Source organism: Pseudovibrio sp. W74 (assembly GCF_001623085.1).
Taxonomy (GTDB): domain Bacteria; phylum Pseudomonadota; class Alphaproteobacteria; order Rhizobiales; family Stappiaceae; genus Pseudovibrio.
On the sequence record NZ_LMCJ01000006.1, the window covers coordinates 114,963 to 172,633 of the forward strand.

The window sequence follows — 57,671 nt, forward strand, 5'->3', positions numbered from 1 at the left end:
AGGTGTACCAAGGCGGATACCGGAGGTGATGGTCGGCTTCTGAGGATCAAGCGGAACACCGTTCTTGTTACAGGTGATGTTCGCACGGCCCAGAGAAATCTCTGCGTTTTTGCCGGTCAGTTCCATTGGACGCAAGTCAACCAGCATCAGGTGTGTGTCCGTACCGCCAGAAACGATATCCAGACCACCTTCAACCAGTGTCGCAGCCAGAACCTGTGCGTTTTCGACAACGTCTTTCGCGTAGGTCTTAAACTCAGGACGCAGCGCTTCACCGAAGGCAACAGCCTTACCAGCAATCACATGCATCAAAGGACCACCCTGCAGACCTGGGAAGATCGCGGAGTTGATCTTTTTCGCAATGTCAGCGTCGTTGGTCACAACCAGACCACCACGAGGACCGCGCAGGGTCTTATGGGTGGTGGATGTTGCAACATGCGCATGCGGGAACGGGCTTGGATGCTGACCACCAGCAACAAGACCTGCAAAGTGCGCCATGTCGACCCAAAGGTAAGCGCCTACTTCGTCAGCGATTGCGCGGAACGCAGCAAAATCGATCTCACGGGAGTAAGCAGAACCGCCAGCAATGATGATCTTTGGCTGGTGTTCTTTAGCAAGCTCACGCACCTCATCCATGTTAATGTGGCCAGTTTCAGTGTTCAAACCGTACTGAACAGCGTTGAACCACTTGCCGGACAAGTTCGGGCGAGCGCCGTGTGTCAGGTGACCACCTGCATCAAGGCTCATGCCGAGCAGAGTGTCGCCTGGTTTCGCCAAAGCAAGCAAAACGGACTGGTTGGCCTGAGAGCCGGAATTCGCCTGCACGTTAGCAAAATCACAGCCGAACAGCTCTTTTACGCGGTCGATTGCAAGACGCTCAACGATATCGACGTATTCACAACCACCGTAGTAACGGCGACCAGGATAACCCTCGGCGTATTTGTTGGTCAGGACAGAACCCTGCGCCTCAAGCACAGCGCGAGATACAATATTTTCCGAAGCGATAAGCTCAATCTCGTTCTGCTGACGAGTAAGTTCTTTATTGATTGCCTCGAGAAGCTCTGGGTCACCAGAAGCCAGGCTACCTGTAAAAAACTCTGGGTAGAGCGGCGTCGTAATTGGATTATCCGATACGGACATAGGTGGACCTCATGACAAGGTTGGAGCAACAAACTGACGAAACGTCCCAATATCGTTTCGCATTCCCATCCCGACAAGTTGTAGCTTCGGGTCCTAGCCCATTAACATATAGGGGGTAACGAACCAAGCGTTGTTCATAGGAATTGCGCAATACGATTGCTGCCATCACCCAAAATTTATGAATTACGCATCTTGAGGTTGTAATTTACGTTCCAGCTTACGAAGTGCCAGCTGCTTCAGATGCGACTCGCTCGCATTACGAGGCCCCACAACAAACACCTCAACACCGCTCTGAGCACAAATTGCCGTCATGCGAACTGCATTTCCAACCACACGCGTCTCAAAATAGACCTGCCCCAACTTAGACATATGGCCCCTCGCCTTGCTTCTCTCAGATTCGTAAGTTGCCTGCCGTTTTAGCAGGTAAAGCAGCGCTGCACAGGCTTGCCTGCAGTCACATCCCCAAAAGAAAAGGGCCGCTCTGCATCTGGCAGAGACGGCCCTTCAAACTTGAAACTCTTGCAAAACCTTACTGAGCAGAGGCCTGGGCCATCGGATCAGCACTCGCGGCGTAAAGCCCATCCTTGTCGTAGATGTCATCCCGGAAGTGAACCATACCATCGCTCAGCGCCCACGCAGTCACGTAGGACATGTGGAGCGGAATACGGCTCTTCATCTTCACATCCGTACGCTCACCTGAGTTGATGGCTGCATCCACGCGGCTGCGGGTCCAGTCTGGTGTTGTCGACCCAAGCAACCATGTCACCAGCTCACGCACGTTCTGCACACGCACACAGCCGGAGGAATGGAAGCGATAGCCCTCACCGAACAAAGACTGCTCTGGCGTATCGTGCAGATACACTTGATGGGTGTTGTTGAAGTTGATCCGGATACTGCCCATGGAGTTGCCCTCACCTGGGTCCTGCGTAAAGCGATACTGGGTCGCTTCATCCGTATTCCAGTCAATCTCCTGCCACTGCTTTTCTTTGCCATACCAGTCATAGATATGAATGTTGTTCTTCGCCAGATACTGCGGATCCTTCTGCATCTTCGGAATCAGGTCTTTCCGGATAATGCTGACAGGAACTGTCCAGTACGGGTTGAAGTTCACTTCATAAATCGCAGAGCTGAGGATCGGAGACTGGCGATCCTGCTTGCCAACAACAGCGGTGTGGCGGGAGCGAACACGGCCATTCTCAACAACCTCAATGCGAGCTGCCGGAATGTTCACGTTCACATAGGTATCTGTCACGTTTTCAGCCAAAGCAGAAACGCGCTCCAGATTGGTCCGCAGCTGCTGCAAACGCACCTCAACAGGCACATTCATCGCAATCACGGTTGCCCGCCCCACAACACCATCCGGTGTCAGGCCATGGCGCAACTGAAAGCGGCGAACAGCTGAATCAACGTAACTGTCAAAAACCTCAGAAACACCCGCATGCTGCGCCATGTCGCCTGAAACAATCAGGCGCTGTCGCAAAGCTGCAATTGCCGGTGCGCGCATACCAATGCGCAAAACTTTCTTGGTGGAGACCTCAGGCCAACCGCCATTGAGAGCGATACGTTCATAATCGAGAATCGCATCAATCATGTACTGGCTGGTCTGCTTGGAGATAATCGGAGCCACAAAATCAATCTGCTCCAGAGAAGAGACGCCCTCATCAAAGGTGTCTTCCCATTCCGTGCCCTGACCAACGATAGGCTGTGTAGGAGCAACCGGCGCCGGCTGACTGACGGCTTGCTGAATGCTGCCATTATAGGAAAGCAGGTCTGGAACCTTCACCTGTGCCTGTGCAGACATCATACCTGCAGAAAGGCCCGTACTCACAACGAGAGCCAGAGCAAACTTGCTGCGGTTTAAAAGAGGTGCCAACACGAATAGTTTCTCCTAGCAATCAGTCATTCTGTAAGATTCCATGTAACTTGGTAAACAGAGACTTAACATGGCAAATCTACATGGCATTATCTTGGCAAACTCGCAAGACTTCAGCCAAAAATCGGGGAGGAACATCTGTTGGTGAATTAAAGAAAGTGATCGACCCCCTGAACAAATCAGAGTTGACAGCTTCTAAATTTACAATGCCAACAGCACTTTTTCAGCCCGAAAAGTGAGAGCGTGTATTCCCCACTCAATGTGACCGTTTAATGGCTAATTACTCCAAGTGGGAAAAAGGTGGTTGCGCAGCGAGCGTTGGTTTGCACCTAGTGCAAGAAAGCAACAATCAGCCCAACTTACTCACAGACGCCTTATCTGGAGCTGGCCCGCCACCCGCAGCAATCCCGCGCAAGCTTTGCCGCAAGCCGGCCCTCATAACATGCAAAAACACCGCCCCCGGTGCATGGAAGCGGTGTTTTTTGAAAGCCCTGATATCGCCGAAAATTAAAGACGATAGAGGATTTGATCTGTCCAGAAGCGTTCCAGACGACGCAGGGACCGGTTCAGCTCTTCAAAGTTCTCGGTTGAGAGCTCACCAACCTGCTCAACAGAAAGAATATGACGACTGTAAAGGTCATCAACAATCTGAGCAATCTCGCGCCCTTTTTCCGTCAGGCTCACCCGCACAGAGCGGCGATCCATCTGGGAACGTTCGTGATTGATGTATCCGGTTTCAACGAGTTTCTTCAGATTATAAGAAACGTTGGAACCAAGATAATAACCGCGAGTACGAAGCTCGCCTGCAGTCAGCTCGGCGTCGCCAATGTTGAAAAGAAGCAGCGCCTGAACGCTGTTCACATCGGAACGACCCATCCGGTCAAACTCATCTTTAATGACGTCAAGAAGACGACGATGCAGACGCTCGATGAGCGTCAGTGCCTCGAGGTATGCAGGCTTCAGCCCTACCGTTTCTTCTTCTTGCGCCAAGACCTCAACGGCCCTGTTTGTATTGATCATCTGGTTGCGCCTCATGTCCATATTTTTCGTGCGTTCGTATTTTTATCAGCACTTGAAGCAAATTTACGCGACCGCTTCTAAGAACCGCTTAAGAGACACGATGAATTATTTCTTAATCACTAGCAAGCGTGTAGACCTCTCCGTTAACCCTCTGTTTACCCTGACTTCCGAAGCAAGTGGATGATGCCGGAGAAGTCGACGTTTTCCCCGCCATTGTTACAGTATTCCTCATAGAGCCGAGCCGCCTTTTCACCCATTGGTGTGTTAGCTCCGCTCGAATCTGCTGCCTCTTCCGCCAGTAGCAAGTCTTTCAGCATCATTGGCGCTGCAAAGCCGGGCTTATATTCATTGTTGGCTGGCGACGTCGGAACCGGTCCGGGAATCGGGCAGTAGGAGGTCAAAGACCAACACTGACCGGAGGACTTGGAGGAGATGTCGTAAAGCTTCTGTGGGTCCAGACCCAACTTTTCAGCCAAAACAAACGCCTCGCAGGTACCAATCATCGAAATACCAAGCAACATGTTGTTACAGATCTTTGCTGCCTGCCCAGCGCCAGCATCACCGGCATGAACAATCGAGGCTCCCATAATATCCAGGAGCGGCTTAGCCCGTTCAAATGCAGAATCAGGCCCACCAACCATAAAGGTCAATGTGCCGTTCGCAGCACCCACAATACCCCCGGAAACCGGAGCATCGACCATACCCATGCCAGCTTCGCTTGCTGCTTTTGCAACATCGCGACTGCTGTCCACATCAATAGTCGAGCTATCGATAAACAGCGTGCCCTTTGGTGCATGCGCAAGAATTCCATCTTCGCCCGTATACACGGCACGAACATGCTTCCCTGCTGGCAGCATGGTAACAACAGCCTGAACGTCGCGAACCGCTTCAACTGCTGACGAAGCAACTTGCCCGCCCGCAGCCTGAAACGCAGTACGCGCCTCTTCAGAAAGATCTACACCGACGACTTCATGTCCGGCTTTGACAAGATTTGCAGCCATAGGGCCGCCCATATTGCCAAGACCAATAAAAGCAACGCGAAGAACAGTTTCTCCCATTGCATCCTCCCGAAAATCGCCGTCCGTCAGGATTTTGAACATTTAGAACTTGCCCCAAGCTGATCACTTAGGGTTCGCTCAGATCAATTTGACGTGAACGGCAGTTTGCAAAACAGTAAATTTCAATGAGTTACAGACCAAACTGAACTTTGGTCGATCAGGCCCGTTCCTCTCGCTCTGCAAGGTAAAGCAGAACGAGATAAAGGGCGATTGCACTGATGTAGAATACGACCTCAGTCGGACTACGACCAAAGACCATAGGAAACACGGAATACATCACCACCTGAGCCAGTGAGCGGAACAGCCACATCACTGTTCCCCAGCTGGAAAGCAGCCACAGACCAATGGCAGTCACCAGATCGAGAATAGCGAAAAAGATAATGGTAGATTGCACTTGTACGCCAACGCTCTCAAACGGAGCACCATCAATCAGGCGCACACCAAGTATAGCGCCCCAGTAGCTTAGGCCTGCAAACAGCATGAAGACGGCAAGCAGCCTGACATACGCATGCAGCAAAAACTGAAAGGAGGGAACCCTCTTCATCAGCTCTACAAAAACGCCAGGCATACCTAAAGCTCCACCTTACAAATCTGCCCCAATCACAGGCAGTAAGCCCCTTGCCCCGTTAAAATACGAGGTCACCCCCCTTCGGTGACATAAAATGGGCCTCAACATCAACTGTTTTTATTTCATCAAGGCTTGAATGCTGCCATTTAGGGGCGTGATCCTTATCGATAATCACAGCTCGTACACCCTCATAGAAATCCTTGCCCAGCAGAATCTGCGAAACAATCCGATGCTCCATGACCATACACTCGGCCATGGAAAGCCCCGCACCGCGCCGCACCTGCTGAAAAGCAACTTCCATACTGAGCGGTGAGCGCTTGCCAATCGTTTCCAGAGCAGCAACTGCAAAGTCATCATGCTCCGAGCCCTGCAACTTGTGCAGACGGTCCACAACTTCCAGCGTGCTCTCAGCGCCAAAGCACTCATCCACCACATCCGCTTTGGCATGTAGCGGCGCAGGCCCCGGATCAAACGCATAACGCGCCAGCACAGGCTCTACGTCCTGAGCCTCACACAGCGCCTCTGCCAACGCAGCCATATCCTCAGACTTCACCGCATGGGTTAAAATACCGGTCCAGTAGCAATCCGCTTGCCTCAACCGCTCCCCGGTCATCGCGCAGTACATGCCTGTGTTTTGAGGCATCTTCGGCAGGAAGTGACTGCCACCCACATCCGGGAAGAAACCAATCGCCGTCTCAGGCATGGCAAACATCGTCTTCTCACTGCCCACACGATACGCACCATGAACCGAGATGCCGACACCGCCGCCCATCACAATACCATCAAGCAGCGCAATCAAGGGCTTAGCGTAGCTTTCCATGTAAGTGTTGAGGCGATACTCATCCGCAAAGAATGGTAGGCTCACATCAATTTTCTCAGGCCCGTTTTCGGCAACCTGACGAATATCTCCACCCGCGCAAAAGGCCTTTTCACTGTTGCTCTTAATGAGAACATGATGAACCGCATCATCAATCAGCCAGCGCTCCAGCTGTCGGTGCATCGCAACGCACATCTCATGTGTCAGCGCATTCAGCGCCTTGGGGCGATTGAGAATGATAAGACCGGCATGGCCCTTCTCTTCAAAAAGAACATCAGTAGTTTCGGACAAGACTTCCCCCGCATATTCCTGTTGCACAGCGTACCTATTCATTTTGCTAAATTTGCTCAGCGTATCTCTGAAAAGTGGCTACCGGTTTTCGGATAAAGAAACGCAACATAAAAGCCAAAGCAGTTCCCTCCAAGCATCTTAAGAAGAACTGCTTCGGCAACTCAAGCTTTCATCAGCTCACGCGCCACGATGACGCGCATAATCTCGTTGGTTCCTTCCAGTATCTGGTGCACCCGCAAGTCGCGCAAATGACGCTCCAGCGGATAATCCTTCAGATACCCGTAACCACCATGGATCTGCAGCGCTTCATTGACCACCTTGAAGCCTGTATCCGTCGCAAGCCGCTTGGCCATCGCCGCCATCTTGGTCGCCTGAGGATCTTTCCGGTCCAGCAGAGACGCCGCCTTGTGCAGCAGCAAACGCGCTGCTTCCAGTTCCGTCGCCATATCCGCAATCTTGAACTGCAGCGCCTGAAACTGCGCCAGCGAGCGCCCGAACTGCTTGCGCTCATCCATGTATTGCAATGCCCGGTCCAGACAGAACTGCGCCCCACCAAGCGAACAGGCCCCAATATTTAGACGCCCACCATCAAGCCCGGCCATGGCAATCGAAAAGCCTTGCCCTTCTGCGCCAACCAGGTTCTCAACCGGAACACGGCAGTCTTCAAAGATCACCTGCGCCGTCGGCTGGCTGCACCATCCAAGCTTATGCTCGTTGGCCCCAAAGGATAGACCCGGCGCATCCTTTTCAACCACGATACAGGATATCCCCTTCGGCCCATCTTCACCCGTGCGAACCATACACACGTAAACATCAGAGACGCCGCCGCCAGAGATGAAGGATTTTGAGCCGTTGATCACATAATGATCCCCATCCCGCACCGCCTTCGTGCGCAGCGACGCTGCATCAGACCCAGCCCCCGGCTCGGTCAGACAATAACTCGCCACCTTCTCCATGCTGCAAAGACCGGGGAGAAACTTCTGCCGGACCTCATCAGACCCAAACCGGTCCAGCATGCCAGCAGCCATATTATGGATAGACAAAAACGCCGAGGTAGAAACACATCCCTTGGAGAGCTCTTCAAAGATCAACGCCCCATCAAGACGTCCCAGCTGCGAGCCGCCCACATCTTCGCGCACATACAGCCCGCCCAGACCCAGCGCCGCTGCCTTGCGAAGCACATCCAGCGGGAAATGAGATTTCGCATCCCACTCTGCTGCAAAAGGCGCCATCTCCTCCTGCGCAAATCCGGCTGCCATATCCACAAAGGCACGTTGATCTTCGTTCAGTTCAAATTCCATGGAATCCGTCCTCCCGGCAAGCAGCCTCCCACAACCACCAGCCACAATATTAATGTAATTGCGTCAATCGGTAGACCCACACCAAAACTGCGTCAATTCTCGGAAAGACCAAGATAAGACCAATTGCTCAGTCAAAACAGCGCCCCGTACACAGCAACGTTCCAAAAACGCAAAGCTTTCAAACCAACGCAACAAATCGCGCAAAGCTATAATCTACGAGTGATTCCCCGCTTGTTCCCCTCGCACTTCCAATCAGCCGAGAGGATAAGTCTGTCGTCCACCGTTTAATTGCTCAGAAAGCGAAAACCTTCCCGCGAATCTAAAGAACCTCTGGAACACAAAAAGAATTTGAGTTTCATCAAGCAAACTCCCCGTGCTATCTGACATCAAATGCCCTAGTAGTTTTGAGTAAACCGACGCTCTCAGAGCTAAAGACGCCACACAACAAGTCATTCAGGTGAGTTACCATGCCGTTTGCCAATGAATCGCATTCTTCCGTAGACATGAACCAGATTTTGAACGGCCGCCGAATGCGTCGCAATCGTCACAGCGATTGGTCCCGTCGTTTGATCCGCGAAAACACAATCACCACGGACGACCTGATCTGGCCAATCTTCCTGATTGATGGCGAGAAGAAAACCGAACCAGTCACGTCCATGCCAGGCGTTGAGCGCTATTCTGTCGATATGGCAGTGCGCGCCGCTGAGCAGGCTGCAGAACTTGGCATTCCGGTTATGGCACTGTTTCCAAACACCGACCCTGATTTGCGCGATGAAATGGGCACAGAAGCACTGAACGACAGCAACCTGACCTGCCGCGCGCTGCAAGCCATCAAAGCAGAAGGTTTCCCTGTTGGCCTGATGACAGACGTTGCGCTGGACCCTTACACCTCTCACGGCCACGATGGCCTGATGGCAGGTGACAAGATCATCAATGATGAGACCGTAGATCAGCTGTGCCGTCAGGCTCTTATTCAGGCCGAAGCTGGCTCTGATATCATTGCACCTTCTGACATGATGGATGGCCGTATCGGTGCAATCCGCTATGCGCTGGACAATAATAACTTCGAAAACCTGCAGATCATGGCCTACTCCGCAAAGTATGCCTCCGCATTCTACGGCCCGTTCCGCGACGCTGTTGGCTCCAACTCAAACCTGAAGGGCGACAAACGCACCTATCAGATGGACCCGGCCAACACAGACGAAGCGCTGAAAGAAGCTGAGCTGGATCTGGATGAAGGTGCAGACATGATCATGGTGAAGCCGGGAATGCCTTACCTTGATATTCTCCGCCGCATCAAAGACGCCTTCCTTGCACCAACCTACGCCTATCAGGTCTCCGGCGAATACGCCATGATCTGCGCAGCAGCGCAAAACGGCTGGATGGACAAAGACAAAGCCATGCTGGAAAGCCTGATGGCGTTTAAGCGTGCCGGTGCAGATGGTGTCTTAACCTACTTTGCACCTGAACTTGCGAAAAAGCTAAACGGCAAATAAAGCCCGTAAAACAAGACACCTGCGAGAACAAAACATGCCAAAGGTGGCCTCACCTCTTCTCACCCTTTCAAAGATTGAAGAGGCTGCAAACAACATCAAGGGCGCGGTGATATCAACACCGCTCCTGCCCGCCGCTCAACTGGATGCCATCACTGGCGCCACTGTTTTCGTCAAATACGAGAACATGCAGGCCACCAACGCCTTCAAAGAGCGCGGCGCCCTGAACAAGCTGCTGCACCTGACAGAAGAAGAAAAGAGCCGCGGCGTGATTGCCATGTCCGCCGGCAACCACGCACAAGCTGTGGCTCTTCATGCACAACGCCTTGGCATCCCTGCACTCATCGTCATGCCCAACGGCACGCCCTACGTAAAGGTGGAGGCAACCAAAGCCTTTGGCGCCAAAGTCGTTCTTGCCGGCGAAACGGTCGATGATGCCAAGAATGAAGCTGACCGCCTGTCAGAAAAACACGGCTACATCTGGGTGCACCCGTTTGATGATCTGGAAGTCATCGCAGGACAAGGCACAATCGCCCTCGAAATGCTGAAGGCCCAGCCAGATCTGGACACGCTGATCGTACCAATCGGCGGTGGCGGCATGATCTCCGGCATCGCAGTCGCAGCCAAAGCGATCAAGCCGGATATCGAGATCATCGGTGTTGAAAGTGAGCTCTACCCGTCCATGTATGCTGCCCTGCGCAACCAGCCAATGGAATGCGGTGGCAACTCTCTGGCAGAGGGTATCGCGGTCAAAGTGCCTGGCACTTATACCCAGCAGCTGGTCAAGCAATATGTCGACGATATTCTGCTCGTCAGCGAAAGCCAGATAGAGGAAGCCATCAACATCTTCCTCACCCGCCTGAAAACGGTGGCTGAAGGAGCTGGCGCTGCTGGCCTTGCCGCCATCTGCGCCCATCCAGAACGTTTTAAAGGCAAAAAGGTTGGACTTGTCCTCTGCGGAGGCAACATCAATCCCCGCCTGCTGGCATCCATCGCACTGCGCCAGCTGGTCCGCCTTGGCAACATCATACACATCCGCTGCAACATCCCGGATCGTCCGGGCATCCTTGGCGAAATCTCGACAACGATCGGTCAGTTGGGTGGCAACATTTTGGAAGTCTCTCACCATCGCCTCTTCCTTGACGTCTCCGTAAAAGGCGCAACACTGGACGTGGCGATTGAGACCCGTGACAATCAGCACGCAAAAGAAATAGTTGCTGCGCTGGAAGAAGGAGATATTCACGTCTCCCATCTGTCTTCTGGCGAGATGCGATTCTAGGGTTATCCCCACTCGCAAACTGCAATTGAGATCAGCATCTGCGCCGAACACCGTGTTCGTGCAGATGCTCGCATTATGAGCGGCGCAAAATTATCCTCTCATTGCCAGATTCTACAAAAATAGTTTGCTACCCCCGCTTGAAACTTGAAAATAGCACACCCAATTCTACTGAGAGACGCTGGGGAATGCCCCGGCACAGTTGAACCTGACAGAGGCAGAAATGAGCCAAGAAGTGAGCGCGCACCCGAACATCTATTATGATCCCTATCTTAATCCTCAGCTGTTTGACGGCGTGCGGAAAAAACGGATCTTTGCGTGCGTCATCGATATTATCGCGATCACCGTTCTCTCTACCATCGCTTACTTTGTCGTCGGCTTTCTCGGCATCCTGACACTCGGTCTTGCATGGCTGTTATTCCCAGCAATCTGGCCACTTGTTGCCTTGGCCTACACTGCATTTTCACTGGGTGGGTTTAACTCCGCAACACCGGGTATGCGTGCATTCGGCTTGGAAATGCGCCTGAGCAACGGCGGACGTCCATATCCGCTCTATGCAGCAATCCACGTCCTGCTCTTTTATTTCTCAGTAACAATACTCAGCCCTTTTGTCCTCATAGTCTCATTGTTTAGTGACCAAAAGCGCCTGCTCCATGATATCGTGCTTGGTGCCGTTATTATGAATTCCCCGGTGGATAGTCTGCATCGATAACAAACCAATGATGCAACGTGCAGTGACGAACCTGCCAGGACCCTCTAATAACGTGTGAAAGTGTAGCACGAGCGGGGACGCGCATGGAGAACCTGAACATACCGATGATCCTGACCTTTGTGATCATCGGATTCACGATCGTCCTGTATGCGCTGGAACGCGTTGCGATCGAGATCGTAGCACTGGGCTCCATTGTAGCCCTCATGCTGCTGTTCATGGCTTTTCCCCAAACATTGAATGGAACGCCAATCAGGCCGGAGGATTTTCTCTCCGGCTTTTCCAATCAGGCCCTGATCACGGTGATCTGTTTGCTGATTGTCGGCCAAGGCCTCTTCCAGACGGATGCCCTCGACAAACCCGCTCAGGTGATCCTGCGCATCTCAAAACAGCGCCGCTGGCTGGCAACCGGCCCTTTGCTGATTACTGTCGGCATTGTCAGCGCATTTTTGAACAACACACCCGTTGTTGTCATCACACTGCCAATTCTGACCACCGTCGCCGCCGCGCATAACACCTCCTCCTCTCGTTTTCTTATGCCTCTCTCGTTCATTACGATCCTGGGCGGCATGACAACGATGATCGGCTCCTCCACCAACTTGCTCGTAGCCAATGTCGCCAACGCAACTGGTGAAGTCCGTATCAACTTCTTCACCTTCACCGCATTCGGCTCCATTCTCGCAGCCGTCGGTGCAGTTTATGTTTTGGTGATTTTGCCGCGTCTGCTCAAACCTCGCCAAACCATGGCAGAGGAGTTCACCGGCAAGGATGGACGCCAGTTTATCGCACAGATTCCAATCGTTTACGGCCATCCTCTGGTGGGAGAAAAGGCTGTTGCAGGCATGTTCCCAGCGCTTAAGGAAATGACGGTTCGCCTGATCCAGCGCGGAGAACGCCCGCTCCTGCCCCCCTTTGAAGACGTTCAGCTGCAGCCCGGCGATACCGTTATCGTTGCCGCAACCCGCGACACCCTCACCCGCGCCATCAGCCAACGCCACCCTCTCCTTCCAGCTGATGCAAACGAGAGCCCAACCAGCGAAGCAGAACACGCTTCTCCGTCTGGTACGCTCACTCTTGCAGAAGCAGTTATTGCCCCCGGCTCCCGCCTGATTGGCCGCACGCTCTCCATGACAAGTTTCCACGCCGACACCGGCTGTGTTGTCACCGGATTGCAGCGTCGCAGCCGCATGCCACGCATGCCAATGACCGATATCCGTATGGAATCCGGGGATGTTTTGCTGATTGCTGGTAACCGGGAAGAGATCAACCGCCTGCGCGGAAACCGCGATGTTCTGCTCATGGACTGGTCAGCAACCGAGCTGCCACAACGACAATATGCCCGTCGCGCATTGGCAATCTTCGTCGCCATGATCACCTTAGCAGTGTCTGGTGTTGTGCCAATTATGGTGGCATCAATCGCAGCAACCCTCGCCATGATCATGTGCGGTTGCCTCAACATCCGCCAGACACTGCGCACAATCGACAGCCGGATCTTCATGTTGATCGGCGCCTCCATTGCCGCCTCCCTCGCTCTGGAAGCGACGGGCGGCGATAACGCCATCGCCCAGACATTGCTCAACATTGCCGACGGCAGATCTCCAGCATTTGTCCTCTCACTTCTCTTTGCCGTTGTTGCGGTTTTAACCAACTTACTAAGCAACAACGCTACAGCGGTGCTCTTCACGCCCATCGCAATCGAGATGGCACACAGGACAGGCGTGCCCGTAGAACCCTTCATCGTCTGCCTGATTTTTGCAGCAAACTGTTCATTTGCAACACCAATCGGCTATCAGACAAACCTCATCGTAATGGGTCCGGGTCACTACCGTTTCTCAGATTTTCTCTTCGCCGGCACACCTCTCGCCATAATCATATGGTTGACCTTCTCAATTGTCGCTCCTTACTATTATAATCTGTAAGGCGAAAAGAGGATAAATAAGAGAAAGGGACGCCCTAGGTGACACGGCAAGCCTATGATAACCCGCAGTTTTATCTGACTGCCCCTACGGATTGCCCCTACCTGCCAGATCGTAAAGAACGCAAAGTCTTCACGCATCTTGTCGGGCCCAATGCCCCTGCGCTCAATGACGTCCTCACACAAGGCGGTTTCCGCCGCTCGCAAAACATCGCCTATCGTCCAGCCTGCGAAGACTGCCGCGCCTGCGTTTCAATCCGCGTCTGCGCGCAAGAGTTTCAATGGACGAAGTCTTTGAAGCGTGTTTGGAAAGACAATCAGGATCTGATTGGCACAGAACTCCCGCCTGGGCCATCAACAGAGCAGTACGATCTGTTCCATGAATACTTAAGTGCCCGCCACACCAACGGCGGCATGACAGAGATGTCCCCCACCGACTATTCCATGATGGTGGAAGATACACATGTAGAGACAGCCCTCATTGAATACCGACGCAGAGGCCCGAACTCCTTCATATCCGGTGAAGGCGAAGGACCCCTGATTGGCGTTGCGCTAACAGATCGCCTTTGCGATGGCCTGTCCATGGTCTACTCGTTCTTCGACCACAACGAGACCACGCGAAGCCTCGGGACCTACATGATCCTGGAACACATCGCCCGCGCGCAGCACCTTGGCCTGCCCTACGTATACTTGGGATATTGGGTTCAGGGGTCTCCAAAAATGACTTACAAAGAACGCTTCAAGCCACAAGAGCACCTTGGTGCACAAGGCTGGGAAAAGCAGAAATGATATCCCCCTCTCAAATCTGAAGAGATTTCAGATAGCTCTGAACGCGCAGGAACACAGACGTAAACTCCTCAGCCGTAATGCGCCGCGTGTTTACGTTGTACTGCGAACAATGGAAGCTGGAAAACATTCTGAGAGAAGGCGTAAGCTGAATTTCACAAGCATGCGCAAAAGGATAGTCACGAAGCTTAAGCTCAAAAGCCTTGAGCAACTCTTCATGCGCGGTCCGCCCAACAGCCACAACAGCCCTCGTCGCATCACTAACCAACAGAGAATCCAGAAAGAATTCACGACACCTCCGGATCTCAGCAGGCTTCGGCGCATTCTTCGGCGGCATACACTTCACCACATTGGTAATGCGCACATCAATCGGCTCGATCCCGAGCTCAGGCTCCGCCTCATTCCTGTAAGCAGCAAAACCACTCGCCGTCAGCGCACCATTCAGCATCTCACCTGAAAAATCACCAAAGAATGGAATACCCGTACGGTTCCCCCCTTTGTGCCCAGGCGCCAACCCAACAACAATAAGAGAGGCATCAACTGGACCAAAATCCAGCACCGGCGCATTGTGCCAGTCAGGATGAAGCGCGCGCAACTCCTCTCTATACGCAACAAGCCGGGAACAGAGTGCACACTCTCTCCCCGGCTTCTGCAAACTTTCGATACCGTGACGAACCTTAGTAGTCGTCATCTCCGATCTCATCATCCTCTTCTTCAACACGAGGTGGACGTTCACTTGGGTCACGTCCAACACGCTGCATCAGCGTAGACAATTCAATGAAGTGATCAGCCTGACGGCGCAGGTCATCAGCAATCATTGGAGGTTGCGTCTGAAGTGTAGAAACAACAGAAACTTTACGGCCACGACGCTGAAGCGCCTCAACCAGAGAACGGAAGTCACCATCACCAGAGAACAGTACAATATGGTCAACATGGTCAATAAGCTGCATGGCGTCTACAGCCAGCTCGATGTCCATATTGCCCTTAATTTTGCGACGTCCTGCAGAATCCACGAATTCCTTTACAGGTTTGGTAACAACTTTGTAGCCATTGTAGTCCAGCCAATCGATCAGAGGTCGAATGGAGGAATACTCCTGCTCTTCCACCAACGCTGTGTAATAGTAAGCGCGTAGCAGGTAGCCCTTTGATTGAAATTCTTTCAAGAGACGCTTGTAATCGATATCGAAGCCAATAGCTTTCGCTGTCGAATAAAGGTTCGCTCCATCAATGAATAAAGCAATCTTTTCGCGGGGATCAAACATATTATTTTTAGCCTTTCCGCTGCACAGACGCGTAAGTCAGTAACTTGTTATAAGCAATCACTTTCTGGGCATGCCTGTTTGCTGTCGTGACATGCCTAGAATGTATGCCATTCTAATTGACCCGGTTGCACTCTACGTTAAATCGAATACGCATTCGTTACGGACAAACATAAAACCTTGCCCCTCAGCATATATATTGCATTGGCCTAGTTAATATTGGACCAATGCGGTTCGATTCACCGGCCAGAAACTAAAACAAGATGAATGAAATTTACAGATGTCATCTTGCATAAATTAACAGGAACCCACTAAATATTCCCAGTTTATATTATAGATCCAAGTTAGCTTAGAAACAAACCACCGGATATAGATACTAAAGGTTCCAATAGAAACAAGGTTTCCTTGTTTTTTCGGATCTAGTGCATCCCAAGAAAATCTAGGTCCCCAAATGGGTTAATCTCTTATGTTATTTTTTTTCATCTATTCCAATTCCAGTGTACAATTCACATCTTGAATAGCATTCAGGAGTTGCAGATTTGAAAATTCATTCCCCCAGAAGAAGCTGTAATAAAAAACTAATCCGACGCAGCACTGCACACTAAAACATCTCTTCACAATAGTATTTAAACTAAAATCATGCGCGATAGACCTAAAGCCCCAATTTTTCTATGGCCTAATCTTAAGCAGCAGAAAGATGGAAAAACGCTCCCCACATAATAAGATGTAAAGGAGTTACACAAAAAATGCAGAAACGGCTCTTGCCTTGCAACAAGAAGCATTCTATGAGTGGCCTCTGAATTCCCAGATATTATGGAGTGATCGAATGGCACGTGTGACCGTCGAAGATTGCGTCGACAAGGTTGAAAACCGGTTCGAGCTGGTTCTACTTGCCAGCCATCGCGCCCGGATGATTTCAAGTGGTTCTCCACTGACAATCGACCGCGACAATGATAAAAATCCGGTCTGCGCACTTCGCGAGATTGCTGAAGAAACTGTGAGCCCTGAAGATCTTAAAGAAGATCTCATTCACTCGCTACAGAAGTTCGTTGAAGTTGATGAACCAGAAGCTGAAACAGCTCCAATGGTTCCAAGTGACCCACAGCAGCTTCAGATTAATGCCGTTGATGATTCAGAAGTAGAATTTGACAGTATTACTGAAGAAGACCTGCTTAAGGGGCTTGAAGGCTTGGTACCGCCGGAACGTTCCGACGACTACTAATCGCCCTCTGCAAGATGTCGGCGTCGGCCGGGCCGGCGCCTCGCATTTTCAGGTCCGGCCCTAGCTTATTTTTAAAGTGAAGCGGCCGCCCGAAAATGATGCGTCAATACGAACTTGTTGAGAAAGTAACCAGCTATAATCCCAATGCGGATGAAGCACTGCTCAACAAGGCATATGTTTATGCCATGCAAAAGCATGGTACCCAGACCCGCGCCTCTGGGGATCCTTATATTTCCCACCCTCTTGAAGTTGCTGCAATCCTCACGGATCTGAAGCTTGACGACGCCACCATCGCTGTCGCTCTTCTTCACGACACCATTGAGGACACTGATGCCACGCGTGCCGAGATTGACCGCATGTTTGGCGAAGAGATCGGCAAGCTCGTAGAGGGGCTTACAAAGATCCAACGCCTGGATCTGGTATCCAGAAAAGCAAAACAGGCCGAGAACTTCCGCAAACTCCTGCTTGCGATTGCTGATGATGTCCGCGTCCTCCTTGTGAAGCTGGCTGATCGCCTGCACAACATGCGCACACTTCACCACATGCGCGAAGACAAACGCCACCGCATCGCTGAAGAGACCATGGAAATCTATGCGCCCCTTGCTGGCCGCATGGGTATGCAGGACATTCGCGATGAGCTGGAAGACATCTCTTTCGAGACACTCTATCCCGATGCCCGCGATACCATTCGTGAACGCCTGGCAACTCTGCACGGCAAGAACGAAAGCCTGATCACGGACATTGAAGAGGACTTGACGCAGCGCCTCGCCGAACAAGGCATCACAGCCAAGATCAGTGGACGCGAAAAGCGCGCCTACTCCATCTTTCGTAAGATGGAAGAAAAGTCTCTCGGCTTCGAACAGCTCTCCGATATCTACGGCTTTCGCGCAATCGTACCAACACCAGAAGATTGCTACCGTGTACTGGGTGTGATCCATACGGCATGGCCATGCGTACCGGGCCGCTTCAAAGATTACATCTCGACGCCAAAGCAGAACGACTATCGCTCCATACACACAACCGTTGTTGGGCCGAAACGTCAGCGTGTAGAGCTACAGATCCGCACCCAAGCCATGCACCGCATCGCTGAGAACGGTATCGCAGCACACGCTCTCTACAAAGACGGCGTCACCGGTGGCCGCAACATTCAGTCCATGACGGCAGAATCCCGCGCCTATGGCTGGCTGCGCGGCACTATTGACCTGCTAGCGCAAGGGGAATCCCCGGAAGAATTTCTCGAGCACACCAAGCTTGAACTCTTCCACGATCAGGTCTTCTGCTTCACACCAAAAGGCCGCTTGATCGCACTGCCACGCGGCGCAACCCCAATCGATTTTGCCTACGCCGTTCACACGGATATCGGCAACACCTGCGTGGGCTGTAAAATCAACGGACGCATCTCCTCGCTGGTCACTGAACTGACCAACGGCGATGAAGTTGACGTCGTCCGCTCACAGGCGCAGACCCCTCCTCCAGCCTGGGAAAACATTGCTGTCACAGGCAAGGCACGCTCTGCAATTCGCAAGGCAACCAAAGCTTCCGCACGCCAGCAATATGGCGGACTTGGCAAACACATCCTTGAACGCGCCTTCTCCCATGCAGGCAAAGACTTCGACGAAGCAGCTCTTGAAGCACACATCAAGAAGTTCACCATGGAAACCACCCTCGACTTGCTCGTCGCTGTGGGTCGCGGAGATGTACAAGCAAGCGCTATTCTGGAAGTTGCATATCCAGACTACGCACCAGCACAAACAGCTGACCGCAACCCAAGTGCACCACCCGCAGCAGGCTCAGCCTCAGAGGGCTGGTTCGATCTGGACAAAGGCAGTTCGGTTAAGTTCAAGATTCCGGAAGGATCTCAGGAGAGTTCCAAAAACGGCTCTCTGCCCATCCGTACCAGCGTCTCCGGCTCGCTCCCTGTGCGCTTTGCCCCAAGTGGCGGCGCAGTACCAGGAGACCGCATTGTCGGCATCCTGACACCGGGCGTTGGCATCACCATCTACCCGATCCAGTCACCGGACCTGAAGGAATTCGACGATCAACCTGAGCGTTGGCTCGATGTGCGCTGGGACATCGACCCCAATGCACCGGAGCGTTTCCCGGCGCAGATCAGCGTGTTCGCGGTCAACGAGCCCGGCTCACTGGCAGCAATCACCAAGGTCATCGGTGATCACCGCGGTAACATTGATAATATCAAAATGATCCGCAAAGCCTCCGATTTTCACGAGATGCTAATTGATCTTGAGGTATGGGATTTGAAGCACCTGAATCTGATCCTGAACCAGCTGCGTGCCAAACCCAACGTTTCCGAAGCGCAAAGGGTGAACGGCTAGCTGCTGAAAACAAGAGGAAAACCCATGGGGCCCAATGCAGTCCTGGACGTTTTCAGAGAAACAAAAGCCCTGAAGGAAGGTCACTTCATCCTTCCTTCAGGCTGGCACGGCTCAGCTTATCTGCAACGACAAAAGCTGCTGGAATATCCCGATAAGGTCGAAACCCTTGCCTCCGAACTGGTGAAAAAAATTGCCGCTCACCAACTCCTCAACTTCTCCCATTTCGTTGCCCCCAGCTTAGGTGGCCTGATCGTCGCACTGCAAACTGCAAGAATCATGCAGAAGAGTGCCCTCTGGCTTCGCCGCGAAGGCGGCTACCTCACCACCGGACCGGCAACCATCCCTCCAAAGTCAAATGTATTTATAGTTCAGGATGTTGTAGGAACAGGTCACCTATGCCTTTCCACAATTGAAGCGCTGCAGTCACTGAGCATTAACACCGTAGGTATTGGTTGTTTTATCGACAGGAGTCTTGACGATACGGACTTAGGAGTACCGCTAATATCTCTTGCTCCTTTAAAACGACCGGTGTATGCAGCCGAGAATGTACCAAAAGAACTCGCTGAGATACCGGCTATAGAAACAACCCCAATCGAGCCGTTTAACTGGCGCGATTGAAAATAAGCAAAGTACTTGAACCGAAATGATTTTTAAACGGCGGGATAAACCAACAAGAATAGAACGTATCCGCGTGGCTGTTTGGCCGCGTCACAGTTGGTCTCGCTCTTTCAGGTACTTAACAAAACGGGTTCTCCGCCTTTCAGCCAGCCCAAGAAAGATTGCAGCAGGCTTTGCCGCAGGCGCCGCTGCTTCTTTTACGCCATTCCTCGGTTTTCATTTTATTCTCAGCTTTGTCTTGGCCTATATTCTGCGCGGCAACATGCTTGCCGCGGCATTAGGCACAGCCGTAGGCAATCCACTCACCTTCCCGTTTATCTGGGCCAGCACCTACAAGGTCGGTCTCTATATTATGGATCTGGAAGACAAGCCCCTTCCGGATTTAGGTGGTAAGCTGGATCATTCCATGCTGTCTCAATCGTTGGATTCAATCTGGCCAATCTTAAAACCAATGTTGATTGGCTCAATCCCGCTCGGTCTGGCCGCTGGTGTCTTTTTCTATTTTATTGTTCTGGGCTCGGTTTCCACTTACCAGAAAGCCAGAGCACATCGTTTTCGCTTAAAAAGAAAGCTGGCAAAAAAAAGCAAAAATGTTGCTCAGGAAAAATAAACGGGATCGCCGGACCGGCACTCCAACACTAAGCGGACCAGCAGGAAACACGAGTTGTTTCCTTGAAAAGATTTGCACCACAACAACTTATTCAGAAGGCTTGTGAGTTTCGCGCTCACGCGCCAATATATCCGTCACACAACGAGGCAGAGATGATTATTGGCATTGGCAGTGATCTGAGCGACATTCGAAGAATAGAGAAAACACTCTCCCGTTTTCCGGATCGCTTCACAAAACGCGTCTTCACAGATGTTGAGCGGGCAAAAGCAGAAAGTCGCGCCAACAAGGCTGCAACCTATGCGAAGCGTTTTGCCGCCAAAGAAGCCTGTTCCAAGGCCTTGGGCACAGGTCTTTCCATGGGCGTTGCCTGGAAAGAGATGGGCGTCGTAAACCTGCCGAGCGGCAAACCGACCCTGCAACTGTCCGGCGGCGCGAAAGAAAGACTGGATAAACTTGTGCCAAAAGGCTTTGTGCCACGAATTGACCTTACAATTACGGATGATTACCCGCTGGCACAGGCATTTGTCGTTATTTCGGCATGGCCAGAGGACTGGCCGGGTCTAGAGCCGTGAAAACGTAAATGAACTGGATTGCAGAAGTGGCCTTGAACCGCTAAGAGATCCACCTATGTGAATATTATTGTCAGGAGACTGACTCGCACTAATTAAGTGATGGGCATCGGGCCAAGCGAGTATTCTCTTACCACGAAGGATGAACATGAGCCAATCCAAAGAAAAGGAGCAGGAAGGCGGCGTATATGAGACCATTAAGGTCATCGCTCAAGCTCTGCTACTCGCTCTGGTTGTTAGAACATTTCTTTTTCAGCCATTTTTTATTCCTTCGGGCTCCATGAAAGATACTTTGCTGATTGGCGACTACCTGTTTGTCTCTAAGTACAGCTATGGCTACTCAAAGTACTCCTTCCCATTTGGACTGGCACCATTTGACGGACGTGTCTGGAGTTCCCCTCCAGAGCGCGGCGACATTGCCGTTTTCAAACTGCCAAAAGACAACTCCACCGATTATATTAAGCGTGTGGTTGGCTTGCCTGGCGATGAAGTTCAGATGATCAATGGCATTTTGCACATCAATGGCAATGCTGTTGAGCGCAAGCGCATTGACGATTACATCGAAAAAGACGCTTATGGGAACATTCACAAGATCCCGCGTTATATCGAAACACTGCCAAATGGCATAAGCTACCAGACCCTTGACATCACGACCAATGGCTCTCTGGACAACACACCCGTCTATCACGTACCAGCAGATCGCTATTTCATGATGGGCGACAACCGGGATAATTCGCAGGACAGCCGCGTTCTTTCCGAAGTGGGCTACGTCCCGTTCGAGAACTTTATCGGACGCGCTGAAATCATCTTCTTCTCTATTGAAGATGACCAGCCTGCATGGATGTTCTGGAAATGGCCTTGGACAGTTCGCTGGGATCGCCTTGGCGACGTACTCTAAAGCGTAGCGCCTGCAACGGCCTCCGGTTTACGGAAAAAACTACGCCCAACCACACTTGAAGCAGTTTGAGTGATACAGTTAGTGACACAAACTGCTTCAGAAAGCCTGCAAAGCAGTCTTTGAAGGAATTAGCCGGAATTATGAGCAGAAGAAAAAGACCGGTATCAGACGCAGCTCTGGAAGAGCGCATCGGCTACAAGTTCACGAACAAGGAGCTCCTTGTTCGTGCTTTGACGCATGCCAGTGCCCTTCCGGTTGCAAAGGCTTCCCTGCAGAGCTACCAGCGCCTTGAGTTTTTGGGCGATCGAGTGCTCGGCCTTGCAATTGCGACGATGCTGGAAGAAAATTTCCCTAAAGCAGATGAAGGGGAACTTGCTCGGCGCCTGAACCAACTTGTAAAGCGCGAGACATGCGCTGAAGTTTCCAAGGTCATCGACATTGGCCAGCATATGCGCGTCGGCGAAGCTGAAGCACATACTGGTGGACGATCTAAAACAGCAATTCTTGCAGACATGTGCGAGAGCCTGATTGCAGCAATTTACCTTGATAGCGGATTTGACGAAGCCGAGAGCTTCATCAAACGCTATTTTGCTGTAAGAATGGTATCTTATACAGGTCCATTGCGAGATGCCAAAACAACTCTTCAGGAATGGGCACAGTCCAAAGGACGCCCTACTCCGTTATACGAAACAGTCTCTCGCAGCGGCCCAGACCATGCCCCGATCTTCAAGATCCGCGTGAATGTGGAAGGCGTTGGTCCCGGCGAAGCCGTCGGAAGCTCAAAGCGCATTGCAGAACAGTCCGCTGCCGAGAACATCCTGCGCCGCGAAGGCGTGTGGAGCGAATAGGTCTTAAATGAACGACGAAAACAACAACAATGACCTGCCAGAGGGTATGAACTTCAACCTCGGCAAACTCAACGAAAACACACGCGCTGGCTTTGTCGCGTTGATTGGCGCGCCAAATGCGGGCAAGTCGACGCTGCTGAACCAGTTGGTTGGCACGAAGGTTTCAATCGTCACCCACAAGGTGCAGACAACACGCGCAATCGTACGCGGTGTTGCGATTGAAGACGACAGCCAGGTTATCTTCGTTGACACACCAGGCATCTTCCGCCCGAAACGCCGTCTTGACCGCGCAATGGTCGACACAGCATGGGGCGGAGCCAAGGACGCTGACGTCGTTGCCGTTCTCATCGACGCCAAGAAAGGCATCAATGAGTCTGTCGAGCGTATTTTGAACGAATTGGAGCACATCAAACTCCCGAAAGTTCTGATCCTCAACAAGATCGACATCACCAAGCGCGATCAACTTCTGGCACTTGCGGCAAAAGCCAACGAGTACACCAAGTTTGATCAGACCTTCATGGTCTCTGCTATCAACGGTTCCGGTACAAAGGACATCCTGAAGTACTTCTCCGATCAGATGCCAAAAGGCCCATGGCTCTATCCGGAAGATCAGGCCTCCGACATCCCACTGCGTATGTTGGCTGCTGAGATCACCCGCGAGAAGCTTTACCTGCGCCTTCATGAAGAACTGCCTTACATCTCCACTGTCGAGACCGATAAGTGGGAAGATAAGAAAGATGGCTCCATCCGTATCGAGCAGACAATCTTCGTTGAACGCGACAGTCAAAAGTCAATTGTGCTGGGCAAGAACGGTCAGACCATCAAAGCGATCTCAAAAGCTGCACGTGAAGAGCTCACAGAAGCCTTTGAGACCACAATCCATCTCTTTGTGTTTGTGAAAGTGCGTGAAAACTGGTCCGATGATCCAGAACGTTATCGCAACATGGGATTGGACTTCCCACACTAGCGTATCCTCGAAAAGCGGATCCGGTTTTCGGACAAGGATACGCTGCGCTTAATGAGCACAATTATGCAGTGGCAGGCAGAAGGCATCGTCATTGGAACGCGCAAGCAGGGTGAAAACAACATCCTGCTTGAAGTTCTGACACCGGACAAAGGCCGCTGCCTGGGCTTGGTGCGCGGCGGCAGATCACGTCGCCAGCAACCTGCCCTGCAACTGGGTAATCATCTCAACCTCACCTGGCGCGCGAGGTTGGATGAACATCTGGGCTTCTTTACAGTTGAGCCCCTGCAATTACGTGCCGCCCACCTCATGCAAACTGCAAGAGCCATTCACGGCCTGCAAAGCCTGTGTGCGCAAGCCCGCCTTCTTCCCGAGCGCGATCCACATCCCAATCTGTTTCACGCGCTGGACGTCATTCTTGACCATCTGGAAGACCCTCGAATTGGTGCAGCCCTCGTGCTCCGCTTCGAGCTGGAACTGCTCAATGAGCTTGGTTTCGGCCTGGACCTCTCAGAATGCGCAGCCACTGGTGTCACCGAGGAACTGATCTGGGTTTCACCCAAATCAGGCCGAGCAGTTTGTAAAACAGCCGGACAACCTTACGCCGCCAAGCTCCTCACACTGCCAGAGTTCCTGAAAGCGCCCGAGTCGCGGCTCTCCCAGAACATTCAAATCTCGAAGGGGGATATGGAAGCAGGGTTCTCACTCACCGGCTATTTCCTGTTCAAATACATCTATGAGCCGCGCAGCATTGCATGGCCTCCTGCGCGAGACAATTATGTAACCGCGCTCAAAAAAGACTTCGCAGACCTGCCCGACTGAAACGAAGCCACACTAAGCCTATCAATCAGATTGCGGCCCATTCCCACCCGGCAAAACAATCACCGGACCAGTACTGTCTCCTCCCAGCGGAATATAACGTTTCTTGGGCGGCGGCACATAAGGGTGCTGATCCTCTGGTGGAGGCTGATACCAGCTGCGAAGCACACCGGGCGCCTCAACGACCGTGCCCTGCCCTGCGCCTTCCGAAGATGGCGCTTGCTGATCAGATGCACCTTGAGCTGTTCTCCCATGATCCGCAGCATGGCTGCAAGCCGTGATTGCCACAACTCCAAACACCGCCATAAGACCTTTCAACGCCAAGCTTTGCTTCCTCACTATAACCTCCAGTCATTCAACATGTTATCTCCCAAACAGCGACAACATCCTGCCATGTGCACTCTCTAGGATAGCCGAGCAAAAATCAGGTCGGCTTAAACCACCGCTGCAAATCTGAGTAATAATCGAAACCACCTGTTGCCTCTGCTAGTTGCGGTCGATTGGCGAGAATTCGCTCCATCAAAAATGATCGAGCATGATGCGTGAATACCAATGAACGTGACGTGCTCTAAGTAATCACCACAGTGAGTCGCAAAACGCATGCCCGCTACACAGGATTAAACCTTGAAAAAGCGCTGTTTTCTGAGGATTTCATAGGTAGAACGGTGCGTTAGCATGGACAGAACAAGCCAAGAACGATAACCAAGTGTCATGGGACAGGAAGTGATCGGCCATGATGGCCCGGAAACAATCAATCTTAAAGATGCACTGGAAGAGCGCTACCTCAGCTACGCTCTGACAACCATCATGCATCGCGCACTGCCAGATGTACGCGATGGCCTGAAGCCGGTGCACCGACGGATTTTGTATGGCATGCGCCTTTTAAAGCTCGATCCAAATCAGGGCTTTAAGAAGTGTGCGCGTGTTGTCGGTGACGTCATGGGTAAATATCACCCACACGGTGACGCCGCCATCTACGACGCCCTTGTCCGTCTCGCACAGGATTTCTCCGTTCGCTACCCGATGGTGGATGGTCAAGGCAACTTCGGTAACATCGACGGCGATAGCGCCGCTGCGATGCGTTACACCGAAGCCCGCATGACCGACGTGGCCACCCGCATTCTGGATGGCCTCAACGAGAACGCTGTCGACTTCCGTGAAACCTACGACGGTCTGGATTCCGAACCAGTCGTTCTTCCCGGCAGCTTCCCGAACCTTCTGGCAAACGGCTCCACAGGCATCGCAGTGGGCATGGCAACATCCATACCCCCGCACAATGCCTATGAGCTCTGCAACGCCTGCCAGCTTCTGATTTCCAAACCGGATGCGGAAATCGAAGAGCTTCTTGAGCACATCAAGGGCCCGGATTTCCCAACCGGCGGCACAATTGTCAACGATCAGGGCTCCATTGTAGAAGCCTACAAGACTGGCCGCGGCAGCTTCCGGACACGTGCGAAATGGCACAAAGAGGAAGGCCAGCGCGGCACCTACAACATCGTTGTTACTGAGATTCCATACGTCGTTCAAAAGTCCCGTCTGATCGAGAAAATCGCAGAACTCCTCATGGCACGCAAACTGCCGTTGCTGGATGATGTTCGCGATGAGTCCGCTGAAGACGTGCGCGTGGTTCTGGTGCCACGCAACAAAAACGTTGACCCTGAACTCCTCATGGCCTCCCTGTTCAAGCTGACGGATCTAGAAAACAGATTCTCGCTGAACATGAACGTTCTGTCCAAAGGCGTTGTGCCAAAGGTCATGAACCTGAAGGAAGTCCTGCAGGAGTGGCTAGAGCACCAGAAAGAAGTTCTGGTCCGCCGCTCCAATCACAGACTTGACCAGATCAACCACCGTCTGGAAGTTCTGGAAGGCTACCTCATTGCCTACCTGAACATTGATGAAGTCATCCGCATCATCCGCGAAGAAGATGATGCCAAGGCGTCTCTCATTCGCGCGTTTGAGCTGACAGACGTTCAGGCTGAAGCCATCTTGAACATGCGCCTGCGCTCCTTGCGCAAGCTCGAAGAGTTCGAGATCAGGAAAGAACACGACAAACTCTCTAAAGAAAAATCAGGTCTGGAAGCTCTCCTCGCCTCCGACAAGAAACAGTGGAACCGCGTTTCCAAACAAGTCGGCGAGATCGGTAAGGCCTACGGCCCTGAGACCGAAATCGGCAAGCGCAGAACAGACTTCAGCACTGCAACGGACCACGATCTGGAAGAGATCCACCAGGCTATGATTGAGAAAGAACCGATCACGGTTGTTATCTCAGAAAAAGGCTGGATCAGAACACTTAAGGGCCATGTACAGGACGTCAGCACTCTCACCTTCAAGCAAGGCGATCAGCTGCACCTTTCCTTCCATGCAGAAACCACCAGCAAGATCCTGATCTTCACCAGTGGTGGTAAGTTCTATACCCTCGGCGCAGATAAGCTACCAGGCGGCCGCGGCCACGGTGAACCAATCCGCCTGATGCTGGATATGGACGAGACGCAGGAAATCATCAGCGCCTTCGTACATGACCCTGAGCGCAAACTCCTCATGTGCACCGATGGAGCATATGGTTTTGTAGTTCAGGAAAAGGATGTGATCGCCAACACCCGCAAAGGGAAACAGGTGCTCAACGTTACAGCCCCAGCAAAGGCTGTCCTGTGCGTACCGGCTATGGGAGACTATGTCGCGGTCATCGGCCACAACAGAAAACTCCTCACCTTCCCGCTTGCGCAAATCGCAGTCATGACGCGCGGTCGAGGCGTGCGCCTGCAGCGCTACAGAGATGGCGGCATCTCCGATATCAAGACCTTCAGCTCAGAAGAAGGCCTGACATGGACAGATGCATCTGGTCGCACCTTCAAGCGCACTCTGGAAGAAATGCAAGACTGGCGCGGCGACCGCGGTCAAGCCGGACGCCTACCACCAAACGGCTTCCCACGAACCAACAAGTTCGATGGAAGTTCAACAGGTTAAAGCGATACTCAGAATCTAATTCTGCGCAATCTACCTAGTACCTACAAAAACAGAGCCTCAAGGGCTCTGTTTTTCGTTTCAGATGAATCTACCTCTCAGCAACACCTGCTAAGCATCTCTAAATGCTGGAGATCTGAACGGTAGTAGCGCACAAAAGAGCGTATCGACGTAGACCGATTGCCGCGTCATGCGATCACTCGTCAGCAGCCCAAATGCCCCGCCCTTGTGCTTGATATTCTCTGTCCCAAAGACCTCGTCAATAGCGTGCCCGAGTTCCATCCCAGAACGCACCAACTGCATGACTTTCTCTGGCAGTGGCAGCAGCATGGAACGGCTGGCAGAAATCTGTCCTTCCCGTGATATCACAACCATCCATGCAAACGTGTAGGCAATGCCGTGCAGCTCACAGATACCGCCTTCCAGCCCGACACCAAAGTCTGCATCAGCTTGCGCTTCCAAAGCGTTCTCAGCACGCACCACAGCACCTTGACGCGTTTCCTCATCACTCATTGGCTGATCAGAAACACCAGAAGGAACACTTGCAGAAACCAGCTCAATATCATCAGCCGGAAACTGAGCCCTGAACGCCTCAAGCGTCGCATTCACCTTGACCGGATTTTGAGAGGCAACAACGACTTTCATTCAAAACACTCCAGAACAATCAGAGCTCTTTAGCCCGCACTTTGAGCTAACAGAAACAGGTCTCGATACACTTGCGAGCGAAGCACGCGCAAACAAAGGCAAAATCACTTCAAACCGATTCACTGAGTTTCCATTTGGTTTGCCTGATCACCGAGCGATGTCTCAAGGTCGCTCCGCGTAAAAACCGGATAGACAGGCAACTCAGGAGCAGCGTGAATTGCAGGAGCACCGTCCCCTCGCCAAATTGCGCAAACAACGGCGCGAACATCTGCCCCCTCTTGCGTAGCTAAACGCAATGCATCAGCAACAGCCCCACCAGTTGAGATAACGTCTTCTACGAAGACCACTTTTCGCCCAGTCAGATTTTGTCCTTCGATCGCACGACACGTACCGTAAGATTTAGGCTCTTTTCGAACAAACGCTGCAGGAAGGCCAGTTTCCAGAGACATCGCAGTAACAAGAGGGACACCTCCAAGCTCAAGACCAGCGATAATTTCCGTTTCAGGCGGAAGCAGCTCGCTCATTGCCCGTGCGAGCGGTCGCAAAATGTGAGGAAGTCCTTCGAAGCTGTACTTATCGAAGTAACGCTCAGAAACCTGCCCGGAACGCAGCACAAACTCACCTTCGAGCGTTGCAACTTCTGCAATCTGCCTCGCAAGATCGGGCAACAACAACACTGTTTCGCTAGACATCCGCTCCACCTCCAAACACAGTTGCCCCTTATTAGAAGGAATGCAACTTTCCAGCAAGTTCTCGGACCAGCCTTATCTTTGCAGGCGTAAGGCCAAAAGCTGGAGCATCACCAGCGATGTGAGATGCTCTAGCCGTTCTTAAGCAAGCGTTGCTTTTCGCGGTTCCAGTCGCGTGTTTTTTCGGTCTGGCGCTTATCGTGAGCTTTTTTACCACGGCCCAAAGCGACTTCCATCTTTGCCCGCCCATCTTCATTAAAGTAGATCTTCAGGGGCACGATGGTCTTGCCTTCTTTTTGAACGGCAGCAAACAGCTTGTTCAACTCGCGGCGATGCATCAGCAGTTTTCGAGGACGGCGAGGTTCATGGTTAAAGCGGTTACCCTGCGTGTATTCAGGGATGTAGACGTTGTAGACCATCATCTCCCCCCGGTACTCAGCAGCATAGCTTTCAGCAATATTGCTTTTGCCTTGGCGAAGAGACTTTACTTCAGTGCCCCTCAGCTCAATACCAGCCTCAAACACATCTTCAATTTCGTAGTTAAAACGGGCCTTCCGGTTATCCGCAACAACCTTGCGCCCGGGAACGCCACCTTTTTTGGCAGCCATTTCTTTTCCTTATTTCATTCAATAAATGTCTCCGCGCACACTCATATTAGGTGCGCGGAGCAATAGCTTAATTGATCAGGCCTGCATGAACCATAGCCTTGCGAATGCTTTCCTGAGTTTCTTCACTTACTGTGACCAAAGGCAGGCGCAACTCGTTCTCCATTTTGCCAAGCAGAGACAAAGCATACTTTGGACCAGCTGGATTTGGCTCAATGAACAGGGCCTGATGCAGCGGTGCAAGACGATCCTGAATGGAAAGCGCAGTTACAAAGTCGCCTGCAAGGCACGCTTCCTGAAACTGAGAACACAGCGCAGGCGCAATGTTTGCTGTCACAGAAATACAGCCCTGACCACCGTGAGCATTAAAGCCAAGTGCAGTGATATCTTCACCAGAAAGCTGAATGAAGTCATGACCACATAAATGGCGTTGCTCAGAAGCCCGGGCAAGGTTTGCCGTCGCATCTTTTACACCGACAATGTTGTCCACTTCATGAAACAGCTCAGCCATCGTCTGGCTTTCCATATCAATGATGGAACGACCCGGAATGTTGTAGATGTAGATCGGAAGATCTACAGAAGCAGCAATCGCCTTAAAGTGGCCTTTCAAACCAGCCTGATTAGGCTTGTTGTAATAAGGCGTAACGGACAAAATCGCATCTGCCCCCACTTCCTGAGCGTGCTGCGCAAATTCGATTGCTTCAACCGGATTGTTGGAGCCAGCACCTGCCATAACAGGGACACGGCCAGCAGAAACCTCAACAGCCATCTGCACGACACGCTTGTGCTCAGCAAAGGAAAGAGTTGGGCTTTCTCCGGTTGTTCCCACAGGCACAAGCCCGTGGGAGCCCTGTTTTATCTGCCAATCCACGAATTCCTGGAAGGCCTTCTCATCCACTTTGCCATCCTTGAAAGGTGTGACAAGTGCTGGAATTGATCCTCTAAACATCTCAGGTTCCTCGTTGGATTACATATATACAGAGCAAAATTTGCCAGTGCCCTCAAAGGGGTGGCATACAATAATGTGATCTAGCCTATCTCGGCAACATCACCAAGACCTTCTCTTATAAGATTCGGGAATTTTTTTGTGCTCATATTTAGGCCAGTTTCGACTGTAAGTATTATGGTCCCCTGAGTGAAACATTAAACAGATATTTACCCTGTTTGTGGCAAGCAGAATGAGGGACTTTTTGGGAATTAAACCGTCCGGTGCGTTTTTGCCGGATAAACAACACTCAGGTGAGACGGGCCGACGAGTAGTATGCGTATCCGTGAGTTTCTTCTAGTATCGACACGTGTGAGTGCATTTGCCATTGCCACGACTGTTTCCGCATCGGCATTTTCCGCTGTATCCTCTTTAAATCACAGCGTTATTCCGGCTCCAAACCCTGCAAAGGTTGTGCGCACTATCGCCTTGAGCACGCAGCATGCTGCTGTTCAAAGCAGATCGCTTGCCGCCACACCACGCTCCAAACCTCCAGTGATTGGCAGGGGCAGCGCAGGTGGAACACAGAACTCTCAGCTGTCCAGCTATGCCCCCGCTGCACCTGTCAGCAATGGGCGAACTGCAATTTCGACCCGCCCTTCCAGCCCGCAAAATGCACTCGAAGCAACTGCTGCGCTGACAAGTTCTTATCCACAGGGATTGAGCACAGCTCAAGCAACAGGATCGGTTGAACCACTTAAAACCGTTCTCCAGCACGTTAAATCCGGACGGCTGAACGAAGCGCTGCGCGCTCGAAATGCTTTGCCGGATAATCTTGATCGTCGCGTGGCGGATTGGTTCATTATGCTACGGGGCGGCCCAAAGACACCGGTCACCCATATCGCCCAGTTTGCAGCCAGCGCACCACACTGGCCAACAGCAAAAGTCGTACGTGCTCGTGGAGAAGCCGCCCTCGCCGCATCCAACCTGACACCCGCTCAGATCATCGCAGCATTCGGTTCTACTGTCCCGGAAACAAAGGACGGCAAACTTGTCCTTGCAAAAGCACATTTAGCCAAAAGCAACAAGACTGAAGCCGCCAAACTCATTCGCCCACTCTGGCAAAAAACCGTCTTTGAAGCTCCCGAAGAAGCAACAATTCGCTCTGCCTTTGGCAGCCTCCTACGGCAAAAAGATCATCGTCTCAGAGCAGAAATGCTCCTGTATCGTGACAGAGCACGCGCAGCAGAACGCCTGCTTTCCGAACTGTCAAAAGACGAACAAACATACATCAAAGCCCGCATAGCGAGCATCCGCAAAAACGGCAATGCGCTCAGCAAGTTAAAGAGCGTTCCGCGCTCTATGAAATCTGACAGCAATTACCAGTTTGCACTCATCCAGCACTATCGCTTGCAGGGGGATTACGACACCGCTGCAAAGTTGATGGAAGCAGCTCCGACTGATCCGGCCGCCTTGCTCAATGGTGACAGCTGGTGGAAGCAACGCCGTGACATTTCCCGCGAGATGATAGAGGCTGGCAAGCCGCGCCTCGCCTACAATATAGCAGCCCATCACGCAGCAGAATCTCCAGGCATGATCGTCGAGGCCGAGTTCCATGCCGGCTGGTTTGCCCTGCGCTATGTAGGTGACCCGCGCCTGGCTGAGCCCCATTTTAAACGCATCGTAAAACTCGGCAAAACAGCACAAACGCTATCCCGTGCCTATTACTGGTTGGGCCGCACCCGCGAAGCTTTGAAAGATACAGACGGCGCCGTTGACTACTATAAACAGGCAGGCGCTTTCCAAACTGCATATTACGGTCAACTGGCACTCGCCAAACTCGGCATCAACCAAATGCCTCTGGCATCCCTACCGGATGTGACAACAGCAGACCGAACCGCCTTCAACCAAAACGAGCTTGTACAAGCCATCAAGCGAATGGATGAAGCCGGACTGCACAATGATACACTGTTGTTTTATACGCACCTGGCACGGACACTGCCAACAAACGGTCAAATCAGACTTCTGACCGAGCTGGCAGAATCTCGCGGCGTCTATCAATGGGCGACAATGGTTGGTCGTCTGGCGCAGGCAGAACGTGTCGAAGCGGCACCGCTCGCTTACCCGACCAACGCAATTCCGCGCAAAACACGCATCACAAAAGGTGTAGAAAAACCAGTCGTTTACGCGATTGCTCGACAAGAGAGCTCATTTAACCCAAAAGCGCGCAGCAGCGCAGGTGCATTGGGATTACTCCAACTCATGCCGGGGACAGCTCGCGACACGGCTCGCAATCTGGGGGTCTCCTACAAGAAGTCCCGCCTGACATCTGACCCAGCCTACAACGCCACACTCGGCGCAGCCTTTTTGGGAGAGCTGGTGGACGAGTTCGGTGGCTCCTACATCCTCACCTTCGCCGCGTACAACGCTGGTGAAAACAAAGTGAAGGAGTGGATTGAGCGCTTTGGTGACCCGCGAGATCCAAAAATAGATCCAATAGATTGGGTTGAATCAATCCCTTACGGGGAAACGAGGAACTACGTGCAGCGCATCACGGAAAACCTTCAGGTCTACCGTTATAAGCTGGAAAACAAGCCTCTCACGATCACACAAGATCTCACACGCGGCTACTAATCCCACTACAAAACAGCTCGAAACAATCAAAGCCCGGTGAATTAGCCGGGCTTTTTATTGTCAGCAACAGAACATAAACCTTCCGGGCACCCTTGTATCTCACCCTCCAACTTTGACAAGACACGTGCATAAACCTGCCCTATGGTGAGGATAATTGATCCAGCGATTCATCAGGCTGTTTTCACAGTAGCAAACACACGCACTGAGAAAACCCGTCTAACAGCGCCCTTCAGAAGCCGGAATTTAAACCGGACCGCATTGTAATCGCTGAAAACACCGAAGCATTTCGGGAGGAACTTATGCTTCAAGCCCCAGATTACATTGATGTCGACCTTCAAAACGTTGCGGGCGCAACCCGTTTCACTTGGAAAGCCAGCGACGAACTAACCTTATCTGCACACATCTGGGACCCGGATATTCCCCGCAACCCAACAGTCCTTTGCCTTTCTGGCCTGACGAGAAACACAAGAGATTTCTATCACCTAGCAAACTTTTTGAGAGAAAATGGTCACCGCGTCATCGCAATGGATTATCGTGGCCGTGGCCTGTCAGATCACTCTGAGGATTTTGAGACCTACAGTCTTGATCAGGAAGCTGACGATATTGACAGGGGCATCGAAGCGCTCGGACTTGAAAAATTTGCACTCATCGGCACATCCCGCGGCGGCCTCCACTCTTTCTCCATGGCCAAACGATACCCAGAGCGCCTGCTATCAGTCATTATCAACGACATAGGCCCAGTCATCGAACCTCCAGCCCTCAACGACATCATTGCCTCAGTCGGCACCGTCATGTCCCAACCAAACATGAAAGCCGCAGCAGAGCGCCTCGCTTCCATCCATGCAACAGCGTTCACAGCCATGTCAGAAGCGGATTGGATAACATTCGCCAATCAATTATACGCTCCCAATTCCGACGGCGTATCATTACGCTATGACAAGCACTTGGGCGATACACTCCGTGGAGACAAGAAAGCAGCATCTGAAGACGATCTCTGGATGTCTTTCAGCGCGCTAAAACCGTTTCCTCACCTCTTACTCCATGGACAAAACTCACGTCTTCTTACAGCAAAAACTGTCGAGAAAATGCAGCAGTTACACGAGAAGATGGAACTCTCAGTCATCCCCAACCAAGGACATGCGCCTTTACTCTGGGACCACTCTACCCAAACGCGCATCCTCAATTTTATAAGACAGCACGCTTAGCAAACACAAAAAAGAGGAGTTGGCTCATCAGATCCAACTCCCAAGTTCTTCAAGAAACTTAATGTCTTAGAAGGTTCTTTGAACTCTGAAGAGCGCACTGGCTTCATCAAAGTCTTTTTCATCCTCCGGCGATGTTCGTGCATAGCCAAGGTCAACACCCATTTCCATTCCACTGACCGGTGACCAGACCAAATCCCAATCCAGAGCAAACCGATCAAAGTCTGGAAGCGCGGCACCAGTTGGTGTGTCAACAACCGCGTAACTCGCATCAAAATCTGTCCGCACTTCAGGCGTCACATAATGCGTAAGCCCACCTGAAAACGATAGTGCTTCGGTCTTTCTGGTATCGCCGTTGATGTAGTAAGCGTCAAAAACTTCATCGTCATCAATACCCACATAGGAAACAGCACCGTTTCCATACTGGAACTGCAGAGCCATAGCATCCTGACTACCCATCTGAGGGAGGTTAATTATCATTCCTGCCCCCAACGCCCAGCCAACTTCACCAGGTACATAAGCGGCTTCTGGTCTGATATTCGTCACAGCCGCCGCGAGCTTCGCACTGCCCCAATCGCCATCCATTCGGAAGGCCGCCACTGCGTCAGGGGCCTTATTCCCGGCCTTTCCATTTTCACTTGCAACGCCAGTAAACACGCCATGCGCACGATAAACTGGGTCTTCAATGGAAACAGTGACGGAAACTCCACCATCAAACACCTCCGTATAAGCTGCAGCCCAGGAGTTGGTATCAGACCAATCCCTATGCACAGCACCAAAGGTAGCTCCCGTAAAGAAATCAAACAGAGAACCAGTGCGCCCAATCGTAAAGCCACCGAACTGAATATAGGCCTTGTTCAGATCCATTTCCGGAGAGTCACCATATCGTTCAGTGTCTGAATCCACGGTCGCTCTAAGCTCGGAAAAAGTGCGAACAAACCCAAACTCGGTCTCTGATCGCGCATCCATGCGGATGTAGGAGCGAGCACGAAAGCGCATCGAGTTCAAATCACGCCCTTTAGGATCATAATCAACCACGCCGCCCCAGTTACTCGGCTTTTTGGGAAAGCGACGATACTGCGCATCGGTACGTACCCGACCACTCAAGCGCAGGCACGTCTGCGTACCAGGGATAAAGAAAAACCCCTCACCATACGCATCACAAACCTGCACATAGTCTAAGGGTTCCACCAGATTGAGCGGCTCAGGCTCAGCCTCAAAAACAGGTTTAGGCAAGTCTGTAGCCTGTGCTGTAACTCCGAATGACAGCAAGACCGGCAGGAATATCAGCTTCTTCGTCATAGTATTGAACCTCCATCCGTCACTCGGAGTAGCCCAATGCCCACAAATGCAGTGATCAAAATCAGCTGCAATGACTACCCCTGTGCAACTAGACAATTACGCCAAGGTTCAATTTTCGCAATTACTATGGATTGAGCAGGATTATCTCACCCAATCGAAACGGTCAGGAAGTTCAACTGAGCAAAATTTCACATCTTGGGAGGTCACCATGGCGTAATACTCATTGAAAACTTAAGTATCACGCACAAATGGTAAAGCCCGGCGGGTTGGAACCGCCGGGCCTGAGAGACTGATTGAAAGATCAGGATATATGAACTTCAACCAGATATAGATTAGAAGGTTTTGAGCGAAACCAAAACTCATAAAATCTTGAAGTAGTACCTATCTATACCGCCTACACATGCAAGTCTGTGGCAGGTATCACATCAAGGCTTTATAAAGTGGTCCCGGCGACACCGCCGCCGAGACCCTCAATCTAAGAGATCTTAGAAGGAGTACTGAACACGAGTAGAAACTTTTGCCACTTCACCGTCTTCAGAGTCACGTGCCAAACCGCCGTCAACTACGAACTTCAGACCAGCAACTGGAGCATAAACAACAGAAGCGTTTACGGTAGTTACACTTGCATCGAAACCAGAAACTTCGAATGAAGTGTAAGAAGCATCAAGAGCCGCTGTAACAGTGTCGGAAAGACCAAACTCAGCACCCGCTACGAGGTTGTAGCCTGTTGCGCCAAGCGCGTCAGTAAGCTGGGCAAACTCGTTGTTACCACCGATATAGGACAGAGCGGAGTCAGCATAAGCTGCACCGAAACCAACTTTTACGCTCTCAGTTACGTCCGCCTCAACCTGACCGGCAATTGCAAAGCCATAATCGTCGTTGTTGTAAGCGTGCGCTGCTGCAAATACGGATGTAGAGAACATACCCTGGGTGTAGGACAGTCCAGCTTCAAAGTTAGCGTCTTTGCTTGCGCCGCCGTATGCATTGGAATCCAGGATACCGAAGGAAGCAGTCAGGCCATTACCAAGATCCGCTGTTGCAGAGATCTGCAGCGCATCTTCACCACCAGCAACTGGGCCAATTGTACCGATTTCGGAGTAACCACCAAATGGATCAAATACACCGCCGGTGCGACCGATCAGAACGGAAACGTTATCAAAGCCGAGCTGTACGTATGCGTTACCTGTACCAACTTCACTGGTATTATCGTCTTTCCAAGTACCTGTTAGTTCAGTGTAGGTCTTAATGGAAGCGAACTCAGTATCAGTCATGGACTCGAGGTAAATATAACCACGAGCATATGCAGAATATGCGTTGGAAGCTGCTGCATAATCTTTGGTCAGATCATGAGAAGTGTAGTTAGTGCGGATACGGCCGTGTACGCGGATGCAAGTATCCTGACCTGGCAGCTGGAAGTAACCAGCGCCGAATGCGTCACACGCCTGTACGTAGTTTACTGGCTCTGCAACCACTGGAAGGTCAGCAGCCATTGCTGGAGTTGCTGCTGCTGCAGCAGCGGCCGCGATAGCGATTTTCTTGAAGTTCATCACAAGCTTCCCATAATATGGATTTTAAACTTTATTTAAAACAGATCATCAAACCGCAATTCAGGTGCGAGCACCGTCATCAAACGTGTCTGAACTGTCCCCTTGAACCCTCCGCCTCAATTCAAGCGCCTACTTGAAGAGAAAGCCCCCTGAAGGTTCGTGAGGAGAAATTACAATATTTGGAGTTTTAGGCAAGCCCATCAATGTCTCGCAATTGCCTATTTCTACTTGTGATTTTTTACGTGTGTGGTTTTTACAACAGGAGTTTTAAGAAAGAGCTGAAATTTTAAGTGTTGAACCTAGGCAACACAGCCTGCGTAATGTAGTCAATACATAGATCCATATTTGGGTAGCTTTAGATTATATTACATTATTTCAATAACTTAATCGCACACCGCTCTAAGTAACGCATAGAATGTCCCTCCAATCTTTTCTACACGCCAATATCGCTGTTCTTTTTGTGAATAAACCCACAGTTTTAGGCAGGATACTAAATCAAGCCCAAGTTCCTTAGATTGCAGGTTTGAAATATTTAAGTACCTGTGCCCACTCGGTGTCGAGGAATAGGCAAGAAACTTAGCGAGCCCAGACTTAGTTAGCAGGCCAACCAGCCCCCCACCAGTAACCGGTGCAAGTTTTGGATTTAAGGCGAAAATATCTAGTATCGCAAACCTTGGCTCATTCATCATTAGCTTGAGTACAGCAAATCCACTCAAGTTACTTTCTACTGCGATAGGCAGATCGAGGAACTTCACCAGAGGTAAAGCTCAAAATGTTTCGCTTGGAGAACTAGAAATAGCGTGCCCTTACGATACGTGTAGAGCTTCTATCGAATAGGTATACATTATCAAACAAGATTGGAAGCCCGATGTATCCTCATTGCACCAGTGTCATAATAAAGTATTTTAAGCATTCCATTTCAGCACCTTGATCCCAACATCCACCTTAAAAGTCTATAGATTACTACAAATTTTAAAACGGTTTGCTTGTGGCGCACTCGATCTCATATGGAAAATGCAGAATTCTTCCAGTTGTATGTGGAGGTGGAGGTGGAGGTGGAGGTGGAGGTGTATCCTGCTCACAAAAAAAAGCCTCGGCAATCAAAATTGCCAAGGCTCAAAAATAAATAGCCACTAAGCTATCAATTTTTATCGCAGATTAGAAGGTGTACTGTACACGTCCACCAACCTGAATTACATCGTCAACGTCCACATCATTGACTTCACCATCAGCCCAACCTGCTGCAAGAGCAAGACCAAGACCTGCAACTGGAGAGTAAACAACAGAACCGTTCACACTGTAAGCTTGGACTTCGTCGCTAGAAATAGTAGATTCTACGTCGATATAAGCAAGATCAAGCTGCGCAGACACTTTTTCTGTCAAAGAGGTCTCGAGACCAGCAGAAAGGTTATAACCTTTAGTGAATTCTACATTGATGAGGTCTTCATCGACACCGATGTAGCTTCCAGCTTCATCAGCGTACTGTGCCTGGAAGGTGACTTCAGTTCCCTCTTTAACCATATCAAGGTTAAAGGACGCAGTTGCGCCGGCTGCATAGCCGTAACCATCTCCGTCAGCTTTGTTGTGCGCAGCACCAGCCAGTTTGAAGGAGCCCCAACCTTGGGAAAGCTTCAGAGCACCAACGAAATCAACTGCATTCTCGTCACCACCACGGTAGCTGGAGTCTTCAAGAGAAGCTGTCGCTGTAAAGCCATTACCCAGATCTGCAGTGAACGATGCCTGCAAAGTTGCTGTATCAGACCAAGCACCGCCAACTGGACCGATCCATGTGTAGCCAGTGAACTCGTCAAACGCAGAACCTTCACGACCGAACAGGAAAGAGCCATAGTCGGTTCCGAGCTGGATCCATGCATCGTTTCCACGTACACCCTGACGCTCGCCGTCTGCTGTCCAACGAGCTTCCAATTCAGTGTAGGTTTTGATTGTTCCGAAATCGGTCGCTGTCATGGAAGTGAAGTACACGTAACCACGAACGTATGCTTCGTAGTCATTAGCAACATCTTCAAGTTCTTCATTAAGATTGTGAGTTACGTACTGCGCGCGGATACGACCGCCGAGTTTGATGCAGGTGTCTTTGCCTGGCAGCTGGAAGTAACCAGCGCCGAATGCGTCACATGCTTTTACGTAGTTTACTGGCTCAGCAGCGAGTGGCAGATCTGCAGCCTGTACAGAAGTTGCAGCTGCAGCAGCTGCTGCAGCGAGTGCAAGAGTTTTAACGTTCATAATTCTGACCTTCCAATGTCTCTCAATAGAAAGAAGAAACTGGCGTGACCTGTTTGGAGCAGCTCACATTTCCTCTTTTCCCTGCGACACGAGAACCTGAGAGGCTCGCCATAATTTGGCAAAGCATTCAATCGGCTCGACCGCGTCGATGGACATATTGATGCCCGACGAGATGGAAGATCGCAATATCAACCTAGTAATTTGAAAGGGGAGAAACATCACCACGTTAAAGTAGTGTGTTTTTTTTGACACAACAGCTTCTATGGATGCCCGATGCACTCAACTCAGACATCACAGATCATAGTCGTTCTAATTTTCTCTAAACCATTGAATAGTATTATATAAACAACATCACAACGCATCTAGGTCGGTACATTTAACTGCTAGACGAACGTAATTCCCCTGAACGCGCGCAAAAAACTACGCACTGGGGATTAAAATGCCGACTAAAATTTAATATGCAAATTCAAAATAGAAATAGGCAAGAGTACCCGCATACACATAGCCTCAAACAGAGGAACCCGGTGGTTTTGGACACCACCGGGAATGAGAGTCATTGGAAAATCAGGATTATTGAAAGTCCAATGAAGGTCTAAGGCTTAAGTCAGCCTTAGAAAGAACGCTGTACGCGGAAGTTTAAGACACCCGCATCTTCTTTAGATGCACCATCGACATCATCCTGCTTCCAACCAGCGCCAGCAGAGAACAGCAGACCGGAAACTGGACGGTACTCAAGAGTACCAGCTACAACAACCTGATTGAAGTCAGCATCGCCAGCACCAGCTTCAACATCTAGGTAGGAAGCTTCTACACCTGAAGACAGTTCACTTGTCCAATTGTGCATATAACCACCAGCAACAGACCAAGCTTTATTGGTTTCAATGTCACCATCAGCGTCAAGGACTGCGTCTGCGACATCGCCTTCAGCACCAACATAAGCCATAGCACCATCTGCATAAGCAGCCTGGAAATTAATCACGTCACCAGGAGCAATCATGTCAAGATTGAAACCAACAGCACCGGCAACAGCGTATCCAACTTCAGAGGAGTCACGACCAACTGATGTATCAACTTTGGTTACAGCACCAGAAAGACCAGCATAGCCCCACCCTTGATTCAACAGAACCTTCGCAACGAAGGAAGGAAGGGTGTTGCCCGCTTTATTCAGATCGTCAGTACCAACGAATACACCCTGCTCGCGGTCAGCGTTGTCTTCAATAGACGCAGCAATCGTCAGGCCATTACCCAATGCGTGAGTGTAGGATGCCTGCCATACGGTGTCATCAGCCAGGTGACGATCAAACAGGTTGGAAGCCAGTTCGCCAGTCCAAAGATCGAATGCAGAAGTTGCAAGACCGAAAGTGAAGCCACCGATCTGAACATAACCCTTGTCCAGTTTAACACCTGCAGAATCACGTGAATCGGAATTCGAAGTGTACTGGAAATCCATGTATGTACGGATCAGACCCAGCTCAGACTGTGTACGGGTATCAATACGCAGGTTCGCACGGGAACGGAAGTTGTGGTTGTTGTCTTCTCTGCTGTAATCTTCATCGTCCAGCAGGTCTGTAAAGCGTGCTTCAACACGAACACGGCCGCCGATTTTGATTGCAGTTTCAGTGCCTGGCAGTACGAAGAAACCTGCACCGTATGCATCGTTGATGCGAACGTAATCTACTGGTGCGATGTCAGCTGGAAGATCAGCAGCCTGAACGGAAGTTGCAGCGGCAGCAGCAGCTGCTGCGATTGCGATAGCCTTGAAATTCATAATTCTAACTTTCTTTAAAACCAGAGCAGCTCGACCACATGTCGATCCCTGACCACTCTGGCTCCCCACTTGCGCATCCTGATCAAAGCAATGTTTGAAACATCACTTTATTCAGCGGGCACCGGTAAGTGCGCCCCGCGCTGTTCACAACATCAATATTTGTGATCTTTAGTTTTTAATCAATAATTCAAATGAAGTTTGAAAGTCATCGAAATACGATGTGGCACAAATAACACAGGGAATTTAGGGGAGATAAGCCAAACCAAGAACGGCAACACGCACTAGAAACAAACCATTTCAAAGCAAAAGCGAAGATTAAACCCATAATTTATTGTTATGTTCCGAGTTACTGGAGAGGTGTTGAGACCGGGCCGGTATAACTTAAGAAAAACAAACATAAATCGTCACTTATTCAGTCAAAAACCTACTATCTCAAAGCTTTTTCCTTCCAAGTGAGCTGCAACTGACTGCAAGAATACATCAACACAAACAACAAATAATAATACATCAATATTTTTGATGCTAAATGCACCAGTTCCACACAACCAAGAAAAATACATATAAATCAATAAGTTAACTAAATTCACATAGGATCACTGCGATTTATCAGCCTAAAACGCATTAACTTTTGCAGTCTACACGATGTGGACAAATCCACCTCAGCGAGCATTTTTCACCCGAAGGACAACTGACTGCCTACCAAAAACAAAGAGGGCAGCCACTTGAGTAACTGCCCTCCTCCATAAAACTGAGTGTTTTGTCCTAGGCTTGGCCTTCAATGAGTTTGCGACGTAACCATCCTGAGAGTTGATCCATCATCATCACCACCACAATAATCAGAAAGATCAGGTAGAGAGTGTTCTCCCAATCCTGTCTGGTTCGCATGGTCTCAATAAGCTTTAGGCCTATTCCCCCTGCTCCCAATGCTCCGATCACGGTGGCACTGCGTGTATTGCTCTCCAGATAATAAAGCATCTGAGATATAAAGAGAGGTAGGATTTGCGGAAACAGCCCGAACCGATATTTCTGAACCGGAGAAGCTCCCGTTGCTTGCACGCCTTCCGCCTGTTTCTTATCTGCATTCTCAATCGCCTCAGAGAACAGCTTGCCGAAAGTACCCGTATCGGTAAAGAAGATCGCAAAAATCCCGGAGAGCGGCCCAAGTCCGAACGCCCGTATAAAGATGAGCGACCAGATAAGCATATCGACCCCGCGTAGGAAATCGAAGAACCGGCGCACACCTGTTCGCGCTAGCCTCACCGGATTAACATTCGCAGCAGCAGCAAACGCAAGCGGCAACGCTAAAATACCCGCAATCAAGGTACCGACCACGGCCATGATGAGAGTTTGCAGCAATGCGAAATAAACCTCCCCATGCTGCCACTCGCTGTTCATCCAAAACTCATTGAACATAAAGCGCAGGTTGGAAGCATCAGGATCCAGCCTTTCTGAAGAAAACGCCAAGGACATCAGCTGACCAGCACTCAGCCCGTTCAGCTTGCTGTCAAAGTCAAACCAGAAATTCTCCCACCCAACGAAATAGCGATGCACCTCAACTTTGCTCTTTGTCAGCCAGATACGTGTATATAAAGAGGGCCGAGCATTAACCTGGGCTTTCGAGACCTTGAGCCAGTCAGCCTCCGCTCCACCAATAAACTGCGGAACCCCATCTCCAACTTTGAATGTAAAAGGCTCATCAAACTCTGGATGAGTGTAAGTCACCACATCATCTGCAAATTGAAGCACCCCATCTTCACCGAGCAGAATGGAGGATTGCCCACGTGATTGCTCAATCCAATCTGGCTGCTCTTTATATATAGCCCGCCTGTTGCCCTCCAGGCTAACAACGACCCCCTGATCAGCCTTCTTGAACTGGTACTTCGCATGCACCTTGTGGGCATAAGCATCCAGCGCAAACAGTTGAGCCATGTCCCCACGGGCCTTCTCCATCACGCCCGGAACATCAAACGCGAAAAAGCAAAGAGCCAAATAAACAACAACCAACAGCGATAGCACCGGACCAAGCAAGCGTTTTTTCAAATCCAGCCCGAGAACACCGGGATACAGCTCCTCCAGTCGTTGCTCTTCATGATGCGACGTCCCACGCAAGGCACTAATATCTGTCATAGAACGCTCCATCAAACTTGCCCCGTCTGGCCAATAAGTTTTTGTCGCATCCAGCCACTGAGGTAATCGATGGACGTGATTGAAAGAACCAGCATGAAAATGATGACAAGAATGTCAGCCCCATAGTTCCAGTCGACAACCATCTTCAACTCGGCACCAAGACCGCCAGCTCCGACAAACCCAAGGATCGCAGAGGCCCGCACATTCACTTCCAGCCGAAGCAGCGTGTAAGACAAAAAGTTTGGAAGCACTTGAGGCAGAATGCCGAAGCGAATTTGCTCCAGCCAGTTGCCACCGACACTGCGAATGCCTTCAGCAGCCTTCAGGTCACAGTTCTCATTCACCTCAGAAAACTGTTTGGCGAGTGCACCAATTGTATGCGTTGTCACCGCAATCACAGCAGCAACCGGACTTGGCCCAAAAATCAGAACCAGCAACAGCGCAATCACAATCTCTGGAAATGCGCGGAAAATATCCATCACCCGGCGCATCGCAGCAACGGCAAGCCGATTGCTCACCAAGTTACGGCTGGCAACGAAACTCAGCGCCCCACCCAGAAAGAATGCCAGAAGAGTTGAGACCAAGGCGATGTTGACGGTCTCGATTAAGTACGGAAGATATTGAAGAACAAGTGCGAAGAGCCCAACCAGCCCTTCCTCATAAGCACCAATGAACAACTCAGCCGGATAATCAAAGAATTTACCCAAGCCGGTCCAAAAGCCACCAGAATTTGCTTGGTCCGCAACAAACAAGCCACCGAAGATGCTCAGGACACAAAGGCCGAGCAGAGAAAGAGTATATAGCGTTCGGCGCCGGGCAACACGCTCATAGACCTGAGAAATCTCGGCCAGACGGGAAGCTTCGGCAAGCGCCAGATGAGCGGCCACTTCAACATCCTCCAAACAGGGAAATGATGAGAGCCACCACGGCCCCCATAAAGAAAGGGCGCGGTCAGATCCGCGCCCCTTTACTACTCTGAGAATTAGTTAGCTTTTTTTGCTTCGATCTTACGGCGACGCGCTTCAACAATGGTCTTGTAGAAGTCGTGGTTCACTTCCACAAAGTCAGCGTACTCACCACCCTGTGCGGAATAGAAGCACTCGGTATTATCAGTCACCATGGACTTCAACGAGGCAACAACCTTCTGCTTTACGTCGGATGGAAGCGACTTACGTACAACCAGCGGACCGTTCGGGATCAGCGGAGACTGCCAGACCTGAACCAGATCAGACATATCAACCATGCCCTTATCAACCATCTTACGCAGGTTACCAGAGGTATAGCCCTCTTCCCATTCGCCAACGCCAGATGCCCAGGTGACGCCACCGTCAACATCGCCATTCAAAACAGCAAGAACGTTCTGCTCGTGTCCACCAGAGAACTGCGTAGAGGCAAAGTACTCTTTCAGGTTCAGGCCCATATCGTCAAACGCAACAGAAGGAACCAGATAACCGGAGGTGGAGTTAGGGTCAGCAAAGCCCATCCGCTTGCCCTTCATGTCTTCCAGCGTTTCAATGCCAGAATCCGCACGAGCAACCAAAACAGAATAATAACCTGTCGCGCCATCCGTCTGCTTGGTGGTCAGCACTGGCTCGACAGCATCAGGAGCTGACAGATAAACAGCAGAGTAACCGGAAGCGCCAAGTTCGGCATAATCCAGGTTCCCGCCCTTCAGGCCTTCAATAGTACCAGCATAATCAGCTGCCGGGAAAAGCTTGACAGGAACACCCAGCAGCTTTTCAAAACGGTCAACCAGACACTGGTTGGAACGAAGACGATCCGCCTCATTCTCACCACCAAGAATACCAATGCGGAACTCAGTGATTTTCTCTTCAGCCAGAGCCATAGGCGCAGCAAGAAGGGTTGTGCTAACAGCAAGAGCTGCAGCGACTTTACCGATGATTTTCATCAGAGCACTCCAATATCAGAATATAAATCTAAAACCGCTGCTATTCAGCAGCAGAGACAACAGGCGAAGCATCGCCTTTCGCCAGTTCCAGGGCAGCGATTTTTGCACCTTCGCTACCCAGAGAAGTTGAGGTCATCCCCTCCTCAAAACTGTCGTCAGCACCGTAGATCTCACGGGCCACTGCGGTAGAAAGCTCATCCGGTTTCCCATCAAAAACAATCTCACCATCACGCATGCCAATCACACGGTCGCAGTAATTACGGGCAGTATCAAGAGTATGGAGATTACAAATAACAGTCAGGCCATCTTCCGTGTTGATCGCCTTGAGAGCGTCCATCACCACTTGCGCATTCATCGGATCCAGCGAAGCAATCGGCTCATCCGCCAAAAGCATTTTCGGTTCCTGCATAAGAGCACGAGCAATCGCAACACGCTGTTGCTGACCACCAGAAAGATTTTCGGCCCTTTTCAAAGCCGTTTCAGCAATACCAAGTCTTTCAAGTTTCAGCAGAGCCTGAACACGCTCTTCGCGAGTGAACAGCTTGAGCATGCTTGAAACTGTTCCGTGTGCATTCAAACGCCCCAACATAACGTTGGTTAAAACATCAAGGCGAGGAACCAGGTTGAACTGCTGAAAGATCATCGCGCAATCACGCTGCCAGCGGCGCTTATACGCCCCCTGTAAAGCAAGCACATCAACACCATCAACAAGGACACGCCCATCGGTTGCCGGGGTAAGTCTGTTGATCATCCGCAGCAATGTGGATTTACCCGCACCAGAACGACCAATAATGCCGATCATCTGAGGCTTCTCAACAATGAAGCTCGCCCCTTTGACAGCAACATGCGCGCCAAATTCTTTTCTAACGCTTTCAAACTGGATCAAGAGTTCAACCCCGGTACCTGTTAAAATTTAACGTACTAGGCACACGCGATTGTTACAGCGAAATGACGCTCACTCACAAAGCAACCCCGTCAAAAAACCGTCACACCCCACCTCCCCCACATAGCTGGCAAAACGAGCATTACATTACGTTTCTATGACAGAAGGAAAAGCCAACCTCTCACACCAACCAACTCGAATAGGTGAGATGTTCATTGAGAATCGAAAAAGTAGAATGCGTGCCAATCTAGCAACGAGAGACCATCGCAAAGCCAACTTAAGAGCAAAATAACACAGCCAAGGAACAAACCATTCGGCTTATTCCTTCACAAACTCATATTTTCAAAAAAAGAGAAGATGGCGGACACGGAGAGAGTCCGTTAAAAAATCGAGCTTTCAGTCTAAATCCTTTTTTCTCTTATATTTCAATATAGTAACTCGATTTATATCAAATTCATATTGCTCAAAATACGCAATTGTTATGTAATTTGTTATGTAGCTCACGACCCGATTATGCTGTGAAACCCGTATGGAAATGAGTGCTGTCTGGTTATAGCAAAAATTAGCGCCCGCAACTGATGATTGCGAGCGCCTTGGATTTCTCAGCATAGACTAGATGAACAGAAAATCATCCTGTTGCAGCTCGGCAGTCGTGACACCTTGTAAAGTGATAGAGGTATCTTCGTCGATCGTGATCACTGTATTTGAACCACTATCCTCAGCTGCAGCCATGACAGCGGTGAAGTCGGCGAACAGTGCAGTTTCAACCTGAATGATATCTGCAGCATCGAAGTCAGCAAGAACATCATGGCCGGTATCACCAGCAGCAAACACAAATATGTCGCTACCTTCACCGCCATTCAGCTGATCATCACCAGTACCACCTGTGATCACATCATTACCACCATTCCCGTTGATAATGTCTGTTTCAGCACCACCCAAAAGAACTTCTGCAGCATCGCTACCAATAACTTTGAGAGATGTTGTCTCAAAGGTTTCAATCACTGGCAGTGTCTCTGTTGGCTCATAAATAGTGCCGTCTGGACCGACATAATTACCGTCATCACTCGGTTTGAAAACATACACAGAACCGGATTGACCACCCATGTCATCATCAAGATGCGCACCAACTGTGACGAAACCATCTTCATTGATTGAGATTGACCTTCCAAAACTATCTCCTGTCACACCATCAGGAGCTGTCAAAACGATTTCATTATAACCACCAGAGCCATCTGGAACATAAACATAAGCAGTTCCCTTGCCAGAAGTCGCACTGGTGACAATAACTCCAGCCTCATTTATGGCGACTGCTGCAGTACGATCAAACTCGGTGATCAGCTTTGAAACTACATAATTCCCACTACCATCTGGTTCGTGGATGTACAGCGCATCATTGCTTCCAACCACTATAGTACCATCGCCTTCAACTGCACCACTTATGCCGAAACTAGTTATGGAATCAGGAGCAGTAAGCTGCAACTCAGTGTAGCCACCAGAGCCATCTGGTGTGAATACACGAGCTGAGCTGCCTGGGCCATCAGCAAATATCACGCCATTGTCATTGATATTGATTGTACCTCTGCCAAAGCCGTCGTTGCCTTCAGCAACTAGTTTGCTTTCTGAGTAACCACCAGAGCCATCCGGTGTGAAGATATAGATCTTATCAGTTCCTGTTCTAAAGGCGCTAGCAACAATCACACCATCAGCATTCATCGACAATGTTTGACCCAACCAATCGTCAGCCACACCGTCAGATGCCGTCAGCTTGGTTTCCGAATACCCCCCACCCTCTGTTGGAGTAAACACATAAATAGAACCAGATTGATCACCCATGTCATCGTCATAGTACGCGTTGACAGCAATGACACCCGAATTATTGATTACACTTTGATTACCAAATATATCTGCACCTGCACCATCTGAAGCTACTAGTTTGGTTTCAACATACCCATCACCATCAGGTGTATAGACATAAACAGCACCAGCTCGCGAACCCTTATCATCTTCACCAATAGCGCCAACAACGACAACACCATGGTCGTTCATCTGTACACTGTCACCAAAGTAGTCATCCTCTTCACCATCTGATGCAACGATCTTGCTTGGAAGAACGGTTATATCGCTTTCACCTTGGATAGTGACTGTAACGATCTCACTAGAGCTTTCGCCTAAACCGTCCGTCACAGTATATGTAAACGTATCGGTTGCAGTTTCTCCAAGACCCAGCGCATCAAACTTACCGTTCGGATTATAAGTGAAAGTACCATCATCATTGACCGTCACAGTGCCAGTGGTACTGCTCGTATCAACGGTAAAGGTATGAGTGTCAGATGTATCTGGGTCGGAAAAGTCCGGTGAAATCACAAGTGGCTTGCTCTCGCTGGTGCTTACGTGCATTGCAGAAGCAACAGGTCCATCATTTCGGCCAGTAACTGTGATGGTTACGGTATCGGTGTCACTTGCCCCAGAGCTGTCAGTCACCGTGTAGGTGAAGGTGGTGGTGCCCGTTTCTCCCTCAGCCAGATAGTCAAAGCCGATACTTGGGTCGTAGTGGAAAACACCCTCACCTGTTTCCGTCAACGTTCCTATCAAACCATCAGTATTAAGCGAGTAAGTGTGGGTATCGCCTACATCCGGATCATGGAAGATGGTACGGAAAACAATTTGTGTATCTTCGTCAGTGGTGAACTCATACGGGAAAGTGTCAGGTGACGTATTTGAGCTGAGGCCATTGATTGTAACCGTAACGGTTTCAGTAGAGCTCTCTCCAGCTGCATCTGTGACTGTATAGGTAAAGGTATCTGTCGCAGTCTCACCGGCTCCGAGGTGATCAAACTTCCCATTTGGATCATATGAGAAAGTACCATCCGCATTTACTATCACGCTGCCAATCGTGCCGGATGTATCTACTGTGAAACTATGCGTATCGTTGTTGTCCGGGTCGGTTACATCAGGGAGGATAATGATCGAGGTGTTCTCATCGGTCACCAATGTCAGTGCAGCAGCAACGGGTCCATCATTATGCCCGGTGATAGTTATCGTGACCGTTGAGGTCGAGCTTGCACCTGCAGCATCTGTCACCGTGTATGAAAACGTATCAGTTGCAGTTTCGCCAACAGCCAGATAGTCAAACGCTGTTCCTGGATCATAATGGAACGTGTCATCACTGACCACAGTACCGGAACCGGTCATTTCGTCCGAATTCAAAGCGAGGGAATGAGTATCGCTGAGATCTGAATCCTGAAAAATGACTCGAATTGAAGTTACTCTGTTCTCATCAGTATTGACTAAGACAGGAGAGGAAACTGGTGTGCTGTTTGGCATTGAAAATACTCCCAAAAATGCAACTTAATCTAGGGGTATTATGCTTGCGCAAAACTTGTGGCTGCGCACCTAAGCTTGATTATCAGCGAAAATGCCTAAGTGAACGATGGTTTGGCCAATATCGGAGTGTGATGTGTGAATATCAAACTCAAATTCGCAGTGTCAGTAATCGATCTTCACATCTAGGAACGACAGCTTAGTTCCCTAGGTATGGACTGATATCTCAGCGAATAGCAGTTATGGTCATTAAGCAACAATGATGCACTATGAAGCTCTATGTACTAATCAGAGCGCACAAAGGTTCTCATCGTTTATCAATGCCTTCCTTAAGTTGTCGCCGTTTGAGACGGTTATCCAAGATCCTGTTCCACGCCATGAAAAACGCAGCAACCACAGTCAAGATGATTAGCAACGCCTGAAAGATCGGTTCAAGAAAAAAAGTCCAATTCTGTGCAATCCAAGCCGCCGCAAAAACCAATGCTGTACCCGTCTCTGACTTCTGCATATTAGCTCCATTCAAGAATGAGAATTTGCAATTACAGTTTCAATCTAAAGCATCTTAGGCTTCGTTGATCGAGACAGCACCTTCGCGCTGCGCCAACACCCGCTCTCCTTTCACTGGATAGCTTTCCGGCCACCGGATATCTAAGAGCCGCCGCTTTGAAAGCTTTGCAGTTGTGACTGCATTGGACTGATTGCCACCAAGCACATGATAGTGGCCGGCACTCTCAGAAACGTAGAAACCAACGTGCCCTTTCCAACCGCGAGGGCTACCGCGCCAGAAGACAAGAATAGAGCCAGGCACCCCTTTATCTAACCGTCTGCCGTATTTCGCCCATTGGCGAGACCCTAGAGGATTGATAGGCAGGCGATCAGAAACAAGGCTCATGCAATGGGCGACAAACAGACCACACCAAGGGGTTTCATCAGTCTGGTAGGAGATACCCAACTTACTCGCCCAACCCATAATCCTTGGATTGTGCTTCGGTCCTGATATTTCCTTGGTTCCCAACAATCGTCGCGCCTCAATAAGCCATGGCGGCTCGCCACTTTTGACCGCTTTAATCTTGAAGCCTAGCCAACTCTGATAGGCATGTTCTGAAAGTCTGCCCCAATCACCATCGGGCTTGCCTGGATTGAATCCAAGTTCCAACAGCATTTCTTGAGATTCCAAGTCTGGTACCCGTCCCATGATCACCTCACAAAAAAGGCTCCCCAGGGGAGCCGGCTTTCAGTTGAGTTCGCTTGCAATGCCCTACCAAACACCAATCACAACCACATCGTGACCTGTGCTTGAGCCGACAAATGGATAAGGTGTGGTCGTTCGCCGTGTCACAAATCCAGTCTTAAAGCCATCTTTTGTTTTCGCAGTGGTTCGAGGTATGTGCCCGCTTTCATCTGCCGTCGTTAAGACGGTGTATTTACCTGCTTTGCTGGATGGGAGCGCTTGTACGAACTCGTATTCGTAACCACCTACACTAGTACGGCTGCAGGTCAGATTGCTTGCCCAAAGCACATCACCGTTTGTATCCACCTTCGCAGCGGCAATAATCCTCGGAACAGCTGCAAGCGTATTCAGTTTTGCAGAATTGAGCTTCTGATCTGTAACAGAGCTGTTTTTGTATTTTTGAGTGGAGAGTGAACTATCTTCAATCTCCTCAGTTCCAACTTTGTCTAACACCGCCAGGTTTTGCAGACCTAAGTTCTGCCGAGCATGAGGCGCACTGGGAATATCGCTCAGGTTGTTCGTTTTATGGAGAAAGTCACTTGTCTCTGGAGTTGCAAGCACCCATCCATCAACATCAGAGTAGACTTTCAACTTCTTATCTGGCGATTTGAAATACAGCGCTCCATCTGCCAGCTCATTGCCCTCATTATCAGTGTCCGGATCGTCGTCAAATGACCCTAGATAGAGCTTATTGAAGCGTTTGAACGCCAGATCAGAAGCTTGCTCAACTGCTGCTTCCAGTTGGTTCAAAGCATCCTCTGCTTTGCCTTGAGCTGTTTGTGCCTGATTACGAGCTGCTATGGATGCGGTCTTGGCCGCAAGAACCACTGCTTCGACATTTGCCGGATTAAGGAGAACATAACCCTCCTGCCCCTCAATCACTGTGAGCATCGCCGGATAGCCCTTCTGCAGGTCATCAGGGTCGAGTTCATTGCCGAGGCCATTTCGAATTGGCAACAGCACATCATCAACCTTGATGGTCACGGCGCCTGAGTTGTTTGCAATGGGAACGAAGACTGCAAACTCAACTGCCGAGAGGCTGACACCCAATCGAAGTTTCGCCCTGATCGCATTACCCGTCCCATCGATATCGACCAGTCGCGTGATACTGTCAGCAAGGTCGCGCACATAGTGCCAGGTGCCGCCCAGCCACTGATAGTAACCGCTTAAGGCGTGGTTGGAGTCAGCTCCGACTATGGCAGGTGTGTAGTCTGGTTTGTTGGTTATATTATCCAGCTCGGCCTTGGTCTTAACGATCACTGCTCCAAGCGTAGAACCTATCTCAAGCTGCCCCAGATACGCTCTAATCTCAGCTTTGACTGGTTCGTGCTCAGTGGTGCTACCAAGACCGAACGTCACAAAATCACGCCAAACAATTTCCTTGGTGAGGAAGTTCATAGCCAACTCCAGATTTTGAAAAGAGATTAAGCAGAAGCTGTAAGCACAACCGGATTGGACCAGCTGCTATTTTGCCCAAAGACCGAACGGGTTCGCATACGGAACCGATACTCCACACCAGCAGTCAAACTTTCTGTCTCGATGGCTTCTTCACCATCGTTTGCCTGCGCATACTTGGCAGCGCCGCCGCTGGTTTTCATGTACTCAAGCTCGTAGGTGAGAGCCTCAGAGCCACGCGAGAAGCTCGCCTCAGCAATCAAGCTCTGCCCCTGCTGTTCAAATGCAATCGTAAAGCTGGTGACAATCGGCAATGCAGAGGAACCAATACGCTGAGGAGGATCACCCTTTTCGCCCTCCTCCTCAGGTTCAAAATCGTAAAGGCTCTTAGGAACAACGATTGCCTCTAACTGGTGGGTAAAATTGTTGAGATCCAAGATCGGAGTTCCAATAAGTTCCAGATAGGCATCCACCAGATGAGGCGGCTCTGTGATCTTGATAAAGCGTCGAAATGGCAGGTTCTCAGATGCAAAGTAGTCGCACACAATTCGCACTCGCGGAGCCGTCGCACGAATGTATTTTAGCTTCTGTTTGCGCCGCATATGGTTGTGGCTTTGGATACATTCGTTATCAACGGTTCGCGACCTGGGGTCGTTCTCATCCACATACGGATCACCCCAGATGACCGCATCATCCTCGGTATAGTTTAGCTCTGGATTGGTCCAAAGGCCCCGAACAGATTTCACATTCGAGTTTGGATTCCGGTTTGACAGGAAGGTCACTTCCTTGATGTCTGCTGTTTTCAAGTGAATGTCAGGCTCTACCCACTCCCCGGCATGCACCGCCACCTTGCCTTGCGGGTCAACATAGAGCAGCAGTTCACCCGCTTCATCAATCAGCCTTGCGACCTCGGTGGGGTCATTGTTCTCCCGGCCACTGAAGCCACCATGATATCGAGGCTCTTGATCCCCTTGGAAGTTGGTGACCTGCTCATCAGCGACAGCAGCAGCATTGGCCCAACTCTCAAGATTAATCCGGTTTGACTTCAAAGCACCTCCATAGGGAGAAAGCAGAAGATCAAGACGGTGAAGCGCAAGGTTCCTGCTAAAGGCAACCTCATCAGTTCGAGGATCTAAAACGCGCTTCGCCCGAACCAAAGATGTCACTGTCGGATATCCATGCGGATACACCGTTCTATGATGCTGAGCGCTGACGCTCTTACAAATCACAAGCGTGCTGGCGATGTTATCGCCGCGATGATCATCACTCCAGATATCACTAAACTTCGTGACCAGTTCGGAATACGGCTCACCAACCGGAGTGCCCAACCGCTCTTTGATAATGACCTTAGCCTTACCACTGAGGCGGTAATACTTAGATGCATCCTCATCATTGCTCAGCGATTTTATGACGTTGCCATCTTCATCAATCTCAACCGCTGCATCACTCAGGTAGTGTTCAACAAACCCATCTATCTCATGAGAAGCGTGCGCGATGATCATGTAAGCAGTCCCGTCACGCTCCTCCAGAAACATCATGTCTCCAGCCTTGCGCACCAACCCATAAGCAAACGACCGAGACGGTACGCTTTGCCGTTGATTGACTTTGCCGTCTGCAACACTTGGCAAGGGAGCTGCATTACTCTGCCGACGCTGAGTGCCCGCCAACTCCTTGACGGCGTATCCAACACCAGCAGACAAGCCGACACCGATAATCCCAACACCAACAGAGGACACCGCAGCACCCGCAAGAATAGCTTGCGTCGCAACGGATGCACCAAGTATGGCCGCTCCGTTCGACAATACGAACGCAACACCCAATGCAACAGCATGAGGCATCAAACACTCCAGATTTTCAGAGCTGGTGCGTGAATGGTTTCAAAACCATCCCGCCAATGAACTTGCCAGTTGAGCCCGTCCCAGATTGCTCCCCACTGCCGGAGCGGGTTATGCAAACTGCCGACTACCCCGATGTCACCGATCTTCCTAGAGCGCGTTTCCAGCAGGCCCGCGATTGCAACACAGCCCTCGACCAAACCTAAAGCCCCGCCAGATGTTGTGAGAAGTTCGTTCAACTCTTCAGTGGTTGAGTAGGTGCCGCGCAGAAACTGAGCACCATCGGGATAGCCGTTGAAGCACGCCCAATCGGCAAGGACCAAGCAACAGTCAGCCTTGCCGGGATCGAAGCGCATGTCACGTCGATCTGACAGCCAACCTTGCAGGTTTTTCAGGCACGTGGCCAAGTGATGGTTTGCTCGTTCATGAGGGTCACTCGTTCACACGACAGATCTGGAAGAAGGTCAGGATTGAGTTTAAGCGACAGCGCTTTTTGGTCTGAGTCCGACAGCACAGCATTGCGCCGCGATTTGCGGGCATGGAACACATTCGCAACAACTACGATCACTTCATGCTTGATGTGAGGTTGAGCCTGATCACCCGTCGCTGCTTTGTGAAAATTCAGATCGATGATTTCGCCTGTGAACTTGACGATTGGATCTCCAACAGGCTGAAAGTACTGATCACAAGATTGCAACAAAATCTGCACTTCAGACCCGATGACATCATCTTCCTGAGTTTCTTCATAAGCCAGGTCGGCAATGTCCTGAGGAACGCCAGACAGGCCGACCTCCATAATCACGGCCTCACCAGAAAAGGAATATTGCAGCGTGCTTAAGGCTGATTCCGGAAGTTCCCCGGCAGCTCGCCAGTGATCACCATTTGCATCAATGTAAGGGCAAGATCCAAACCAGAAGCGAGAGGTTCCTTTTGGGAAATCCATCTTCATCAGGATCATCACTTTGCGGGCATTCATTCGGCTGCGACCTTATCCCAGTAATCGATTGCCTCGACAAAGTTCAGCGTCTTGTTTGTGATCGGTGACACACCGTGAACAATGTCCATCTCATTGTCAGAGGCAAGATGCATCAGGCACGTTGGCTCTTTCACTGTGAGAATAGAACCTGCCGGAATTTTAGCCCGCGTCGCAGGAAAGATCGGGACTTGAACCACGTTACCCTCTTTTGCGATTACCGGACCCGTTTGGTAAAGCGCATGAAAGTAACTGTACTTGATGCCCGTCAGGCTCAACCCTTCACGCAAAGCGCGAAGCTTCACAACAGTTGCACCGATCTGTGCGTCTTCTTCCATTTGAACCAAAGGTGGCTCACTGGAATACTTCGTGCCATCGGAAAACGTGGACCCATCAGAGTGAGTTGTCAGAGCACTTTGTGTCTTTGCGAGCTGCTGCAGCCGTGAGCCCGTGTAGTAAGCCGGAACGATCACCAAGCCACTTCGCCCCTGCAACGCAACTTGGATTGCATTCCAAGCTTCCTCGTGGTGCATATCATTTGACATCACCATGATGTTTGGAAACACAGCCCGCCAGAAACCTAAGTCGGTTTGCGTTACAAGATCGCGGCCACCCAACGTCATACCACCCTGTCTGGTGAAAGGCCGCTGGTGAAAGGCTGGTTTACCCCGCATCGCAAACAGCTTGAATGGCCAATGAACGAAATTAGCCAAGCCAGCCTCCCCCCTTGTTTTGCTCGTAAGCATTCAGGTCATTGACCACGTTCCCACGGGACTGAGCAGTGGCTGCTTTGATGATGCCAGGTTTAGCTTGATCGACGATTTGCACAGCAACAGGACCAGCAACGCCGGCCACTCTGACATCAAACTCAGAACTGCCCTCAACCACCAACCGGATCTCAGAAGGAGTATTGCGGTTTGCTGGTGCAGGAATTGCAGCAGGTTTCGGGATCATGGGAACAGGACCACCGACGAAGCCACCTCTTGCAAAGCCTTTGGCGCTTTTATGCAGCGCATCAAGATTGGCAACACCAAGCTTCCTAGTCGCCTCTTTAGAGAACACGTACTCATCGCCATGCACGATACCCTTAGGAGTGTACTTGCCCCCCGGACCCGTCCAGCCACCTTGATCAAACCCAAGGAATGAAGATGCTATAGTTGCAAGAGTGGACACCAGGCCGCCACCAGCAGAACCGGAACCACCACCGCCAAACATCGAGCCAAGCGGACCAGTTCCAAACAACGAAGCCTGAATAGCAGCGTCCGCCATCGTCTTGATAAACTGGTCAAGCGCTGTGCTGCCCGTATCGATGGCCGCTGTGATCTGGGAGAACTGGTCTGAGATCAATTGCCCGCCAAACTGGGAGACTTGATTGAGGCTCTCCTGTGCAGCCCTTTGGTTATCGATGCCTCGCACCAGGCTCTCAATTTCCTGCTTTTGTTTTTTGGTTGCCCCAGCCCCTGCTGCACGCAACTGGTTCAGGAGCCGCTGCTGCATTTCTGTTTTGCCAATCAAATCACGTTCATGCTTAAGAGCTGCAATAACCCGATCAACCGCTTTTGCCTGTCTGATCGCATCTTTCGCAGCCTTACTGCGATAGGTACCGACAAGATCATCAACTCCCAAAACCGGCTTGGATGTTGGCACAGCTACCCTTGCAGCTGATACTGTTGAAGCAGGCAATGTCTCAGACATTGAGGCCAGCTTACTGTTGTTCTTACTTCGCTTATCCAAGATCTCCTGAACAAGCTGGAGCTTCGTTTCCAAAGCACTGATTTGCTCCAATAGTGCCGCTTCTTTCATGCTCTCAGTATTCAGAAAGGTTTGCGACAACGATCCTGAGTTCAATCGCTCTTGTGTAGCTGTCAGACGCTTACTCAAGATCCCACGATCAGCCTCAATTTTTGCAAGAGCCTTCTCAAGATAGCCGGTTGAAAAGCTGCCAGGTTTAAACGGAGATCCATCTTTACCCGTTAGCAAATCAATATCAGGATCAAAAGGAGACCCTATAAGTCCACTCATCCCCTTTGAGAAATTGCCAAATCCCCCCTTTACTGCTTCCTTGAGTTCTCTAGCTTTCTTGACTGCCCCAGCCATGTTCTCACTGAAATTTATGAGATACGGCCCGATGTCAATCAAGGACGCTTTGAGCTGTTTATCCAAAGCATCAGAGGCATTTCCCAAACGGTTTTGCATTTCCTCTGCCTGATCGAGAACATCATTTTCAATAATATTCCCAAGAGCGCTGGCTTTCCTTCCAGCCTTGTCCATGGCATCAGATCCAAGTTCAAGAACACGAACAAGGTCTGTTCCTCGTTGGCCAAACCCTGCCTTAACCAACAGAGCTTTTTCCTCAGCAGTCTTGGCCTTAGACACTGCATCGGCGTAACGCCTCAAACGTTCTTCGCCACTGGACGCATTCACGAGTGCTCTTAGCAAACCCCTATCTGCCTTCTCCAAGGCAGAATACAACTCACCAGTCTCAAACTTGGCTTCCCCAACTCCAATTGTGAACTTGCGCAAGGCCGTATCTAGAGTGGAGGTTTCAATCGAGGCTTCCCCAGCCATAAACGCCAGCGTTTGGTAGAACTCACTACTCAAGCCGTTTTGCCTTGCAGTCTTCGCCACCTTGTCGAAGTCTTCAAGGCCTTGCTTGGCAAGGGTCAAAGCACCGGCCAGAGACAGAGCCCCAGCTGCTGCCCCGGCGAATGGTAAAGAGCCGACTGATTTGAGAAGCTTTCCAGCAGCAGCGCTGGATTTCCTCATTTCCTGATTGAAACCACGAACAGCTTTTTCGTTCCGTGCAAAGCTGCCCTTGGTTTTCCTCTCCAAGCGGGCAATCTTCTTTTCCATGTCCGTTGTTCGGGCATCAAAAAGCGTGATTACTTTTTGGCTTCCATTGGAATTAGACATTATGAAGATCCATCAATTGTCTCAGCTCGTCACGATCTGAAGTGGTAAGACTGCTTCCATCTCCATTGCTGCCATTCACAGCAATCCAGCCCTCAACAGCTTCATTGAACTCCACCAGACTTGCTTTCCAAAAATCAGATGGCCTCCACCCCAGTGCTGGTAACCATTGAAGCCA

At 50.7% G+C, this 57,671-nt stretch carries 50 protein-coding genes (1 of these 50 only partly in view); 17 read left to right on the forward strand and 33 right to left on the reverse strand.

Going from position 1 to position 57,671, the window contains the following annotated elements:
* The 8 genes from glyA to PsW74_RS05505 form a co-directional block, all read right to left on the reverse strand.
* A protein-coding gene (gene glyA / locus PsW74_RS05470) for a serine hydroxymethyltransferase (RefSeq protein WP_057464294.1) crosses the window boundary here: on the reverse strand, positions 1 to 1,137 show its 5' portion. The gene continues 177 nt to the left of window position 1, outside the view; 1,137 of the gene's 1,314 nt are visible here — the first part of the coding sequence; it begins with the start codon at positions 1,135 to 1,137; its stop codon lies off the left edge, out of view.
* A gap of 183 nt (positions 1,138 to 1,320) precedes the next feature.
* On the reverse strand, positions 1,321 to 1,506 hold the full coding sequence (locus tag PsW74_RS05475; RefSeq protein ID WP_057464293.1) for a hypothetical protein: 186 nt from the start codon (positions 1,504 to 1,506) through the stop codon (positions 1,321 to 1,323).
* A 160-nt stretch (positions 1,507 to 1,666) separates the two neighbouring features.
* Entirely contained in the window at positions 1,667 to 3,013 is a 1,347-nt protein-coding gene (locus PsW74_RS05480) for a L,D-transpeptidase family protein (RefSeq protein WP_057464292.1), read from the reverse strand.
* Positions 3,014 to 3,517: 504 nt separating this feature from the next.
* A complete protein-coding gene (locus PsW74_RS05485) occupies positions 3,518 to 4,030 on the reverse strand; it encodes a winged helix DNA-binding protein (protein WP_057464291.1) in 513 nt (170 codons plus the stop codon).
* A 155-nt stretch (positions 4,031 to 4,185) separates the two neighbouring features.
* Positions 4,186 to 5,088, reverse strand: a complete 903-nt coding sequence (gene mmsB, locus PsW74_RS05490) for a 3-hydroxyisobutyrate dehydrogenase (protein WP_063289382.1) — start codon at positions 5,086 to 5,088, stop codon at positions 4,186 to 4,188.
* A 157-nt stretch (positions 5,089 to 5,245) separates the two neighbouring features.
* Positions 5,246 to 5,656 carry a DUF6163 family protein gene (locus PsW74_RS05495; protein ID WP_057464290.1) on the reverse strand — a complete coding sequence of 137 codons (411 nt, stop codon included), beginning with the start codon at positions 5,654 to 5,656 and terminating at the stop codon, positions 5,246 to 5,248.
* Between the two features lie 58 nt (positions 5,657 to 5,714).
* Positions 5,715 to 6,764: an enoyl-CoA hydratase/isomerase family protein gene (locus PsW74_RS05500; RefSeq protein WP_244271764.1), complete on the reverse strand. Its 1,050-nt coding sequence runs from the start codon at positions 6,762 to 6,764 to the stop codon at positions 5,715 to 5,717.
* 161 nt (positions 6,765 to 6,925) lie between these two features.
* On the reverse strand, positions 6,926 to 8,065 hold the full coding sequence (locus PsW74_RS05505; RefSeq protein ID WP_063289207.1) for an isobutyryl-CoA dehydrogenase: 1,140 nt from the start codon (positions 8,063 to 8,065) through the stop codon (positions 6,926 to 6,928).
* 467 nt (positions 8,066 to 8,532) lie between these two features.
* Here PsW74_RS05505 and hemB point away from each other — a divergent pair, with 467 nt between their 5' ends.
* The 5 genes from hemB to PsW74_RS05530 all read left to right on the forward strand — a co-directional run bounded on the left by hemB (position 8,533) and on the right by PsW74_RS05530 (position 14,247).
* Positions 8,533 to 9,561, forward strand: coding sequence for a porphobilinogen synthase (gene hemB / locus PsW74_RS05510; RefSeq protein WP_057464288.1), 1,029 nt, complete (start codon positions 8,533 to 8,535; stop codon positions 9,559 to 9,561).
* Positions 9,562 to 9,595: 34 nt separating this feature from the next.
* Complete coding sequence (locus PsW74_RS05515) at positions 9,596 to 10,837, forward strand: threonine ammonia-lyase (RefSeq protein WP_063289208.1); 1,242 nt, start codon at positions 9,596 to 9,598, stop codon at positions 10,835 to 10,837.
* A gap of 220 nt (positions 10,838 to 11,057) precedes the next feature.
* Entirely contained in the window at positions 11,058 to 11,546 is a 489-nt protein-coding gene (locus PsW74_RS05520) for an RDD family protein (RefSeq protein ID WP_208981025.1), read from the forward strand.
* A gap of 83 nt (positions 11,547 to 11,629) precedes the next feature.
* Complete coding sequence (locus PsW74_RS05525) at positions 11,630 to 13,462, forward strand: SLC13 family permease (protein ID WP_063289210.1); 1,833 nt, start codon at positions 11,630 to 11,632, stop codon at positions 13,460 to 13,462.
* Between the two features lie 38 nt (positions 13,463 to 13,500).
* Entirely contained in the window at positions 13,501 to 14,247 is a 747-nt protein-coding gene (locus PsW74_RS05530; protein ID WP_063289211.1) for an arginyltransferase, read from the forward strand.
* Positions 14,248 to 14,257: 10 nt separating this feature from the next.
* On the opposite strand, the gene PsW74_RS05535 is transcribed toward PsW74_RS05530, so the two are convergent.
* Together PsW74_RS05535 and PsW74_RS05540 are read right to left on the reverse strand one after the other, a co-directional pair.
* Positions 14,258 to 14,935 (reverse strand): uracil-DNA glycosylase, encoded by a 678-nt coding sequence (locus PsW74_RS05535; RefSeq protein ID WP_208987855.1) that lies wholly within the window; start codon positions 14,933 to 14,935, stop codon positions 14,258 to 14,260.
* The gene (locus PsW74_RS05540; RefSeq protein ID WP_057464284.1) at positions 14,922 to 15,506 is read right to left on the reverse strand and encodes an NYN domain-containing protein; all 585 of its coding nucleotides are present in this window, start codon (positions 15,504 to 15,506) and stop codon (positions 14,922 to 14,924) included. The genes PsW74_RS05535 and PsW74_RS05540 overlap by 14 nt, the downstream gene beginning before the upstream one ends.
* An 823-nt stretch (positions 15,507 to 16,329) precedes the next feature.
* Here PsW74_RS05540 and rpoZ point away from each other — a divergent pair.
* The 9 genes from rpoZ to recO all read left to right on the forward strand — a co-directional run bounded on the left by rpoZ (position 16,330) and on the right by recO (position 24,387).
* The gene (gene rpoZ / locus PsW74_RS05545) at positions 16,330 to 16,725 is read left to right on the forward strand and encodes a DNA-directed RNA polymerase subunit omega (protein ID WP_057464283.1); all 396 of its coding nucleotides are present in this window, start codon (positions 16,330 to 16,332) and stop codon (positions 16,723 to 16,725) included.
* A 95-nt stretch (positions 16,726 to 16,820) separates the two neighbouring features.
* Positions 16,821 to 19,058: a bifunctional (p)ppGpp synthetase/guanosine-3',5'-bis(diphosphate) 3'-pyrophosphohydrolase gene (locus PsW74_RS05550; protein WP_063289213.1), complete on the forward strand. Its 2,238-nt coding sequence runs from the start codon at positions 16,821 to 16,823 to the stop codon at positions 19,056 to 19,058.
* Between the two features lie 24 nt (positions 19,059 to 19,082).
* Positions 19,083 to 19,676, forward strand: coding sequence for a hypothetical protein (locus PsW74_RS05555; RefSeq protein ID WP_057464282.1), 594 nt, complete (start codon positions 19,083 to 19,085; stop codon positions 19,674 to 19,676).
* 25 nt (positions 19,677 to 19,701) lie between these two features.
* Positions 19,702 to 20,286, forward strand: a complete 585-nt coding sequence (locus tag PsW74_RS05560; RefSeq protein WP_057464281.1) for a DUF2062 domain-containing protein — start codon at positions 19,702 to 19,704, stop codon at positions 20,284 to 20,286.
* 152 nt (positions 20,287 to 20,438) lie between these two features.
* Positions 20,439 to 20,858: a holo-ACP synthase gene (gene acpS, locus PsW74_RS05565; RefSeq protein ID WP_057464280.1), complete on the forward strand. Its 420-nt coding sequence runs from the start codon at positions 20,439 to 20,441 to the stop codon at positions 20,856 to 20,858.
* Between the two features lie 139 nt (positions 20,859 to 20,997).
* Positions 20,998 to 21,753 (forward strand): signal peptidase I, encoded by a 756-nt coding sequence (lepB, locus tag PsW74_RS05570; protein WP_057464279.1) that lies wholly within the window; start codon positions 20,998 to 21,000, stop codon positions 21,751 to 21,753.
* 140 nt (positions 21,754 to 21,893) lie between these two features.
* Positions 21,894 to 22,601 (forward strand): ribonuclease III, encoded by a 708-nt coding sequence (gene rnc / locus PsW74_RS05575; RefSeq protein ID WP_057464278.1) that lies wholly within the window; start codon positions 21,894 to 21,896, stop codon positions 22,599 to 22,601.
* A gap of 46 nt (positions 22,602 to 22,647) precedes the next feature.
* Positions 22,648 to 23,568: a GTPase Era gene (gene era / locus PsW74_RS05580; protein ID WP_063289384.1), complete on the forward strand. Its 921-nt coding sequence runs from the start codon at positions 22,648 to 22,650 to the stop codon at positions 23,566 to 23,568.
* A gap of 63 nt (positions 23,569 to 23,631) precedes the next feature.
* Positions 23,632 to 24,387 carry a DNA repair protein RecO gene (recO, locus tag PsW74_RS05585; protein WP_063289214.1) on the forward strand — a complete coding sequence of 252 codons (756 nt, stop codon included), beginning with the start codon at positions 23,632 to 23,634 and terminating at the stop codon, positions 24,385 to 24,387.
* 21 nt (positions 24,388 to 24,408) lie between these two features.
* Here the strand turns inward: recO and PsW74_RS05590 are convergent, their stop codons facing one another.
* Complete coding sequence (locus PsW74_RS05590; RefSeq protein WP_208987856.1) at positions 24,409 to 24,723, reverse strand: hypothetical protein; 315 nt, start codon at positions 24,721 to 24,723, stop codon at positions 24,409 to 24,411.
* 372 nt (positions 24,724 to 25,095) lie between these two features.
* On the opposite strand from PsW74_RS05590, the gene parC reads away from it, so the two are divergent.
* Positions 25,096 to 27,348: a DNA topoisomerase IV subunit A gene (gene parC, locus PsW74_RS05595; protein ID WP_063289216.1), complete on the forward strand. Its 2,253-nt coding sequence runs from the start codon at positions 25,096 to 25,098 to the stop codon at positions 27,346 to 27,348.
* A gap of 108 nt (positions 27,349 to 27,456) precedes the next feature.
* Here the strand turns inward: parC and yjjX are convergent, their stop codons facing one another.
* The 4 genes from yjjX to dapA all read right to left on the reverse strand — a co-directional run bounded on the left by yjjX (position 27,457) and on the right by dapA (position 30,233).
* Positions 27,457 to 27,990, reverse strand: a complete 534-nt coding sequence (gene yjjX, locus PsW74_RS05600; protein ID WP_063289217.1) for an inosine/xanthosine triphosphatase — start codon at positions 27,988 to 27,990, stop codon at positions 27,457 to 27,459.
* 119 nt (positions 27,991 to 28,109) lie between these two features.
* Complete coding sequence (gene pyrE / locus PsW74_RS05605) at positions 28,110 to 28,682, reverse strand: orotate phosphoribosyltransferase (protein ID WP_063289218.1); 573 nt, start codon at positions 28,680 to 28,682, stop codon at positions 28,110 to 28,112.
* Between the two features lie 128 nt (positions 28,683 to 28,810).
* A complete protein-coding gene (smpB, locus tag PsW74_RS05610; protein ID WP_057464271.1) occupies positions 28,811 to 29,287 on the reverse strand; it encodes an SsrA-binding protein SmpB in 477 nt (158 codons plus the stop codon).
* A 67-nt stretch (positions 29,288 to 29,354) separates the two neighbouring features.
* Positions 29,355 to 30,233 carry a 4-hydroxy-tetrahydrodipicolinate synthase gene (gene dapA / locus PsW74_RS05615; RefSeq protein ID WP_063289219.1) on the reverse strand — a complete coding sequence of 293 codons (879 nt, stop codon included), beginning with the start codon at positions 30,231 to 30,233 and terminating at the stop codon, positions 29,355 to 29,357.
* Positions 30,234 to 30,545: 312 nt separating this feature from the next.
* On the opposite strand from dapA, the gene PsW74_RS05620 reads away from it, so the two are divergent.
* Entirely contained in the window at positions 30,546 to 32,843 is a 2,298-nt protein-coding gene (locus PsW74_RS05620) for a transglycosylase SLT domain-containing protein (RefSeq protein WP_063289220.1), read from the forward strand.
* A 299-nt stretch (positions 32,844 to 33,142) separates the two neighbouring features.
* Entirely contained in the window at positions 33,143 to 34,048 is a 906-nt protein-coding gene (locus PsW74_RS05625; protein WP_063289221.1) for an alpha/beta hydrolase, read from the forward strand.
* A gap of 66 nt (positions 34,049 to 34,114) precedes the next feature.
* On the opposite strand, the gene PsW74_RS05630 is transcribed toward PsW74_RS05625, so the two are convergent.
* The 18 genes from PsW74_RS05630 to PsW74_RS05715 form a co-directional block, all read right to left on the reverse strand.
* A complete protein-coding gene (locus PsW74_RS05630) occupies positions 34,115 to 35,347 on the reverse strand; it encodes a porin (RefSeq protein WP_063289222.1) in 1,233 nt (410 codons plus the stop codon).
* Positions 35,348 to 35,832: 485 nt separating this feature from the next.
* Positions 35,833 to 36,894, reverse strand: a complete 1,062-nt coding sequence (locus PsW74_RS05635; protein ID WP_063289223.1) for a porin — start codon at positions 36,892 to 36,894, stop codon at positions 35,833 to 35,835.
* 383 nt (positions 36,895 to 37,277) lie between these two features.
* Positions 37,278 to 37,649 (reverse strand): hypothetical protein, encoded by a 372-nt coding sequence (locus PsW74_RS05640; RefSeq protein ID WP_063289224.1) that lies wholly within the window; start codon positions 37,647 to 37,649, stop codon positions 37,278 to 37,280.
* 403 nt (positions 37,650 to 38,052) lie between these two features.
* Complete coding sequence (locus PsW74_RS05645) at positions 38,053 to 39,138, reverse strand: porin (protein ID WP_063289225.1); 1,086 nt, start codon at positions 39,136 to 39,138, stop codon at positions 38,053 to 38,055.
* 610 nt (positions 39,139 to 39,748) lie between these two features.
* Positions 39,749 to 40,906: a porin gene (locus PsW74_RS05650; RefSeq protein ID WP_063289226.1), complete on the reverse strand. Its 1,158-nt coding sequence runs from the start codon at positions 40,904 to 40,906 to the stop codon at positions 39,749 to 39,751.
* Between the two features lie 762 nt (positions 40,907 to 41,668).
* Positions 41,669 to 43,033: a phosphonate ABC transporter, permease protein PhnE gene (gene phnE, locus PsW74_RS05655; RefSeq protein WP_063289385.1), complete on the reverse strand. Its 1,365-nt coding sequence runs from the start codon at positions 43,031 to 43,033 to the stop codon at positions 41,669 to 41,671.
* A gap of 11 nt (positions 43,034 to 43,044) precedes the next feature.
* Positions 43,045 to 43,920: a phosphonate ABC transporter, permease protein PhnE gene (gene phnE / locus PsW74_RS05660; protein WP_208987857.1), complete on the reverse strand. Its 876-nt coding sequence runs from the start codon at positions 43,918 to 43,920 to the stop codon at positions 43,045 to 43,047.
* Between the two features lie 95 nt (positions 43,921 to 44,015).
* Entirely contained in the window at positions 44,016 to 44,942 is a 927-nt protein-coding gene (gene phnD / locus PsW74_RS05665; protein ID WP_063289228.1) for a phosphonate ABC transporter substrate-binding protein, read from the reverse strand.
* A gap of 40 nt (positions 44,943 to 44,982) precedes the next feature.
* Positions 44,983 to 45,828, reverse strand: coding sequence for a phosphonate ABC transporter ATP-binding protein (gene phnC, locus PsW74_RS05670; RefSeq protein WP_063289229.1), 846 nt, complete (start codon positions 45,826 to 45,828; stop codon positions 44,983 to 44,985).
* Positions 45,829 to 46,437: 609 nt separating this feature from the next.
* Positions 46,438 to 49,152, reverse strand: coding sequence for a VCBS domain-containing protein (locus PsW74_RS05675; protein ID WP_063305817.1), 2,715 nt, complete (start codon positions 49,150 to 49,152; stop codon positions 46,438 to 46,440).
* A gap of 304 nt (positions 49,153 to 49,456) precedes the next feature.
* Positions 49,457 to 49,657, reverse strand: coding sequence for a hypothetical protein (locus tag PsW74_RS05680; RefSeq protein ID WP_063289231.1), 201 nt, complete (start codon positions 49,655 to 49,657; stop codon positions 49,457 to 49,459).
* Positions 49,658 to 49,711: 54 nt separating this feature from the next.
* Positions 49,712 to 50,344: a TIGR02594 family protein gene (locus tag PsW74_RS05685; RefSeq protein WP_057463296.1), complete on the reverse strand. Its 633-nt coding sequence runs from the start codon at positions 50,342 to 50,344 to the stop codon at positions 49,712 to 49,714.
* A 63-nt stretch (positions 50,345 to 50,407) separates the two neighbouring features.
* Complete coding sequence (locus tag PsW74_RS05690) at positions 50,408 to 51,778, reverse strand: hypothetical protein (protein ID WP_063289232.1); 1,371 nt, start codon at positions 51,776 to 51,778, stop codon at positions 50,408 to 50,410.
* 26 nt (positions 51,779 to 51,804) lie between these two features.
* The gene (locus PsW74_RS05695; RefSeq protein ID WP_063289233.1) at positions 51,805 to 53,613 is read right to left on the reverse strand and encodes a hypothetical protein; all 1,809 of its coding nucleotides are present in this window, start codon (positions 53,611 to 53,613) and stop codon (positions 51,805 to 51,807) included.
* Positions 53,613 to 54,017, reverse strand: coding sequence for a hypothetical protein (locus PsW74_RS05700; protein WP_153041728.1), 405 nt, complete (start codon positions 54,015 to 54,017; stop codon positions 53,613 to 53,615). The genes PsW74_RS05695 and PsW74_RS05700 overlap by 1 nt, the downstream gene beginning before the upstream one ends.
* On the reverse strand, positions 54,002 to 54,586 hold the full coding sequence (locus PsW74_RS05705; protein WP_063289235.1) for a hypothetical protein: 585 nt from the start codon (positions 54,584 to 54,586) through the stop codon (positions 54,002 to 54,004). Before PsW74_RS05705 ends, PsW74_RS05700 begins: the two co-directional genes overlap by 16 nt.
* A complete protein-coding gene (locus tag PsW74_RS05710; protein WP_063289236.1) occupies positions 54,583 to 55,296 on the reverse strand; it encodes a hypothetical protein in 714 nt (237 codons plus the stop codon). Before PsW74_RS05710 ends, PsW74_RS05705 begins: the two co-directional genes overlap by 4 nt.
* The gene (locus PsW74_RS05715; RefSeq protein ID WP_063289237.1) at positions 55,289 to 57,496 is read right to left on the reverse strand and encodes a phage tail tape measure protein; all 2,208 of its coding nucleotides are present in this window, start codon (positions 57,494 to 57,496) and stop codon (positions 55,289 to 55,291) included. Before PsW74_RS05715 ends, PsW74_RS05710 begins: the two co-directional genes overlap by 8 nt.
* Between the last annotated feature and the right edge of the window lie 175 nt (positions 57,497 to 57,671).

What these genes read in the sequence shown, in the direction of transcription:
- lepB (WP_057464279.1), top strand. Translation starts at nt 20,998, where the DNA reads ATGAACATGAGCCAATCCAAAGAAAAGGAGCAGGAAGGCGGCGTATAT.
- PsW74_RS05495 (WP_057464290.1), bottom strand. Translation starts at nt 5,656, where the DNA reads ATGCCTGGCGTTTTTGTAGAGCTGATGAAGAGGGTTCCCTCCTTTCAG.
- PsW74_RS05520 (WP_208981025.1), top strand. Translation starts at nt 11,058, where the DNA reads ATGAGCCAAGAAGTGAGCGCGCACCCGAACATCTATTATGATCCCTAT.
- PsW74_RS05525 (WP_063289210.1), top strand. Translation starts at nt 11,630, where the DNA reads ATGGAGAACCTGAACATACCGATGATCCTGACCTTTGTGATCATCGGA.
- rpoZ (WP_057464283.1), top strand. Translation starts at nt 16,330, where the DNA reads ATGGCACGTGTGACCGTCGAAGATTGCGTCGACAAGGTTGAAAACCGG.
- PsW74_RS05635 (WP_063289223.1), bottom strand. Translation starts at nt 36,894, where the DNA reads ATGAACTTCAAGAAAATCGCTATCGCGGCCGCTGCTGCAGCAGCAGCA.
- PsW74_RS05560 (WP_057464281.1), top strand. Translation starts at nt 19,702, where the DNA reads ATGATTTTTAAACGGCGGGATAAACCAACAAGAATAGAACGTATCCGC.
- PsW74_RS05690 (WP_063289232.1), bottom strand. Translation starts at nt 51,778, where the DNA reads ATGAACTTCCTCACCAAGGAAATTGTTTGGCGTGATTTTGTGACGTTC.
- PsW74_RS05705 (WP_063289235.1), bottom strand. Translation starts at nt 54,586, where the DNA reads ATGAATGCCCGCAAAGTGATGATCCTGATGAAGATGGATTTCCCAAAA.
- rnc (WP_057464278.1), top strand. Translation starts at nt 21,894, where the DNA reads ATGAGCAGAAGAAAAAGACCGGTATCAGACGCAGCTCTGGAAGAGCGC.
- PsW74_RS05625 (WP_063289221.1), top strand. Translation starts at nt 33,143, where the DNA reads ATGCTTCAAGCCCCAGATTACATTGATGTCGACCTTCAAAACGTTGCG.
- recO (WP_063289214.1), top strand. Translation starts at nt 23,632, where the DNA reads ATGCAGTGGCAGGCAGAAGGCATCGTCATTGGAACGCGCAAGCAGGGT.
- PsW74_RS05645 (WP_063289225.1), bottom strand. Translation starts at nt 39,138, where the DNA reads ATGAACGTTAAAACTCTTGCACTCGCTGCAGCAGCTGCTGCAGCTGCA.
- parC (WP_063289216.1), top strand. Translation starts at nt 25,096, where the DNA reads ATGGGACAGGAAGTGATCGGCCATGATGGCCCGGAAACAATCAATCTT.
- acpS (WP_057464280.1), top strand. Translation starts at nt 20,439, where the DNA reads ATGATTATTGGCATTGGCAGTGATCTGAGCGACATTCGAAGAATAGAG.
- smpB (WP_057464271.1), bottom strand. Translation starts at nt 29,287, where the DNA reads ATGGCTGCCAAAAAAGGTGGCGTTCCCGGGCGCAAGGTTGTTGCGGAT.
- PsW74_RS05630 (WP_063289222.1), bottom strand. Translation starts at nt 35,347, where the DNA reads ATGACGAAGAAGCTGATATTCCTGCCGGTCTTGCTGTCATTCGGAGTT.
- PsW74_RS05535 (WP_208987855.1), bottom strand. Translation starts at nt 14,935, where the DNA reads ATGACGACTACTAAGGTTCGTCACGGTATCGAAAGTTTGCAGAAGCCG.
- PsW74_RS05650 (WP_063289226.1), bottom strand. Translation starts at nt 40,906, where the DNA reads ATGAATTTCAAGGCTATCGCAATCGCAGCAGCTGCTGCTGCCGCTGCA.
- PsW74_RS05680 (WP_063289231.1), bottom strand. Translation starts at nt 49,657, where the DNA reads ATGCAGAAGTCAGAGACGGGTACAGCATTGGTTTTTGCGGCGGCTTGG.
- PsW74_RS05550 (WP_063289213.1), top strand. Translation starts at nt 16,821, where the DNA reads ATGATGCGTCAATACGAACTTGTTGAGAAAGTAACCAGCTATAATCCC.
- yjjX (WP_063289217.1), bottom strand. Translation starts at nt 27,990, where the DNA reads ATGAAAGTCGTTGTTGCCTCTCAAAATCCGGTCAAGGTGAATGCGACG.
- PsW74_RS05695 (WP_063289233.1), bottom strand. Translation starts at nt 53,613, where the DNA reads ATGCCTCATGCTGTTGCATTGGGTGTTGCGTTCGTATTGTCGAACGGA.
- phnD (WP_063289228.1), bottom strand. Translation starts at nt 44,942, where the DNA reads ATGAAAATCATCGGTAAAGTCGCTGCAGCTCTTGCTGTTAGCACAACC.
- PsW74_RS05555 (WP_057464282.1), top strand. Translation starts at nt 19,083, where the DNA reads ATGGGGCCCAATGCAGTCCTGGACGTTTTCAGAGAAACAAAAGCCCTG.
- PsW74_RS05540 (WP_057464284.1), bottom strand. Translation starts at nt 15,506, where the DNA reads ATGTTTGATCCCCGCGAAAAGATTGCTTTATTCATTGATGGAGCGAAC.
- PsW74_RS05485 (WP_057464291.1), bottom strand. Translation starts at nt 4,030, where the DNA reads ATGATCAATACAAACAGGGCCGTTGAGGTCTTGGCGCAAGAAGAAGAA.
- pyrE (WP_063289218.1), bottom strand. Translation starts at nt 28,682, where the DNA reads ATGTCTAGCGAAACAGTGTTGTTGTTGCCCGATCTTGCGAGGCAGATT.
- phnE (WP_063289385.1), bottom strand. Translation starts at nt 43,033, where the DNA reads ATGACAGATATTAGTGCCTTGCGTGGGACGTCGCATCATGAAGAGCAA.
- PsW74_RS05505 (WP_063289207.1), bottom strand. Translation starts at nt 8,065, where the DNA reads ATGGAATTTGAACTGAACGAAGATCAACGTGCCTTTGTGGATATGGCA.
- dapA (WP_063289219.1), bottom strand. Translation starts at nt 30,233, where the DNA reads ATGTTTAGAGGATCAATTCCAGCACTTGTCACACCTTTCAAGGATGGC.
- mmsB (WP_063289382.1), bottom strand. Translation starts at nt 5,088, where the DNA reads ATGGGAGAAACTGTTCTTCGCGTTGCTTTTATTGGTCTTGGCAATATG.
- PsW74_RS05675 (WP_063305817.1), bottom strand. Translation starts at nt 49,152, where the DNA reads ATGCCAAACAGCACACCAGTTTCCTCTCCTGTCTTAGTCAATACTGAT.
- PsW74_RS05620 (WP_063289220.1), top strand. Translation starts at nt 30,546, where the DNA reads ATGCGTATCCGTGAGTTTCTTCTAGTATCGACACGTGTGAGTGCATTT.
- PsW74_RS05475 (WP_057464293.1), bottom strand. Translation starts at nt 1,506, where the DNA reads ATGTCTAAGTTGGGGCAGGTCTATTTTGAGACGCGTGTGGTTGGAAAT.
- hemB (WP_057464288.1), top strand. Translation starts at nt 8,533, where the DNA reads ATGCCGTTTGCCAATGAATCGCATTCTTCCGTAGACATGAACCAGATT.
- PsW74_RS05515 (WP_063289208.1), top strand. Translation starts at nt 9,596, where the DNA reads ATGCCAAAGGTGGCCTCACCTCTTCTCACCCTTTCAAAGATTGAAGAG.
- PsW74_RS05685 (WP_057463296.1), bottom strand. Translation starts at nt 50,344, where the DNA reads ATGGGACGGGTACCAGACTTGGAATCTCAAGAAATGCTGTTGGAACTT.
- PsW74_RS05715 (WP_063289237.1), bottom strand. Translation starts at nt 57,496, where the DNA reads ATGTCTAATTCCAATGGAAGCCAAAAAGTAATCACGCTTTTTGATGCC.
- era (WP_063289384.1), top strand. Translation starts at nt 22,648, where the DNA reads ATGAACTTCAACCTCGGCAAACTCAACGAAAACACACGCGCTGGCTTT.